Origin of the sequence: Streptomyces sp. NPDC004732 (assembly GCF_040609235.1) — a bacterium.
Taxonomy (GTDB): Bacteria; Actinomycetota; Actinomycetes; order Streptomycetales; family Streptomycetaceae; genus Streptomyces.
Map to the genome: position 1 here is coordinate 675256 of NZ_JBEXJR010000003.1, position 57671 is coordinate 732926.

Sequence of the window (57671 nt, forward strand, 5' to 3'; positions counted from 1 at the left end):
CGTGTCGACGGGCCGTGCACCGAGACCGACCGCCTCGCGTTCCGCCTCGTCCATGTCGTTCCTGGCGACCATGATCCGCAGGTGCGCCTGCTGCGAGTCCTCCGGGCGGGGCCAGCTCGGCGGTATGTAGTCCCGCTCCCGGTGCACGGCCAGGCAGACCCCGCTGTCGTTCGTGACATCGACGTAGTCCGGGTCCTTGCTCAACCTGACTTCGGCGCCCAGCAGTCCGGCGTAGAACTCGGCGAGCCGCTCGGGCTCGGAGCAGTCCAGTACGAGCACGGTGTTCTTGTGGACGGTCATGCCGACCGGGTCCCCCGTGCCGCCGCAATCAAACGGCCGTGCCCCCCCCTCTCCTCACCTCCGGCGGCGGGATTGTCAGACCCCTCACCTACTGTGATCGACATGGAAAGCAGGAGGTCTGGGAGGGGTCCTGTCATGGGCTGGGTCGAGGCGGCGGGCGGGTATGCGGTCACCCTGGACGGCACTCGGGTGCTGTGCAGGAACGCCGCGGGGCGCACGCTGAAACAGGTCCCCGCGAAGCTGCGCGACGACGCCGAAGTGGTGCGGCTGCGGCAGCTCGCCGAATGGCTGGAGCGGCACGAGCGGGAGTGCCGGGAGCAGGTGGACACCTGGCTGGTGCGCTCCCTGCCCGTGCCCGCCCGGCTCCTCACCGAGGTGTGGACCGACGCGGCCTGGCAGGGGGCGCTGCGCGACCTGGTGGTGGCGCCGGTGGGCGCCGACGGGGGCGCCGATGTGGCGCGCGCCGGGTTCCTGCGGGACGCCGATCCCGAGCGGGGCCTCGGCATCGTGGACCTGGACGGCGACTCGGTGCGGCTCGACGCCGAGCAGGTGCTGATACCGCATCCGGTGCTCCTCGACGACCTGGCGGACCTGCGGGAGTTCGCCGCCGAACTGGGGGTCGAGCAGGGCCTGGACCAGCTGTTCCGCGAGGTCTGGCCGCGCCCGGAGACGGTCGAAGGGGCGGCGCTGGAATGGGGGGCCTTCGCCGACGCCAAGTTCGAGGAGCTGCGGCACGCGACGGCGAGAGCGGCGGCGTACGGCTACCGCGTGCGCGGGGGATACGCGGTGTGCGCACTGACGGAGGAAGGCCGCGCCCTCGAAGCGGCGTACTGGCTCGGTGACGACTATCCCGAGAACGAGACCCGCACGGGCGGCCTTGAGTGGCGGGCCGTCGGCGGGCGGCGGGTGCCGCTCGGCGAGGTGGGGCCGGTGGCCTGGTCGGAGGGGGTCCGGATGGCTGCCCTCGTGCACGCGGCGCGCGTGGTGAGCAACGAGTTCGACGAGTCCGACGAGGACGGGGCGGGGGAACGGTGAGCGGGGTCGCGAGCAAGGCTGTGAGCACAGCTGTGAGCAGGGATCAGCGGCTGCTGGAGGCGGGGGCAGTGCTGCCGGGGGCCGGTGGCGGGGCCGGGGACACGCTGACCGCCCGGGCGTACGCGCACCCGGTGCTCGAGGGGCGCACGGTGGTGCGGCTGGTGCCCGAGGCGATCGGTCCCGCCGAGGATCTCGCCCTGGAGTACCTGGGGTTCGGCGCGGCCACGGCCGCCACGGTCGGGCGGGTGCAGCGCCAGTCGCTCGGGTTCCCCGCCTGGGCGCTGGTCAACGACCCGGCCAATGGGCGGCACGCCCTCGCCGTGGTCAAGGAGATGGAGCGGCTGGCCCGTCTGGTCACCAGTAAGCCCGGTCTGGCCAAGGAGGGCTTCGACGAGATCGGGGACCGCCTCGACCGTTCCGTGCCGCACTTCCTGCCGACGTACTACGAACAGGTCGCGCGGCTCTTCCTCGCGGCCGAGTCGCACCAGCACGCCTCGGTGTTCTTCGGCAAGGCGCGGGCGGCCGAGCAGCGGCACGCGCTGGAGATCGACGAGGAGCGGCTGCGGGAGGTGTTCCTGGAGTTCGCGGGCGCGGGGGCGCTCAGCGGCAAGGTGCTGCGCGAGCATGCCAAGGGCCTCGCGGCGCGGCTGACAGCGCAGGAAGCGTACGCGCAGTTCAGGACGCTCTCCTTGCAGCGCTGCGCGTCGGGCATCGCCCCGTACGCGGGCATGCTGGAGGACCTGCGGCGGCTGGCGAAGGGCGCGGGGCTCGCCGCCCGCGCCGAGGAGTGCTCGCTGCTCGCGGAGATCATTCATTCGGGGGCCATGACGCGCGCGGCAGGCAGCTTCTGGAAGTCCGCGCTGCCCGCGCTCGCCGAGCTGGCCCAGGCCGATCCGGCGGTGCGGCAGCGACTGTTGACGCTCCTGCCGACGGCCGGGGGTGATGCCAAGGACGCCTTCGACGAGGCATGGCTGGCGCTCCTGGACCGGTGCGGGGCCATCGACCTGCTCATGGAGGGGGCAGCGAGCGCCGCGGAGTGGCTGGGCGCGTGGGCGCGGCACCGGCAGCGCGGCTGGCGCGAGTCGAATCGGCTCGCCGCCGAACTGGCTCTGGTGGAGCGGCTGGCGCCCCGCCTGATCGCGGACGGCACGCCGGTGCGGCTCGTCGTGGACCGCGGCTGGCGGTGCGAGACGGACCTGGATCTCCTCGACGCCGCGCTCGCGGCCGGAGTGCCGGTCGCCGACCCGCCGAACGAGGAGAACGGCCTGGAGCTGCGGCACTGGCTGCAGGACGACAGTGAGGGCCGCAGGGATCTGGTGGCGCTCACCTCCGACGCCCGTTTCGCGCCGCTGCTGCGGGAGGGCGTGGAGAGCCTCTCGACCGCCGACGGACCGGCCGCCGAGCCCTCGGCACGGCTGGAGCGGGTCGCGGAGCATCCGGCGCTGCGCACGGTCCTCGCGGACTGGCTCGAACACCGTGCCGCGGACCTCGCCCGGCCCATGGGACTCCCGGGCCTGGACACGCTGTTGCGCAATGTCGCACGGTTCGCGAAGCCCTCCGTCCTGGCCACCGCGCCCGAAGCGGTCGAGCGGATCGCCTCCTTCGACCCGGCGCCGGTCCTCGCGCGGTCGCTGCGCTCGGGCATCTTCGACGAACTGGGCTGGCCCGCCCTCGAAGAGGCGCTCGGCACGCTCGGCGACATCAAGAAGCCGGCGGCGGCGCAGCCCCAGTGGCCCCACGTCGACAACAACGGCTACAAGTGCGCCGACGCCTGGCCCGCCCTCATCGTGCGGATCGGCACGCAGGTCGCGCTCGCCGGTCCCGAAGGCGTCCTGGACCAGCGCACGCTGAGCCTGCCGTCGAAGACCCAGGGGTACGGCGAGCCGACGGTGCGATTCGTCGACGGGCAGTGGCTGATCGCGTCGGGGTACGGCAACGAACGGCGGGCCGTGTGGTCCGGCAGCCCCGCGGACGTGTTCAAGCCGACCGGCCTCCAGGACGGCTGGCACGACGCGGGCACGGTCTCGGTGCCGCTCCCCGACGGCAGCCGGTGGTACGGCGCGCGACCCGTGCGCCCCGGGGACACCGCCTTCGCCGAACAGCGCCGCGAGGTCGCCTCGGACGGCATGGCCTCCTGGGTGCTGCACGAAAAGCGCTGGTGCGAGTACGACCCCGCGACCGCCCGTCGGGGCCGGGCCTCCGTGCCCGCGTTCTTCGACTCGGCGCTCGCCGGGGCGGCCCCGGGTGTACGCCTGGAGGAGGAGCAGTGCAGGCTGCTGCCCGTCCGGGCGGGCTTGGAGAGCTCGCCGTTCGGGAGCAAGGACGGGCTGCTCGGCTGGTGGGTGACGTACGACGAGAAGTCCGGGACCCGCAGGGCCTGTTCCGTCGATGGCACCCAAGGCCAGGCGACGGACGAGGGCTGGCCCACCGCTCCCCTGCGGCTGCCCGCCGGAGCGGTGCTCCACCCCGTGCAGCTCGGCTGGAACCAGTCGGTGATCGAACTGCGGGACGCGGACGGCGTGCCCGTCGCCCGCGTGCAGATCGGCGACCGGGGCAGCGCCCACACCGCGGGCACCCGTCTCATGCCGCCCCTCTGGTACTGGCACGCGCTGCGCCCGCGCGACGAGCGCGGCTCCGCGGCGCTCCGTGCGGTGACCGACGCGGACGCGGCGGCCCTGCTGACGGCCGTCCGGGGCGGCGAGAGCGCCGACGCGGCCGTGGCACGGCTGCTGCCCGACGTCACCGACGCGGCGCTCGCCCAGGGGGTGTCCGGGCTCCTCGCGGAGACCGCGCGCTGCGCCGAGCGGATCTCCAAGCTCGCCGAGCGGGCGCTCCGGAAGGCGGACACGGGGCAGGACGCCACGCCCGCGGTCCGGCACGCGTACGACAGCGTGTTGCGCGAAGCCTTCAAGAGCCTGTCGGGAACGCAGCACTTCTACGGCTTCTACCACCACTACGGCCGGGACGAACAGGACACGACGGCGATCGGGCAACTCACCGCGCTGCGCCGGGTGCTTGGCCCCGGTACCCCGGTCGACCAGCCGGGCCCGAACAGCACCGGTGTCGCCTGGCCGACGCTCATCGGGCCCGGCATGGCGGCGCTCGCCCTGCGGGCCACGGCGCCGACGACGGAGGACGCACACCGCGCGGCGCTGCTCGAATTCCTCGACGTCGTCCTCGCGGTGCGGGCCGACGACGACGCCGTGCTCGTCGACCCGCGCGGGCGGCTGCGGTCGGTGGAGCTCAAGACGTCGTACGAGGCCCGGCCCGAGCGCGTCGGCGAAGTCCTCACCGCCGGGGCGCGGCGCATGCTGATCGTGGGGTGCCGTCGGGTGGAGGGGGACGACGCGTTCTGGAGCGCCGTCGAGTACGACCCGTCCGGCGCCTTCGGCGCATGGGACGGGTTCGCCCTCACCTCCTCACAGGTGCACGGCGCCCCGAACGACCCGCGCCGGGCGCCCTCGCTGCGGCGACTTCTCGCGCTCGTCAGGGAGCGGGGACCGCTGCCCTACCGCCCGGAGCAGGCGGCGGAGCTCGCCGAGCGGATCGGCGTCGGACCGGTCACCGGGGCGCTGCTGCTGCTCGGGCTTCCCGGGCTGCAGGGATTCGGCAGGGACGGGCTGCTCCCCGCCGACTTCCTGAAGCCGCTGGGCGCCAAGAGCGCGGAGGCCAAGGCGGCACGGGGCGCGCTGCAGGACCTGCCCCTCCCCCAGCGGCAGGAATTCACCGCCGCGCTGGTGCCCGTCGACCCGGACCGCGTCGAGGCGCTGTGGACGACCGGCTTCGCGCTGGACGCCGCCGCCGACCAGTGGCTGGCAACCCGCGGCAGGCACCGCGTCGCCCCGCCCGAGCTGGTCGCCCAGGTGGTCGCCGACATCGGCCCTGGCCCCATCCTCGACCACGTCCTGAACCCCGGGACACGGCGCGAACTCACCGGGCGGACCGAGCAGAAGCTCGGCGACGGACTGCACCCGGAGGACCCCGAGGCACTCCTCGAAGGCAGCGATCTCGTCCCGTACGTGGGCATGCTGCGCTGGCTTGCGTACCGCCTGCCGTACGGCGATCCGCTGCGCCCGGTGCTGCCCGAGACGCTGCGGTTGCTGCGCGAGCGGCTCGCCGACCCCGGCCTGCTGCTCGACCTGCGGGTCAGCTGGGGCACGGACGGCAAGGTCACGGGCGGGCACGTGCGGGAGGCGTTCGGTCTGCCGCCGCGCGGCGGGGAGAACGACCGCGGCCTGGTGGACGCGGGCCCCGCCCTGGTCCTCGCCCCGATGCGGCACCGCAACGACTGGGACGCGGTGTGGGTGCGCCCCGCCGCGCTGCTGCCCGGCGCGAGCCACGAGAGCGGCCCGGACCACCCGGCGCTGACGCTCCTCACCGGCCTCGCCGGGAACAGCGACGCGCTGCGGGCCCTGCGGATGCTGCTCAGCGACGAGTTCACCGAGCTGCTCTCGGCCGACGGTCCCGCGGGGGCCGCGCAGCATCCGCTGACCGGCGCGCCCGCCCTGGTGACCGAGGCGGTGGCACGGTTCGGGCTCTCCGAGGACGCGGCCGTGATCTATCTGATGCTGCTCGCGCTGCCCGATCCGACGGACCGCCGCCAGGCGGCCTGGACGGGCTGGAAACCGGCCCGCCTGAAGCAGGCCAGGGCCGAACTCGCCGCCACGGAGCTGGTGGTGGAGGCCAAGCGGTCCCGCGCGGGCCGCTCCCTCTTCCTGCCCGGCGGCTGGCTCGACCGCAGCGCGCCCCTGCTGCCCGTGGAGAGCTGGAAGACCCCGCTGTTCCCGGAACCGGGCTTCCGCTTCGAGGTGCCGGGATGCCCGGTGCCCGAGCTGTACGCGCGGGCGTGGCAGCGGGTCGTCGACGGCGACGTGCCGGGCTACGAGGAGTTCAAGGAGCGGGGCGGCCGCAGGGGAGGCAGGCGATGAAGCAGCAGCCGACGGAACAGCAGTCGACGGAGCAACCGTCCACGGGTGGACGGCAGATGGAGCTGCCCGAGGACCGCTTCGCACAGGAGCTGGCCTTCCTCGCCGCGTACGACGAAGGCCCGCGGCCGCCCGGGTGGCTGCTGACGCCGCGCGCGGTGGTGGTCTTCGTCTGCGGTTCGGACGGCGAGGAGCTGCGCGACGGAGCGGGGCGGCGGCTCGTCGTGACCCGGAAGTTCGTGGGCGACAGACAGTTGGTGGAGCGGTGCGTGGTCACGCTCGCGGGCGAGCGGGGACTGCTGCTCGTCGGCGAGCCGGGCACCGCCAAGTCGATGCTGTCCGAGCTGCTCGCCGCCGCGGTGTGCGGCACCAGCGCGCTGACCGTGCAGGGCACCGCGGGCACCACGGAGGACCAGCTGCGGTACGGCTGGAACTACGCGATGCTGCTCGCCAAGGGCCCGAGCCGGGCGGCCCTCGTGCCCTCGCCGGTGCTCACCGCGATGGCGCGCGGCGCGGTCGCCAGGGTCGAGGAGGTCACCCGCTGTCTGCCCGAGGTGCAGGACTCCCTGGTGTCCCTCCTCTCCGAACGCCGCATCTCCGTACCGGAACTGGCAGGCCTTGCGGGACCGGACGGGGACGACGGCACGGTGCACGCGGTGCCCGGCTTCACCCTCATCGCCACGGCCAACCTGCGGGACCGTGGCGTCTCCGAGATGTCCGCGGCCCTCAAGCGGCGGTTCAACTTCGAGACGGTCGGCCCGATCGGTGACCTGGCGGCCGAGACCGAGCTGGTGCGGAGCCGGGCGACGGCGGCGCTGGCCCGCTCCGGCGCGGGCTTCGCCGTGGACGACACCGTCCTGGAGGCGCTGGTCACCGCCTTCCGCGACCTGCGCTCCGGGCGCAGCGCCGAGGGCTGGGAGGTCGAGCGGCCCTCGACGGTCATGTCGACGGCGGAGGCGGTGCAGGTCGCCACGTCGATGGGGATCGGCGCCGCGTATCTCGGGGACGGCCGGGACGTCGTGCGTACGCTGCCGGGCCATCTGCTCGGCACCGTGCGCAAGGACGACCCGGCGGACCACGCGCGGCTGCTCGGGTACTGGGACGGTCCGGTGCGGCGGCGTGCGGAGAGCGGGGCCGGGCTGTGGCGGACGTTGTGGGAGCTGCGTGATGACCTCGGGTGAGGGTGGGTACGGGGGCGGGGACTGGGGGCCGTCGCCGGAGGCGGTGCTTGCTGAGCTGGCCGGGTGCCGTGACCCGTATCTGATCGGGGTGCGGCACCATTCCCCGGCGCTCGCCGCCGCGCTCCCCGAACTGCTGAGGGCCGCCGCGCCCGAGGTGCTGCTCGTGGAGTTGCCGGAGGAGTTCACGCCGTGGCTCGGCCACCTCGGGGACCCGGCGACCGTGCCGCCCGTCGCGCTGGCGGGCAGTGCCGGGGCGGACGGGCTCGTCTTCCTGCCGTTCGCGGAGTTCTCTCCGGAGCTGGCGGCGATCCGCTGGGCGCGGGAGGCGGACGTGCCGGTGGTGGCGTTCGATCTGCCCCTGGTGGGGCGGGAGTTGGCGGGGCGGGAGTCGGTGGGCCGGGAGGAGACGGTGCGCGAGGGCGACGGGCGGGGCCGCCTGGTCTCCGCACTGCGGGCGCGGGCCGGGCTGCGCCCGGCGGACGACCTGTGGGACCGCCTCGTCGAGACGGCCGCTCCGGGCGGCACGGCGGAGGCGCTGCGGAGGGCCGCGCTGCTGGTCGGCTGGGCCCTGCGTACGGATGAGGGGGAAGTGTCGGCGTACGACCTGGCCCGTGAGGCGCACATGAGGCGCCGCCTCACGGAGCATGCGGGGGCGGGCCGACGGGCAGTGGCGGTGGTGGGTGCGTTCCATGCGGCGGCGCTGTGCGGTGGGGCCGGTGAGCCGGCCGACGGGCTGGACGGATCCGTGGGGGGCGGGGGATCTTCGGGCGGTCCCTCTGCAGTACAGGTGACCACCTCCCTCGTGCCCTACTCCGATCCGCTGTTGGACGAGCGTTCCGGGTATCCGGCCGGGATCCGTGATCCGGAGTGGCAGCGCGGTGTGTTCCGGGCGGGCGGCGAGGCCGACCGGCTCGACGAGCTGCTGACCGTCACCGCCGTGCGCATCTGCGCGGCGGTGCGGGCCACGGGGCATCCCAGCGGCCCCGCGGACGCACGTGAAGTGGTGCGGGTCGCGCGCGACTTGGCAGCGCTGCGCGGCCTGCCCGCGGCGGGCCGCGGGGAGCTCGTCGAGTCCGTGCAGACCGTGCTCACCCAGGGGCAGCTCCTCGGCCGTGGCCGGGTCGTCGCCGCGGCCATGGAGCAGGTGCTCGTCGGCGACCGGCGCGGACGGCTCGCCCCGGGCACACCCCGGTCCGGGCTCGGGCCCGCCGTGGAGGCGGAGCTCGGCGAGCTCTCGCTGCCGACACCTGAGGCGCCCGCGCGGCGCGAGCTGCGCCTGGATCCGCACCGTTCGGAGCTGGACCTGCGGCGCGAGGTGCTCCTGCGCCGCCTGGCGGTCTGCCGGATCCCGTACGGGGAGGAGGGCGACGTCGCACGGATCGGTGAGGCGGCCGCGCTCACCACGCGCTGGGCGGTGGAGTGGACGCCGTCGGTGGCGGCGATGCTGGACGTCGCGGGCGTCCACGGCGTGACGCTCGAACAGGCCTCGGCGGGCATGCTGCGACAGCGGCACGCGGCCGACGTGCGACACGGCGGGCCGACCGCGACGCACGTACTCACCGGCCTGGCGGACGCCGCGTCCTGCGCGCTGCCCGAGCTCGCGGCGCAACGGCTGACAGAGGCCGCCGAGTTGCTGCCCGCTTCCGGCACTCTGCCGGAACTGCTCGCCGGGCTCGACCTGTTGAACCGCATCGAGGCGGGCCAGCTGCCGGGGCTGCCCGGGCCATGGCGTGCCGCCGAGGTCGGCGCGGTGCGTGAGCAGCTCGGCGCGGCGGGGGTGCGGGCCCTCGACGGACTCACCGGTTCCACCGATGTGGCGGACGCCCGCGCGCTCGTGGACCTCGCCGTCCGCGCGGCCGAAGGGGGCGGGGGGTTGCGGCTCGCTGACGCGCTGGCCCGCCTCGACACGGAGGGCACGCCGCTGATCCGGGGCGCGGCGGGCACGGCCCGGGTGCTGCTCGGGCAGCGGGACGCCGATGACCTCGGCGTCCGGCTCGCGTCCCGCGTGGACGGCGCGGTGACGCCTGAGCTGCGCGTGGATCTCAGCGCGTTCTTCCAGGGCACGCTGGTGGCGGCGGGGCCTCTCCTGGAGACGGGCCGGGCGATGGACCCGCTGCTCGAACGCGTCGAGTCCCTCACGGACCGCGCCTTCCTCGACCGGCTGCCCGCGCTCCGTTCGGGCTTCGACGCCCTGTCTCCCGCGGCGCGCACGCGCATGCTCGCGGCGGTGGAGGACCGTACGGGTCTCGCGGCGGACACGCTGCCGACGACGGTCACCGACCCCGCGGCCCTCGCCCGGCTCGCGGAGGCGGATGTGGCGGGGCGGGAGGCGTTGGCGGCGGCGGGGCTGCCGGGGGCGGGTGCGGGTGCAGGGGTGGTGGAAGCGGGCCCCGGGGTGGAGCGGGCGGGCCCGGGGGTGGGTTCTGTCAGGCCGAGCTCTGCCCCGACCCTCGGCGCCCACGAGCGCTGGCGGCTCCTGCTCGGCAGGGCGCGGGGGCTCGGCGGGCGAGCGGGGCGCGTCGCCACCGCGCTGGACGAGCTGTACGGGAGCGGGCGCGGGGAAGGCTCCCGCGGTGAGGAAGGCCCCGGCAGCGGGTCAGGAGGCGGCACCGAAGCTTCGTACCCCGATGTCCGCAGCTGGTCGGAGGAGCTGGCCGCGCTGTTCGGGCCGGGGGTACGGGAGGAAGTGCTGGCCGCGGCGGCCGACGCAGGGCGCATCGACGCCGCCATGGAACTCGACCCCGCGACGGCACGCCCTTCGGTGGAGTTGCTGCGCACCGTCCTGTCCTACGCGGGCGGCATGCCGGAGAGCCAACTCGCCCGGCTGCGCCCCCTGGTGGCCCGCCTGGTGCAGGAGCTGACCAAGGCCCTGGCCACGCGGCTGCGCCCGGCGGTCACCGGTTTCGCACACCCCAGGCTCACCTCGCGGCCCGGCGGACCGCTGGACCTCGCGCGCACGGTGCGGGCCAACCTGGCGACCGCGCGCCGCGATCCGGTCACCGGCACGGTGACGGTGCTGCCCGAGCGGCCGGTGTTCCGCACCCGGGCGCGGAAGTCGGCGGACTGGCGGCTCGTACTGGTCGTGGACGTGTCCGGGTCGATGGAGGCGTCGACGATCTGGTCGGCACTCACCGCGTCCGTGCTCGCCGGGGTGCCCGCGCTCAGCACGCACTTCGTCGCCTTCTCCACGGAGGTTCTCGACCTCACCGACCAGGTGGACGATCCGCTCGGACTGCTCCTCGAGGTGCGGGTCGGCGGCGGCACCAGCATCGCGCGCGGGCTGCGTCACGCCCGCACCCTCGTGACCGTGCCGTCCCGCACCCTGGTGGTACTGATCAGCGACTTCGAGGAGGGAGGTCCCGTCGGCCCGCTCCTGTCGGAGGTACGGGCCTTGGTCGACGCGGGCTGCCACGTACTGGGCTGCGCCTCGCTCGACGACGCCGGGCGTCCCCGCTACTCGACGGGAGTGGCGGGGCAGTTGGTGACGGCGGGCATGCCGGTCGCGGCGCTGAGCCCGCTGGAGCTGGCCCGCTGGGTCGGCGAACGCATGGGAGGAGGGACGAGATGACCGGACAGTCCCCTGCGCAACCCGCGGAGCACGTGCTGCCCCCGGTGACCGCCGAAGTGGCCGCCACCGCGCTCGAACCGCTGCCCGCGCGGCTGCGCAAACGCGTCGACGGAGCGGTGGCCAAGGCGGCGGCCTGGCAGGTCGACACCACGGCGACCGACGAAGGCGCCGTGACCCGTGCGGTCGTCCGGGTCGACGACGAGACATCGGTGACCCTCGTCGCCCCGCACGGTGTCGTCACCACCGCGGACGACGTGACCTGCTCCTGCCTGCTCGCACCGGCCTGCCTGCACAGGGCGGCGGTGCTGCTGCGGGCGCCGCTGGCGGAGGAAACGCCGGATACAGAGAACGAGGGCGCAGAGGGCGAGGGCACCGAGCCGTCGGCCGACAGCCCCGGCACGGCCACACCCACACCCACACCCACACCCACAGCACCAGCACCAGCACCAGCACCAGCACCAGCACCAGCACCAACCCTCACGCCCGACCCAAGCCCCCCACCCCTCACCCCACCCCAAGCCACCGCCGCCCACACCCTCTGGACCGCGGCCACGGACGTCCTCGTCGCAGGAGTCGGCGGCGCCGGTGCCGTGCACCGTGCGCGACTGCTCCACGCCGCCCACTCCGCGCGGCTCGCCGCCCTGTACCGTCCCGCGGCGGCCGCGGTGCGCGTGGCGCGACAGCTCGGCGAAGCTGCCACGGAGGACCCGGGGTTCAGACTTGCGGACCTGGCGCAGGAGATCACCGAACTCCTCCACGTCCTGCACGGGTTGAGGACGCAGGGGTCCGCGGACCCCGCCCTCGTCGGGACGGCACGCCGTGCCTACCGGGCCGAGCGGCCCCTGCGCCTGCACGGCCTGTGCACGGAACCGGTGGTGACCGCTTCGGGGTACGCGGGTGCCGTGACCTACGCCCTGGCCCCGGACGGGCACCTTCGCACCGTGTCCGACGTGGCGCCCGGCGGCCCGGACCGGGTCCGGCGGGCGGCGGGGTCCGCCGTCCCCGGCGGGTGCGCGCTGTCGCTGCGCGAGCTCGGCGACGGGGGCGGAGTCTCCCTCACCGCACCGACCGTGTCGCCGGACGGCCGGATCGGCGCGGGGAGCACGGTGCGTTCGGTGCGGGCATCGGGCGCCGCATGGTCGCAGGCCCCGCTCGACGACCTGTGGCAGCGGCCGCCGCACACCCAGCTCGCCGACTCCCTGGCGTGGTTGGCGACCCCGGTCGAGGAGCGGACGTCCGCAGGCGGCGACCTCGTCTTCCTCCGGGGGACGGTCACCCCGACCGGTCTGGCCGTCCTCGACGGGCCGACGCTGCGCCTGCTCGCCCCGGACGAGCGGCCGGAGTTGCCGTACGCGGAAAATCTGCGCCTCATCGCGGCACGCCCCGGCCTGTCCCTGCGCGTCGTCGCGCGCGTCTCCCCCGACCGGCCCGGTGGCGTCCTCGCCCTGGCGGCCGCCTGGACCGGCCACGACGGCCGGACCTTCCGCGCCGACCTGGGGCTGCGGCGTCTGCACACCACCCAGCTGCCGCTCGAAACAGAGCCGTCCACACCGCCGACCGTCGAGCCCCCGACCCCGTATCCGTATCCGTCCCCGACCCCACCCCCATCGCTTCCCATGGAACTCGGACTCCTCCGCCGCGCCGTGGACCGCGCGGTGGCCGGTGGCCGCCCCATCGCCGCGGCGGACACCGGCGGCGAACTCCCCCGGCGCCTACGGACGGTGGGCCTCACCACCGGGGCCCTGTGCGCCCGGCGCCTCACGGACACGGCCGCCGACCGCACCCACGACGCGCTCGGCCGACTGCGCCCCGCCGACCCCGACGCGTACGCGGAGGCGTGGCTGGCCGCGTCCCTCTACACGAGCGCGGCCACCGCCTCGTTGCTCACCGCCGCATGGACGCCACGGATCCCGGAGGTCTCGCTCACGTAGCAGCCGACCTCATAGCGCGCCGACATCGCGCCCGACATCGCGCAACACGCGGCTCGTAAGGTCCGCGACCCAAACGTCCCTGAGCCGCGCACGGGGGCTGGCACCGCCACGACCGCTGCCCTCCCCGTGGTCGCCCCCGTCCAGCAACATCCGCATCAGCGCCACCGTGTCCGCGCGGTCCGTGCCCGTGGGAGCGGGCAGGTCGGCCAGGTGGGCTCCGGAGACGACGTCCGCCCCCGCTCCGGGGCTGTGGTGTGCCGCGGCCAGCGCCGCCAGCACGAAGCGCTCGACGTCGAGGGCTTCGTCCCATCGCGTCAGGAGGTGTGGCACCGCAGCGCCCACCGCATGCCGGACGGCGCGTTCCGCCTCGGTCTCCGCGGTGGTGTGGCCCAGCGCCGCGTGGCGGTCGGCCAGGGCCACGTCGTCCGCCGCGCCCGCGGTCGAGTGCCGGAGCAGGTCGAGGAGGAGCGCCGTTCTGGCGCCCGCCGGTACCGCGGGTTCCGTGGCGACCGCCACCAGGAAGGGCACCGCCTCCGCTGTCCCGGGCACGCACGTTCCCTGGTGCGCCACCGCGTCGTCCAGGTCGGCGAGGAAATCGCCGCCGGACTCGTACGGGTCCCCGAAGGCGAAGTCCTCGTCCAGCAGCCAGGCCACCGCCTCGGGGGCACCCACCTCTGGGCCGCCCTCCCCCACGACCTCCGCCTCGCTCCCGCTCCCGTGCAGACGCCCCGCCACCTCGACCACCGCCGCGACGAGAAGCGCCGGGTCGCCGGGCTCGGGCAGGACCCACGCCGGTGCCCGATGCCCGACCACCTCCTCCGCCACGGAAAGCCCGGGTTCCGGCGCGGCCAACACCGCCCCGGAGCTCTCGTGGAGCAGCCCCGACCGGTCGAACACCCGCTCCAGGGTCGACTCATGGCCCTCGGCACACCCCTCGCTGAATCCGCCGTGCGACCGTGCCACGTCCGCGACCCACCGTGCTTGTTCACTCAGGTACGGCCTGAAGACCGGTATCCGGTCCACGAACGTGCCGTCGCCCTCAGTGACGTACACCGCGAGCGAAAAGACCTGCCACCAGCCCCAAAGCTCCTCGCCGCGGACGGACTTGCCGTACCAGTCGCCGAGGTCGAAGGGCAGGGGACCGTGTTCGCGCACGGCGGCCAGCCGGTGCCCGTGCCGGGCGAGCGCGGCCGCCGCCTCCCCGGCCGCGCCTTCCGTCGGCACCGTCAAGGTGTACTGAACGCCCCAGCCCTGCTGGCTCACTTCATCCACTCCGCCTCGTACTTCGCGTACGTCCCGTCGTGCTTCGCCAGGTGCACGAACTGGTCGACGTACTCCTTGAACTCGTCGTCGCCGCGCGGCGTCGCATACGCCTTCTCGGAGAAGGTGAAGGGCTTCTCGGGGTGGAGGGAGCAGAGTTCGGCGTGGATCTTCGACTGGTAGAGCGTCTCGCTCGCGTCCGTCATCATCACGTCCGCACGGCCGTCGATGATCTCCTGGAAGATCGTGGTGTTCTCCGGGTGCAGCTTGATCGTCGCCTTCTTGATGTGGGCGCGCGCGAACTGCTCGTTGGTTCCGCCGGGGTTGACGATCACGGTCGTGCCGGGCTTGTCGATGTCCGCGAGGGCGCCCGCCCCGAACTTGTCCTTGTCGGCGCAGCGCACGACGGGGGTCTTGCCGTCCTCGCGCGTCGGCTCGCTGAAGTAGACCTGCCGGGCGCGCGGCAGCGTGATCGAGACGCCTCCGACGCCGATGTCACAGCGCCCCGCCGCCACGTCCTCGGTCAGGTTCGCCCAGGTCGTCGCCACGAACTTCGGCTTGGCTTCGAGGCTCTTCGCCAGATCCTGCGCCATCTTGATGTCGACGCCGCTGTACGTGCCGTCGGCGGGGTCGAGCTTCGTGAACGGGGCGTAGTCGCCGGTCGTGCAGACCTTCAGTACGCCCTTCTTCGGGACGGAGTCGAGGAGGGTCCCCCAGGTCCCCTGGTGCCGGTCCGGCCGCCGGGCCGCGTCCGGCGAGGCGGGCGCGGCGGCGGTGACGGCCAGCAGACAGACCAGGGCGGACAGGGTGGCGGCACGCTTCACGGGGGCTCCTCTGCGCTACGGGCGGCTCGAAGAGATCACCTTCGCAGACCCGTTCCGGCAGCTGAACCCCCTTCTCACGGTGCGAGCGGGGTGAGTTGGCCGAGCGGGGCAAGCCGCACCGGCGTCAGGTCAGGCACCCCACCGTCATACGCATCCTCGTCGAACGGATACAGCGGGCGCTCCACCCGGTGGTGGCCGAGCCGCAGCAGGTCCTGGTCCACGCCGCCCGGCGTGAGGGCGAGGAGCCAGTCGGCTGCCATGTCGTGGAGCTCGGGCTCCAGGTAGCCGATCTTCACGATCACGAGGTCGTACGTGCGGGGGTCGATGCCGAGACCGCCCTCCGCCGGGCCCATGAAGTCGGCGAGCGTGTGGAACGGCTTGCGGCGCTCGACGAGGACCACGGTGAGACCGCCGTGGCGCACGGCCGCCATGTCGACACCGCGGTCGTACGCGCCGCCCTCCGCCCGGTCCTGCTGGTCGGCGGCGCGCTGCAGGGCGACGACGGTGCCGGTGAGGTCGAAGGGGCCGCCGTGGTTCGCGTCGACCTTGCCCCCCACGCTCAGCGTGACCTCAGCGCCCACGCCCGCCTCGAAGCACCGGGCGACGGCCACCGGGTCGGTGATGCCGGGGTGGACGGCGGTGACCCGGCCGGCGCGGACGTCGTCGTTGGCGAGCAGTTTCTCCAGCACGTACGCGAGGTCGCCCGCGCCGCCCGCGGTCGGGTTGTCGCCCGAGTCGCTGATCAGGAAGGGCCGTGCGGTCGAGGCCGCCGCCTTCTCGATGCACTCCTCCGCGGAGCCCGTCGGGCCGACGAAGACGAAGTCGCGGCGCGCGTCCCAGTAGCGGCGGGCGAGCTTCTCGGCCTCGGCGGCGGCGCGTTCGGCGTCGTCGCCGGTGACGACGATGGCGGCCTTGCAGCGCGGCTCGTCGGCCCAGGCGTAGCCGACCCACAGGGCCGCGTCGAGGATGCCGGGGAGCTGTTCGATCTCGGCGAGCGAGGCGTAGAGGGACTTGGCGGGCTCCAGGCGGGTGCTGGTCTTCTCGCCGGGCAGCAGCACGGGGACCTGGACCCAGGCGCGGTGCGGGCGGGTGCCGTCGAGGAGGCAGCGGACGAGGTTGCGGGCCGCGCGCTCACGGGTCTCCCAGGCGTCCTCGTGCGGGGCGAGGCGGTGGGCGGTGAGCAGGTCGACCGGCTCGGCGAAGCGGCGCGAGACGTTGCCGTGCAGGTCCATGGCGGTGGAGATCATCGGGCGGCCCGTGCCGTCCGGGGTGCCCACGGCGTCGAGGGCGGCGCGCACCGCTTCGGTGAGGTCGGCCTCGGCGTCGGTGAGGCCGATGACGCTCATCGCGCCGTGGATGTCGTACACGAGGCCGTCGAGCGGGCCCGCCTCCCTGATGCGGGTGACGAGTTCGTTCTTGAGGATCAGGTACGACTCCGCTTCCACCGGTCCGCCGGGCAGCGAGGTCGCGTGCAGCAGGGGCACCCATTCGACGGTGGCGGCGAGGTCGGAGTCCGCCTGCGTCCACGTGTAGCGGTCGAGGAGGTCCTGGCCGCGGGTCTGGCGGAAGTCGTCGGTGGTGGAGCGGTGCGGGCAGAACGTGGACGACTCGATGCCGATGCCGCCGATGCCGATGCGCAGGCGGCGGGGGTTCGCGGAGGCGGAGGGGGTCATGCGGGTGCGCTCTCTTCCTGGGGTGCGGGGGCGGGGGCGGTCGGAAGGTGGCGGCGCAGTGCGGTGAGGCCCGCGCCGAGCAGGCCCGCGTCGACGCCGGTGACGGTGGTGGTGATCTCCAGGTCGGCCGTGGCGAGCGGCAGGCAGCGTTCGTAGAGGACGCCGCGCACGGCTGCGACCAGCGGTTCCGCGGTGGCGAGTACGCCGCCGAGGGCCACGGCCTGCGGGTTGAAGAAGTTGACGACGACGGACAGGACCGTGCCGATGTGCCGCCCCGCGGTGCGCACCAGGGTGGTGGCCTGCGGGTCGCCGTCGGCGACGAGCCGCAGCAGATCGCTGGTGTCGGACACCTCGACGCCCTGCAGCGCGAGTTCCCGGATCAGCGCCGCGCCGCTGGCGACGGTCTCCAGGCAGCCGATGTTGCCGCAGCTGCAGGGGCGGTCGCCTGCCGCGTCGACGCGGACGTGGCTGATGTCGCCCGCGCTGCCGTTGGCGCCGTCGTGCGGGCGGCCCGCGGAGATGACGCCGCTGCCGATGCCGCGGCCTGCCTTGACGACGACGAGATGCTCCAGCTCGGGCCGGGCCACGCGGTGTTCGCCGACGGCCATCATCGTCGCGTCGTTGTCGACGGTGACGGGGATGCCGAGCCGTTCCGCGAGCACGTCGCGCAGGGGGTAGCGGTGCCACCCGGGCATGCGGGAGGGGCTGAGGACGCGGCCGGTGCCGGGCTGCACGGGTCCGGGGAAGGCGACTCCGAAGGCGCGCACCGTGCGTCCCTCCGCGCGCTGCCGGGCGACGAGCGCGTCGGCCTGCTCGCAGAGCCAGTCGACGGCGGACTCGGGGCCCGCGGTGATGTCGTGCGGCAGGTCGACGGCGTCGGTGACGGTGCCGCCGAGGTCGACCGCGCCGAGCCGTGCGTGGTGGCTGCCGAGGTCCGCGGCGAGGGCGACGCCGCCCCGCGCGGCCACCCGCAGCAGCCTGGGCCTGCGCCCGCCGCGCGATGCGCCCTCGCCGGACTCGGTGAGCAGCCCGGCGTCGACCAGCTCCTGCACCCGCAGGGAGACCGTCGAGGGGGCGAGGCCCAGTTCGCGCACGAGATCGGCGCGCGACGTGGCCGCCCCCGACGAGACCAGGTGCACGATGTGCTGCCCCGAGCCTGGCTCGCCGAGTGGTGTTCCGGTCATGCCGCCCCCAGTTGCTTGCCTGCTGCTTGCCTGTCGCTGCGAATCGTCCTGCCGTGACGCCCGTTGCTTCGATCCGTACTGCCGTGATGCAGGTTCGTTCGATCTGTTCGTTCGACAACAGGACGAACACTAAGTCCGACCGAAGCAAGTTGGCTACCCCCTCCGAATTTCCCACTTCTTGCCGAATGAAGCTATTGACTTGTTTTTCACCCTCGGCCTAGCGTTCGGGCGCCGCCCCGTCGTACTCCGGCACGGGCCGGCCCCGTACCCCTTGGAGGCCCATCGCCATGCGCTCAATCAGGTCCGCGGCGGCCGCGCTGCTCGTCCTCGCGGCGGCCCTCACCGGCTGCACCCGTGAGGGCGGCCGCATCGACATGGGCCCCACCGGCGGCACCCCCGTCGAGGGCGGGACCGCCACGATGGCTCTGCCACCGGCGGCGACGCCCAACTGGATCTTCCCGATCGGCGCGCCCGGCTACGGCGCCTCGTACAACTACGGGATTCAGTCCCTGCTCTTCATGCCGGTCTACGACGCCGTACAGGACAAGGCGAAGGGCGAGCTGACCACGCACGGCCCCAGCACGCTCGGCCTGAAGCCGAAGTACAGCGACGGCAACAAGACCGTGACCGTGCCGCTGCGCGAGGGCGTGAAGTGGTCCGACGGCAAGCCCGTCACCGCCCGCGACCTGGAGTTCTGGTTCAACCTGGTGAAGGCCAACAAGGCGGACTGGGGCAACTATTCGGTCGGCACGATGCCCGACAACGTCAAGCGGTTCGAGACGCTCGACGACCACACCGTGCGGCTGCACCTGACCCGCGCGTACAACCCCGACTGGTTCACCGCCAACCAGCTCACCCTGATGCGCGCACTGCCCCGGCACGCCTGGGGCGCCAAGACGGACGGCGGGAAGATCGGCGACTGGGACCGCACCCCCGCGGGCGCCAAGGCCGTCTTCGCGCGGCTCACCCAGCACGCGAAGAGCCTTGGCTCGTACGGTTCCGATCCCCTCTGGAAGACGGTCAACGGGCCCTGGAAGCTGGCGGGCTGGCGCGACAGCGGGCAGGTCACCATCGTGCCGAACGAGAAGTTCACCGGCCCGAAGGCGGAGCGCCCGCACCTGGACAAGGTGGTCTTCAAGCCGTTCACGACGGCCGACTCCGAGTACAACGTGCTGCGTTCGGGCGGCGTCGACTACGGCTACATCCCGCCGTCGGTGATGGCGCAGAAGGAGAAGTTCGAGGAGAAGGGGTACCGCGTCGATCCGTGGGAGGGCTGGGCGGCGACGTACATCGTCTACAACTTCAACTCCACGCACGGCGGCTCGAAGATGGACCAGCTGTACATCCGTCAGGCCATGCAGCACCTCGTCGACCAGAAGGCGATGAGCAACGTCATCTGGCAGGGCAGCGCGACACCGACGCTCGGCCCGGTGCCGGTGACACCGAAGAGCCAGTACCTGTCCGGGAAGATGGAGAAGAACCAGTACCCGTTCTCCGTCGGCAAGGCCAAGGCGCTGCTTGAGCAGCACGGTTGGCGGATCGAGGACGGCACGGCGCGCTGTGTGCGCCCCGGCACCGGCGCGGACGAGTGCGGCAAGGGCATCGGGCGGAACGCGCCGCTCGAACTGACCCTGCTCTCCCAGTCGGGGTCGACCGAGACGACGAACATGATGCAGGAGCTCAAGTCGTCGCTCTCCAAGGGCGGCATTGACCTGACCGTGCGTCAGCAGCCGCTGAACTCGGTGCTCGGCAACTCCGTGCCGTGCAAGGCGAAGGACCCGGGCTGCAACTGGGACATGTCCTTCTTCGGCACGGCGGGCAGCTGGTACTACCCGCTCAACCCCAGCGGCGAGCAGCTCTTCTCGACGGGCGCCTCCGCCAACTTCGGCAACTACAGCGACAAGAAGGCGGACCGCATCATCCGGGGCGTGCAGTACTCCCCCGACATGAAGGCCGTGCACGAGTACGGCGAGTACCTCGCCGAGCAGCTGCCCGTGATGTGGATGCCGAACCCCGCGTACCAGGTCTCGGTGATCCGCAACGACCTGCGCGGCGTCTCGCAGAACCCGACCGTCACCTTCGCGCCCCAGCACTGGTACTACGTCAAGAAGAAGGGGGCCGAGAAGTGACCGGCTTCACCGGCTTTCTGGTCAAGCGCCTCCTCCAGGCGATCGTCGTCCTCTTCCTCGTGTCGGTCATCGTCTTCGTGCTCCTGCACATGCTCCCGGGCGGCCCCGCCCGCGCCATCCTCGGCCCGAAGGGCACCCCGCAGCAGATCGAGCACTTCAACCACCAGCAGGGGTACGACCGTTCACTGCCGATGCAGTACGCGATGTATCTGAAGCGGCTGCTCACGGGCGACCTCGGCGACTCCTTCAAGCTCAACTCGCCCGTCTTCGACCTGCTGACGCAGCGCCTGCCGAAGACCCTGCTCCTCACGGTCCTCTCCACCGTCCTCGCGGTCGTCATCGCCGTTCCGCTCGGCCTGCTGCAGGCCGTCCGCCGCGGCAAGGCCTCGGACTACGCGCTGACGGGCCTCGCCTTCCTGATGTACGCGACGCCGGTGTTCTTCCTCGGCCTCATCATGATCATCCTGTTTGCGCAGGTCATGCCCATCTTCCCGGCGGAGGCGCCACAGGGCGAGACGATCGGCGCACTCCTCGGCGACTTCACCGGGCTGATCCTCCCTGTGGTCACCATGGCCTTCGGCATCGTCGCGATGTTCAGCCGCTACATGCGCTCCGCGGTACTCGACAACCTCACCGAGGAATACGTCCGCACGGCGATGGCCAAGGGCCAGTCGAGCCGCCGGATCATGGTCAGGCACGTCCTGCGCAATGCGCTGATCCCCCTCGCGACGCTCCTCGGCCTCTATCTGCCGACCCTGTTCAGCGGCGCCCTCGTCGTCGAGTCGATGTTCAACTACCCCGGCATGGGGCTGCTGTTCTGGAACGCCGCGCAGGGCTCCGACTTCCCCGTACTGCTCGGCGTGACGCTCGTCGTCGGTGTCGCCACCGTCGTCGGCTCGCTGCTCACCGACGTGCTGTACGCCGTCCTCGACCCCCGGATACGGAGCGTGGCATGAGTACCACGGTCGCCCCTGTCACCGCGCCAGGCCACGAGGACGCCGCGCAGGCCACGCCGTCGCTGGCCCGCCGCACGCTGCGGGTCTTCACCGGCAACAAGCTCGCCCTGACGGGCGTGGTGGTGCTGCTCCTGCTGCTCGCGTTCAGCTACCTCGGCCCGCTGGTGTACGACACCCAGCAGGTCCACACCGACCTGTCGCAGGCGAACCTGCCGCCGGGCAGCTCCGGCCACCTCCTCGGCACCACCGACCTCGGCTACGACATGATCGGCCGTCTGATGGTCGCGGGGCAGACGTCGCTGGAGATCGGTCTGGCGGCCGGTCTGCTGGCCACGCTCTTCGGCACCGTCTACGGCGCGGTCTCCGGCTACTTCGGCGGCTGGGTCGACGCGGCGATGATGCGCGTCACGGACGCGGCGCTCGCCATCCCCGCGATGTTCCTGCTCGTCGTGGTGGCCGCGATCATCACGCCAAGCAAGGGCGTCCTCATCATGATCATCGCGGCGGTGGCCTGGCTGTCCCCCGCCCGTCTGGTCCGCGGCGAGGCGCTGTCGCTGCGCAACCGCGAGTACGTCCAGGCCATGCGGATGATGGGCGGCGGCGGTACGCGTGCCGTCTTCAAGCACATCGTGCCGAACGCCATCGGCACGGTCATCGTCAACTGCACGTTCCAGATCGCCGACGCCATCCTCTACGTCAGCTATCTCGCGTTCCTCGGCCTGAGCATCCCGCCGCCCTCCGCCGACTGGGGCTCGATGCTGTCGGCCGGGATCACCTACACCCAGAACGGCTACTGGTGGCTGATCTTCCCGCCGGGCATCGCGATCGTGCTGGTCGTCGCCGCGTTCAACTTCATCGGTGACGGACTGCGGGACGCGTTCGACGTGCGGCTGCGGAAGTAACAGGAGACCTGACAGATGACCGAGCCCCTGCTCACCCTCGACGGCCTGCGTGTCGACATCGTCTCGCGCGAACGGACCGTCCACGCCCTCGACGGCGTATCCCTCTCCCTCGCCCCCGGTGAGGCCCTGGGCATCGTCGGCGAGTCCGGCTGCGGCAAGACGATGACCGCGCTCAGCGTCCTCGGCCTGCTGCCGCCGGGCGGCGAGATCACCGCGGGCCGCGTCCTGTTCGACGGACAGGACCTCGCCGCGGCCCGGGCGCCCGTCCTCCAGGACGTCCGCGGCAACACCATCGGCATGGTCTTCCAGGACCCGCTGACCTCCCTCAACCCGACGATGACCATCGGCACGCAGGTGGCGGAGCCGCTGCTCCTGCACCGCCCCGGCATCGGCAGGAAGGAGGCGTGGGCACGCGCCCAGGAGATGCTGCGCCTGGTCGGCATGCCGCAGCCCGCCGAGCGCATGAAGGCCTACCCGCACCAGCTGTCCGGGGGCATGCGGCAGCGCGTGGCCATCGCCATGGCACTGGTGTGCGAGCCGAAGCTGCTGATCGCGGACGAGCCGACGACGGCCCTCGACGTGACGACGCAGCACCAGATCCTGGAGCTCGTCGACGATCTGCGCGCCCGTCTCGGCATGGCGATGATCCTGGTCACGCACGACCTCGGGGTCATCGCCAACCGGGTGGACCGGGTCGCGGTGATGTACGCGGGCAAGGTCGCCGAACAGGCCGACGTGCGCAGCCTGTTCGCGCGCCCGCGCCACCGCTACACCGAGGCGCTGTTCGCCGCGCTGCCCGAGCGAGCCGCCGACAGCGGCACGGAGCTGCACACCATCCCCGGACTGCCCCCCAACCTCGCGGCGCGCCCCACGGGCTGCCGTTTCGCGCCGCGCTGCACGTTCGCCACGGACGAGTGCCGCACGGCGGAACCGCCGCTCGTGGACGACGAGACGCAGGGCCAGGAGCACCGGTTCGCGTGCTTCCACCCGGTGCCGGAGGACGCCGCGTCCGAGGACGAGATCGTGGTGCCCGCGGCCGCGCCCGCCGCCCGGGCCCCCGGTGAGGTGCTGCTCGAACTCGACTCACTGGTCAAGGAGTTCCCCCTCAAGGGAGGCGCGTTCTCGCGCAGCCGGGGAACGGTCAGCGCGGTCGGCGGGGTGTCCCTCTCGATCCGCAGGGGCGAGACGTTCGGCATGGTCGGCGAGTCCGGCTGCGGCAAGACGACGCTCGGCCGGATCGTCGCGGGCCTCGACGAACCGACCGGCGGCGCGGTGCGCTTCGAGGGCGCCGACCCGTCGCGGATGTCGCGGGCCGAACGGCGCGCGCACCGGCGGCGCGTCCAGCTGATGTTCCAGGACTCCACCGCCGCGATGGATCCGCGCATGCGGGTCGGCGAGATCCTGCGCGAACCGCTCGTCATCCAGGGCGTCGGCAACCGCGCCGAACAGGAGAAGCTGGTCGCGGAACTCCTCGACGCCGTGGGCCTGCCGCGCGGCGCCGTGCAGCGCTACCCGCACGAGTTCTCCGGCGGCCAGCGCCAACGCCTCGGCCTGGCAAGGGCGTTGACGCTCTCACCCGATCTGGTGGTCGCCGACGAGCCGGTCTCCGCGCTCGACGTGTCCGTGCAGGCGCAGATCCTCAACCTGATGCGGGAGCTGCAGCGCGAGCGCGGTCTGACCTATCTGTTCATCTCGCACGACCTGGCCGTCGTACGCCATCTGGCCGACACCGTCGGCGTGATGTACCTGGGCAAGCTCGTGGAGTCGGGTCCGGCCGAGCAGGTGTACGCGCATCCGCTGCACCCCTATACACGCGGGCTCCTGGACACGGTCAACGTCCCCGACCCGGCGGCGGCCGCGGCCGCCTCGGGCACGGAACGCGCGCCGCTGGAGGGCGAGACCCCCTCCGCCGCGAAGCCTCCGTCGGGCTGCCGCTTCCGGACCCGCTGCCCCCTCGCCCAGGAGGTGTGCGCCACGACGGAACCGCCGGTCAGCACGCCGAACAGCACGGGACACCAGGTGGCCTGTCACTTCCCGCTGGCCGTACCTCGGCTAGCGTCGGCGGTGTGAGACTCGCCGATGCCCTTGCCCAGCGCCCGGTCGTGCTCGACGGCGGCCTCGCCAACCAGTTGGAGGCCGCCGGGCACGACCTGAGCGACGCCCTGTGGTCCGCACGGCTGCTCGCCGACGAGCCCGCGGCGATCGAGGCCGCCCACCGCACGTACTACGGGGCGGGCGCCGAGGTCGCGATCACCGCGAGCTACCAGGCGACGTACGAGGGGTTCGCGCGGCGCGGCATCGACGCCCGCCGCACCCGTGAACTCCTCGGCCTCAGCGTCGAGCTGGCCCGGCGTGCCGGGTCCGCGACCGGGCGGGAGACGTGGGTGGCGGCATCCGCCGGGCCCTACGGGGCGATGCTCGCCGACGGCTCCGAGTACCAGGGGCGGTACGGCCTCTCGGTGGACGCGTTGGAGCGCTTCCACCGGCCGCGGCTCGAAACCCTCGCCGCGGCCGGACCCGACGTCCTCGCCCTGGAGACCGTGCCCGACGCCGACGAGGCGCGGGCCCTGCTGCGGGCGGTGCGCGGCCTCGGGGTCCCCGCCTGGCTTTCGTACAGCATCGCGGGCACGCACACGCGCGCGGGCCAGCCCCTCGCAGAGGCCTTCGCGCTCGCCGCCGACGCCGACGAGGTGATCGCGGTCGGCGTGAACTGCTGCGACCCGAGGGACGCCGATGCCGCGGTGGCGCTCGCCGCCCGGGTCACGGGCAAGCCCGTGGTCGTCTATCCGAACAGCGGCGAGACGTGGGACGCCGCGGCCCGCTCCTGGCGGGGGCCGTCCCGGTTCGCGGCCGGGCAGGTCACGGGATGGCGGGCGGCGGGGGCGCGGCTGATCGGCGGATGCTGCCGGGTGGGGCCCGCGGTGATCGCGGAGGTGGCCGGGGAGCTGGCGCGGGGGCCTGCGGGGAATGGCTCGCAGGGTGCCGGGCCCGGCCGGTAGACACAGCGCTGACCTGCGCGGATACCGTCTCCGGGGGTGACTGTCAGTGCCGGGGTGCAGACTGGCCGGTACCTGAGACAACGACGTCCCGGAGGTGGTCGGCATGGCCGACATCATCCTGACCGTAGGCACGCGCAAGGGCCTGTTCATCGGCCGCAGGCGAAGTGGCGCCTGGGAGTTCGACGACAGCCCGTACTTCAACGCGCAGGCGGTGTACTCGGTCGCCATCGACACCCGGGGCCCCACCCCGCGCCTCCTGGTCGGCGGTGACAGCGCGCACTGGGGTCCCTCCGTCTTCCACTCCGACGACCTGGGGCGGACCTGGACGGAGCCGTCGAAGCCCGCCGTGAAGTTCCCCAAGGAAACCGGTGCTTCCCTGGAGCGGGTGTGGCAGCTGCACCCGGCGGCCGCCGAGCCGGACGTGGTGTACGCGGGCACGGAACCCGCCGCGCTGTACCGCTCGGAGGACCGTGGGGAGTCCTTCTCCCTCGTCCGTCCGCTCTGGGAACACCCCACCCGTTCCAAGTGGGTGCCGGGCGGCGGCGGTGAGGGCCTGCACACCGTGCTGACGGACGCCCGCGACGCCCGCGCGGTGACGGTCGCGGTGTCCACCGCCGGGGTGTTCCGCACCCGGGACGGCGGGGCGAGCTGGGCCCCTTCGAACGACGGCGTCTCCGCGGTGTTCCTGCCCGAGCCGAACCCGGAGTTCGGGCAGTGCGTGCACAAGGTCGCGCGGGACGCGGCCGACCCGGACCGGCTCTATCTGCAGAACCACTGGGGTGTGTACCGCAGCGACGACGCGGGCGCGCACTGGACCGACATCGGCGGCGGGCTGCCCTCCGACTTCGGTTTCGCGGTGGTCGCGCACCCCCACCGGGGCGGCACGGCGTACGTCTTCCCGATCACCGCGGACAGCGACCGCGTCCCCGCCGACCACCGCTGTCGCGTCTACCGCACGACCGACGCGGGCGTGAGCTGGGAGCCGCTGAACACGGGCCTGCCCCACGAGGACCACTACGGCACGGTGCTGCGCGACGCCATGTGCAGCGACGACTGCGACCCGGCGGGCATCTACTTCGGCAATCGCAACGGGGAGGTGTACGCATCGGCGGACGACGGCGACAGCTGGCAGCAACTCGCCTCGCACCTGCCGGACGTGCTCTGCGTGCGGGCCGCGGCCATCGGTTGATCGCCCCTGCCGTTACGGCAGTAGGGTGACGCCGTGGCACCACGACCCTTGCATGAAATCGTCGAGACCGGCTGGGCCAAGGCCCTGGAACCGGTGGCCGAACGGATCGCCTCGATGGGGGACTTCCTGCGCGCGGAGATCGCCGCGGGACGCACCTATCTCCCGTCGGGGGCGAACGTCCTGCGCGCCTTCCAGCAGCCCTTCGACGACGTCCGCGTCCTGATCGTCGGCCAGGACCCCTACCCCACGCCCGGTCACGCGGTGGGCCTGTCGTTCTCGGTCGCGCCCGAGGTGCGGCCGCTGCCCGGCAGCCTCATCAACATCTACCGCGAGATGAACAGCGACCTGGGCCTGCCCGCGCCCACGAACGGCGACCTCACGCCCTGGACCCAGCAGGGCGTCCTGCTGCTCAACAGGGCGCTCACGACCGCCCCGCGCAAGCCCGCCGCGCACCGCGGCAAGGGCTGGGAGGAGGTCACGGAGCAGGCCATACGGGCCCTTGCCGCGCGCGGCAAACCGCTGGTGTCGATCCTGTGGGGGCGTGACGCGCGCAATCTGCGGCCGCTGCTCGGGCAGTTGCCTTCGGTGGAGTCCTCGCACCCCTCCCCCATGTCGGCGGACCGCGGCTTCTTCGGCTCGCGCCCCTTCAGCCGGGCCAACGACCTGCTGGTCCAGCAGGGGGCACAGCCGGTGGACTGGCGACTGCCGTGACGTCAGAAGAGCCCGGGGAGTGCGTGCTGGGTGTCGATTCGGGCGGTTCGGGGCTGCGGGCGGCCCTGCTCGTGCCGCCGGGACTGCACCGCCCCGATCCGGTGCGCTCCGCGGAGCCGGTGCGTACCGGCCCGCGCGGCATCGACGCCGGGCACTTCATGGAGCAACTCCTGCCCATGGCGCGGGGCTTGCTGGAGAAAGCGGGCGGCGGCCGGATCACGGCCGTCGCCGTCGGCGCCGCGGGCCTCGCGACCCTCGGTGACGACCTCCGCGCCGCGCTGCCGTCCGCGCTCGGCCGGACCCTGGGCGTACGCCGCACGGCGCTGGCCGCCGACGCCGTCACCGCGTACGCGGGGGCGCTCGGCGACCGTCCGGGCGCCGTCGTCGCGGCGGGCACCGGCATGATCGCGATCGGCACCGACCTGACCGCCTGGCACCGCGCCGACGGCTGGGGGCACCTGCTCGGGGACTGCGGCGGCGGTGCCTGGATCGGCCGCGCGGGGCTCGAAGCGGCGATGCGGGCGCACGACGGCAGACGCGGCGGCTCGCGGGCGCTGCTCGAACGCGCCGAGACTGTGTTCGGTCCACCGGCCGGGCTGCCGGGACAGCTCTATCCCCGCACCGATCGGCCCGCGGTCCTCGCCTCCTTCGCACCCGACGTCGCGGCCTGCGCCGCGGACGACCCCGTGGCGGACGGCATCCTGCGGGCCGCGGCCCGCCACATCGCCGAGGCCGCGGCCGCCGTCTGCCCCTCCGCCGACGCGTGCGAAGTCGCCTTCACCGGCGGCCTGTTCCGGCTCGGCGAGCCACTGCTCGCCCCGCTGCGCGCCGAAGTCGCGGACCAGCTGCCGCACGCACGGCCGGTTCCCGCGGCGGGCGACCCGCTGGACGGGGCACTGCACATAGCGGCCGATATCGCCGCGGGCAGGTTGCGGCTGCCGCTCGACTCACGCATGCTCTCCGTCCACGGAGAAGGTGACAGTTGACCTCTACGTAATTCATCAGACAAAAACGGACTTATACCGCCCACCTGCACCCTCCCCGAACAGGGATGGCCCGCAAGCCAGTAGCATGCGGGCGCATGAGCTCCCCCACTGGGCCCGCATCCGGCCTGCCTGTACGAATGCCGCGCCCCCGTCAGCCGGGCCGGCACCGCCGTCCGGAGCCCGTCGCGGCTCCTGAAGGCGCGCCCGCACTTGTTCTCGCCGTGCCGGGCGCCCCCAGCACCACCACGCGCAGCCTCGCCGAGGAAGTCGTGAGCATCGCCCGCTCCGAGCTGCCCGGCCTCGACGCCAGGATCGGTTACGTCGACGGTGAGGAGGACGCCACCGTCACGTCCTTCCCCGAGTTCCCCTCGCTGCACTCCGTGCTCGCGCACGCGGCCGCCGAGCGCATCGCCCGCGTCGAGCGTGCGCGCGCGGCGGGCGCCGAGGTGGCCGACCCCGAGGGCCCGGTCGCCGTCGTCGTGCCGCTGCTCGCGGGCCCCGACGCCGCGCTGATGCGCCGCATCCGGCAGGCCGTCATGGACAGCCGTGCCGCCGCCGAGCTGACGGACGTCCTCGGCCCGCACCCGCTGCTCGCCGAGGCCCTGCACGTGCGCCTTTCGGAGGCCGGTCTCGCCCGCGCCGACCGCGCCCGCCTGTTCACCGTGGCGACGGCCGCGGACGGCATCGTGCTGGCCACGGTCGGCGGCGAGGAGGCCGTGCAGGCCGCCGGGATCACCGGCATGCTGCTCGCCGCGCGCCTCGCGGTGCCGGTGATGGCCGCCGCGCTCGACCAGGAGGGCGCCATCGCCGCGACCGCCGAGCAGCTGCGCGGCTCGGGCTCGACCCAGCTGGCCCTCGCGCCGTACCTGATCGGCCCCGAGCTCGACTCCGCCCTGCTCGACGCGGCCGCGAAGGAGGCGGGCTGCTCCGTCGCCGAGCCGCTCGGCCCCTACCCGGCGATCGGCAAGCTGGCGCTCGCCAAGTACACGACGACCCTCGGCATCACGCCGCAGCAGCCCTCGGGTGCGCCGGTGCACTGAACCGGTTTCGCGCGTACGAGGACGGGCCCGCCCCGATGTGGGGGCGGGCCCGTCGTCGTACCGCTGTCCGGGCGTATGGGCGTGTCAGCCGAAGACCACGCAGGAGGCCGCGGGCGCCGCGACGGAGCCCGCCCGGCTCGGGATGCCCGTCTGCCGGTCGATCGTGAACCAGGTGACGTCCCCGGAGCGCTCATTGGCCGCGTACAGGTGCCGTCCCGCCGGGTCGATCGCCAGGTCGCGCGGCCAGTTCCCGCCGCACGGCACGGTCGCCGTCAGGCTCGGCGCGTCGCCCGCCTCGTCGAGAGCGATCACCGAGATGACGTCCGGGCCGCGCGTGGCGGTCCACAGGAACCGCCCGTCGGGCGCGATGACCACCTCGGAGGGGTAGGTGTCGCCCTCCGGGGCCGCCGCCAGGACGGGCAGCTCGCCGAGCGGCTTGAGCGACCCTTCGACGGCGTCCCAGGCACAGACGGTGAGGGTGGGGCTGAGCTCGTTCAGGACGTACGCACGGTCGCCGCGCGGGTGGAACACCAGGTGCCGCGGTCCTGACCCCGGACGCAGCGCCACCTCGCGGTGCAGGGTCAGCCCGTCCTCCCCGAACGCGCAGACGCGCACGGAGTCCGTGCCGAGATCGACGCTGACCGCCCAGCGGCCGCTCGGGTCCGCGAGGACCTGGTGGGCGTGCGGACCCTGCTGGCGCTGCGGGTGCGGGCCCGAGCCGGTGTGCCGGAGCTCGCTCGACGGCGTGGGCGCGAGGCTCCCGTCGGCGCGCACCTGCACCGCGGTGACGCTGCCCGAGCGGTAGTTGGCGGTGAGCACGTGCCCGTCGTACAGGGCCAGGTGGGTCGGCGCCGAGCCGACCGCGACGGGCGGCCCCGTGAGCTCGGGCCTGTCCCCCGTGGTGCGGAACGCCGCGACGCCGCCGTCGGAGGTCTCACTGACCGCGTAGAGCGTCCCGCCGTCGGGCGAGAGCGCGAGGTAGGACGGGTCGGCGACCGCGTCCGTGGCGCCGAGCACGGTCAGCGCGCCGGTGTCCTGCGCGACGGCCGCGGTCAGGACACCGGCCCCGCCAGCCGCGGTGAAGGATCCGATGTACGCCCGCCCCGCCTGCCTGCCGACGACCACGTCTTGTCCCCTCTCGACCCGGGCGCCACATCCGTCACGCCGCTCTGCGGCTGACGCTAGCAGTCGGTCTAGACCAAGAGGGGGCCGGACCGCGTTCGACTTTCCCCGTCTGCCGGGTGGGCGTGCCGCAGTTGTGCCCGCCTGGGTGACAGCGGATTCTGTAAGGGACGAACGGGGCTGGTGTGGCGCGATGACGGCAGGGAACCCGGAGGAAGCCGACTTTCGTGGTCCCCTCGACGTCACCAGGGCGGCCACGGCGGTCGTCGACGCCCAGGACACGGTCATCGGGTGGAGCCCCGCGGCCGTGCGGCTCCTCGGCTATGAGGCGGAGGAGATCGTCGGGCGGCCGGTGGCCGCCTTCCTGGTGCCGGGCGCAACAGCCGCCGGGCCGCCGCTCCAGTTCCAGGGGAACGAGATCCGCGTCGCCCGGCACCGTGACGGGCGTGAGCTGACCGTTGCCACCGCGGTGTGCACCCTGCCGGGCGCCGGGACGGCGGTGCGCGTCCTCGTCGTGACGGAGCTGACGGAGCTCCGGCGGTGGGAGTCCCGCCTCGCCCTGCTGCACGGCCTTGCCACCCAGTCGCCCGTCGGCCTGGGCATCTACGACGCGGACCTCCGTCTGACCTGGTGCAACACGGCGTACGAACGGGAGATAGGGCGGCCGTTCGCCGAGTTCCGCGGCCTTCGGGCCGATCAGCTGTACTCCGACGGGAAGTTCGTGACCAGGGGTCACCCGCCCACGCTCGACGCGGTCATGCGCCACGTACTGGAGACCGGCGAGCCCTTCCTGGACCTGCACTTCCAGGCCCGCCCGCCCAGCGACCCGGAGACGGAGCACCTCTGGTCCTGCGCCTACTACCGGCTCCAGGACGCCGACGGACGCGTGATCGGCGTGTGCGAGGACGCCTTCGACATCACCGATCGCCACCGGGCCCAGCGGCGTCTCGCCCTGCTCGTCGAGGCGGGCCGCGGAGTGGGGACCGCCCTCGACGTGCGGGTCACCGCCGAGAAGATCACCGAGGTGGCGGTGCCGGAGTTCGCTTCCGTGGTCACCGTCGACCTGGCGAAGGCGGTGCTGGAGGGCGAGGTGCCCGCCACCGGCGGCGAGGCGGCGACGTCGCTGGTGCGGGTCGCCCGCTGCCCGGCCGAGGACGCCGACCGCTCCGGGGATCCGGCACCGGTGCGGTACCCGCCCGGTTCGCCGCAGGACCGCAGCCTCTCCTCGGGCGGCCTCGTGCTCGACGACTCGGCGCTCGTCGTCCCGCTGCGGGCGGGCAACAGCGTGCTGGGGCTCGTGACCTTCCTGCGCGGCACCGGTTCGGCCTCCTTCGACGGCGGCGAAGTGGCGCTGGCCGACGAGTTGGTCGCGCGGACGGCCGTGTCCATCGACAACGCCCGCCGCTTCACCCGCGAGCGCACCGCTTCCCTGGCCCTCCAGCGTCAGCTGCTGCCGCAGCAAGTGCCGGAGCAGTCGGCGGTCGACCTGGCCTACCGCTATCTGCCCACGGACGATGTGACAGGCGTCGGCGGCGACTGGTTCGACGTCATCCCGCTCTCCGGGACCCGGGTCGGGCTCGTGGTCGGGGACGTGGTCGGTCACGGGCTGCAGGCGGCCGCCACCATGGGACGGCTGCGTACGACCGTACGTGCGTTCGCGCAGATGGACCTGGACCCCGTCGAGCTGCTCGCGCGGCTCGACGATCTGGTGGCGCAGTCGGCGGAGGAGCAGTGGGGCGGGCCCGGGGCGGGCGACGGCGCCTACGCCGACGTGACCACCGGGGCGACCTGTCTCTACGCGGTCTACGACCCGGTGTCGCGCCGCTGCGTCATGGCCAGGGCCGGGCATCTGCCGCCCGCGGTCGTCGACCCGGACGGCCGTCTCTCCTTCCCCGACCTGCCGGCCGGACCGCCGCTGGGCCTCGGCGGCCTGCCGTTCGAGTCCCTGGAGATCGAGCTGCCGGTGGGCAGCCTGCTCGCGCTCTTCACCGACGGCCTGGTCGAGGCCCGCGACCGCGACATCGACCACGGGCTCGACGCGCTGGGGCGTGTGCTCGGCGACCGGAACGCGTCGCTGGAAGAACTCTGCGACCGGGCCGTGGCGGAACTCCTGCCGAGCGGCCCGACGGCCGACGACACCGCCCTGCTGCTCGTCCGCACCCGCGAACTCGACCCGGCACAGGTCAGCGAATGGGAGCTGCCCGCCGAGCCGGTCGCGGCGGGCCGGGCACGGGAGCTGGCCACCCGGCAGTTGCACGCCTGGGGCCTCGAAGAGCTGTCGTTCGCGACCGAGCTCGTCGTCAGCGAGCTGGTGACCAACGCGGTCAGATACGCCGCGGGGCCCATCCAAGTACGCCTCATCCGTGACCGCACGCTCCTGTGCGAGGTCGCGGACACGGGCCACACGTCACCGCATCTGCGCCACAGCGCCGACGACGACGAAGGCGGGCGCGGCCTGCTCATCGTCGCCCAGCTCGTCCAGAGATGGGGCACGCGCTACACCCGCTCCGGCAAGACCATCTGGACCGAACAGGCCTTTCCCCCGCCAACCGGGGGCGCAGGCAAGGATGTTGGCTAGGGTGGCAGGGAGAGCGGCGTCAACGGCCCTGACGGGAGGGGAAGGTGCATCGCCCTGCCTCGAACGGGCCCGTGACCGGCCGACCGGCGGCGCCCCCGCTGCTGCCCTCGCCCTTGCGCGGGTGGCTCGGGCTGCTCTCGGCGCTCGCCGCGCTGGTGGTCGTCGTGATCGGCGCGCAGTACGCCGGTCACAGTGAGGCCGGCCGGGTCGACAGGTGGTTCATCGACCCGACGGCGGACAGTGTGCGGCCGCCGTGGCGGAACGTCGCGCTGGCCATGGACTTCTGGGGAGAGCCCGCCGGATCGGCGCTGCTCGTCGTGGCCGCCGTCGCGGGCTGTCTGCTGCTGCGGATTCCTCGCGGGGCGGTGCTCGTCGTGGTCGGCGCCGCCGTGGCCGTGGGGTCGACCATGGTGGTCAAGTCCCTGGTGGGACGCACCATTCACGGCGACGACAACCTGTCCTATCCGAGCGGGCACACCGCTTTCGCCACCGCGCTCGCCGTCACGGTGGCGCTGCTCGCGACCGGCAGGCTCGGCCTCGGCAGGGCGGCAGGCCTGTCACTCGTGCTCGGCGCGGCGCTGGTCGTCGGTGCCGCCATGGGCTGGGCGCAGGTGTCCCTGAGCGCGCACTACCCGACCGATGTCCTCGGCGGCTGGTGCACGGCGCTGGCGGTGGTGCCCGCGACGGCGTGGCTGGTCGACCGGATCGCCGACGCCCGTCGCCGCGAGCACCCCTGACATCGGGACACGGGCACCCCTGACGTCAGGACAGGCGGCGGAAGACGGGCTTCACCGGTCGCCCGGCCATCCAGGGCGTCGGGTCGGCGGCGTCCAGTGCCTTCCGGTACACCGCACACGCCTGGGCCACCACGTCGACGGTGTGGTCGATGTCGGTGTCGTCGAGCGCACTGCTCACCACGAACGACGGGGCCAGCACCCCGCCCGCGAGGAGCCTGCGCAGGAACAGGGTGCGGTACTGCTGCGACGGCTGCCGGTTCTCGTCGAGCGTGGCGAAGACCAGATTGCTGGCCCGGCCCCGTACGACGACGTGGTCGCCGACACCCATGCCGGCCGCGGCGTCCCGGACCCCGGCGGCCAGCCGCTCGCCGAGGTCGTGCAGTCGCGCGGTGACGCCCTCCTCCCCGTAGGCCGTCTGCACGGCCATCGCGGCGGCCAGGGAGTGGGTCTCCGCGCCGTGCGTGGTGGACAGCAGGAACACCCGCTCGCCGGAGTGCCGCAGCCCGCCCCGCTCCATCACCTCGCGGCGCCCGGCGAGCGCGGAGACGGCGAAGCCGTTGCCCAGCGCCTTGCCGAACGTGGAGAGGTCGGGGGTGACGCCGTACAGGCCCTGGGCGCCCGCCTCGGACCAGCGGAAGCCGGTGATCATCTCGTCGAAGACGAGGACGCAGCCGTGCCGGTCGGCCAGGTCGCGCAGGCCCGCGAGGTACCCGGGCGGGGGCTCGGTGTGACCGGCCGGTTCGAGGATCAGACAGGCGATCTCGCCCTCGTACCGGGTGAGCAGTTCCTCCGTGGCGGCCAGGTTCCCGTAGGGGAACGCCACGGTGAGCTCGGTGGTCGCCCCCGGGATGCCCGCGGACATCGGCGTCGTACCGATGAACCAGTCGTCGACGGAGAAGAACGGGTGGTCGCCGCAGATGGCCACCCGCTGGCGCCCGGTGACGGCACGGGCGAGGCGCACCGCGGCGGTGGTGGCGTCGGAGCCGTTCTTCGCGAACTTCACCATCTCGGCGGTCGGCACGGTGGCCAGGAAGCGTTCCGCGGCCTCGGCCTCCACGATGGACGGCCGGACGAAGTTGCTGCCGCGGTCGATCTCGCGCCGCACCGCCTCGGTGACGCGGGGGTGGGCGTGGCCGAGGCTGACCGACCGCAGACCGGAGCCGTACTCGATGTAGCGGTTGCCGTCGATGTCCCACACGTGGGCACCGCGGCCGTGGCTGATCACCGGGGCCAGGTTCTCGGGGTACTGGTCGTCACCCTTGGCGTAGGTGTGCGCGCCGCCGGGGATCATGGCGTGCAGCCGCTCGTTCGCCTCCTGCGACCGGGGCAGGAGCAACTCATCGGCGCCCATGGCGTGTTCGGTGTGTTCGGTGGGTTCGGTGTCCATGTCGGCCTCAACTCTCCTGTTGCTTCAGGACCTCGGCGAGGCTCGGCGCCTCCCGGTCCCGCTGGGACACCGACGCGGCAGGCAGCGGCCACGGAATGGCGAGCTCCGGGTCGTCGAAGGCGATCGTCACGTCCTCGGCCGGATCGTGCGGGCGGTCGATCCGGTACGAGGTGTCGGCGGTATCGGTCAGCGCCTGGAAGCCGTGTGCGCACCCCGCGGGGATGTACAGGGTCAGCTGCGTCTCGCCGGACAGCTCGAAGAAGGCGCGGTTGCGGTACGTCGGCGAGTCCTTCCGCAGGTCCACGACCACGTCGAAGACCTTTCCGTACGAGCACCGCACCAGCTTGGCCTCGCCGTCGCCGGAGCGCAGGTGCATGCCGCGCAGGACGCCCCGGGCGGAGCGGGACAGGCTGTCCTGGACGAAGGCGTTCGGGTCGATGCCCACCGAGCGGACCACGTCGGCGTCGAAGGTGCGGCAGAAGAAGCCGCGTTCGTCGCCGTAGGGCGTCGGCTCGAACAGGTACGCGCCGTCGATCTCCGGGACTTCGGTCGCTTTCAAGGGGTCTCCCGCAGGGCGTGGGCGTGGGTGTGGTCGGTCTTCGGGAACAGGGTTCTGGTCAACTCGGCGAATTGGTCGGCGAGTTGCCGGGCGGCGACTTGGTTCCGCTCGGTGAGGGTCCGCCGCAGCTCCGCGGACTGCTTCTCCAGCGCCCGGAACTGTTCGAGGAGCCGGTCGGCGTCGACCTCGCGGGCCGAGTGGCAGTACGCGCCGAGGCCCATCCGCTCCATGAGCGCGTCGCTCTTGGCCGCATAGCTGAGGGCGAGCGTCGGCGTCCCGGCCTTCAGCGCGCAGACCAGGTTGTGGTACCTGGTCGCCACCACGGTGTCGGCGGCTGCCATCTCCTTCATCAGGTCGGCGAGCGACTCCGTCTCCGCCGCGGTGACCAGCGGCGAGTCCACCACGTCGAGGATCGCGGCGACCACCACGGCATCGCACGCGTCGCCGGTCAGCAGCCGGACCGGCCTGCCGTCCTCGACCAGTGCGCGGACGAACCGGGTCGTCCCTTCGAGGTAGCGCCGGTGGATCTCCTCGGCGCGGGCGCGGTCGTCGTTGCCCCCGTGGAAGTCCATGACGCCGACGCAGACTTGGCCAGGCGGGTCCGATGCGGCACTCGCCGGGGGTGTGGGCAGGGCGAACGCGAGGTCCGGGTAGACCTCGTCGCGCGCGGTGTCCACGCCCATCGTCCGCATGGCGTCGCGGGACAGGGTGTCCCGGTACGAGCGGTACGTGGCGAGCCGAGCCGACCAGCGGACCAGGGCCCGGGTCGGCCGGTCGGCGATCGGGGCGGCGCCGACGCCGACCAGCGCGACCCGGGTGCCGAACAGGCGGCCGCTCGCGCAGAGCAGGAAGAGCGAGTACGGGAAGCCCCACGGCCGCAGCGGCAGCGTGGCCTCCAGGACGCCCATGCCCGGCACGATCACCACGTCGTGCCGACGCACCCAGGCGGCGGTCCGGGCGACGTCGACGAGTTTGCCCAGGCCCTTCGCCGCGATCGAGCGCGCACGGGATGCGGTCCGGTACTCCCCGCGGTTCCAGTGCAGCCGGGTCGCGGGGATCCTGTACCGGGCGGCGACGACCTCGGGTCCGCCGCACAGCGCGTCCACGGCCGCCTCCGGGTGCTCGGCGCGGAGGTAGCCGAGCACGGCCTCCAGCGACCCGTCGTTGCCGAGGTTGCCGGAGCCGAGCAGGCCGAACACCCCGACGCGTGCGGGAGTCATCCCCGCCTCCCCTCACGGCCCGCGACGATGTCGTCGAGCGAGACGGTGAGCTTGGCGGGGTCGACCGGGGCGCGGTCCTCGACCCGCTCGCCCGCGCCGGGGCGGGCCCGGCTGGTCATCCAGGCGGCCAGGTGCCCGTAGCACGCGCGCCGGTCGGCCGCGGACAGCGGCGCCCGCCGGATCGCCGCGACGAAACCCAGGACGTACTCGGCGAGCAGCCGGGGCGTCGGGTGCAGCGGGCCCGCCCGGCGCGGGTCCAGGTTGACGCACCGGGAGCGCTTGGACGGGTTGGCGCGCTCGGCGCGGGTGGGGTGGTCGCGGCGGAAGTACAGCAGCTCCGGCACCTGGTGGAAGGGCCCGTGCAGACCGATCTCGGCGACGAACGTGCGGTCCGCGTGGTGGTAGCTGTCGTGCGGTTTCACCCGGCGCAGCACGTCGGCCCGCATGACCCCGTAGAAGTCGTCGCCGCCGGGCTCGAAGAGCATGCTGCGGAAGCGTTCGGGCGCGTGCGGCGAGTCGGTGGCGAGCGTGTACTCGTAGGGGACCTTCACCTGGCCTTCGCCGTCGATGACCGCCTGGTCGGCGTGGGCGAGGATCACGTGCGGCCGCTCGTCCAGCGCGTCCACGCAGCGCTCGAGCAGGGTGCGGGCGTACAGGTCGTCGTGCGAGGCCCACTTGAAGAGTTCGCCGCGGCACTCGGTGAACACGTAGTTGTGGTTTGGTGCGGCGCCGATGTTCCTGGTCAGCCGGATGTACCGGATGCGCGGGTCCTGCGCCGCGTACTTGCGGCAGATGTCCTCGGTCGTGTCGGTCGATGCGTTGTCGGAGATGACCAGCTCGAAGTCCTCGTAGGTCTGGCCGAGCAGGGCGTCCAACGCCTCGGCGAGGTACTCCTCGCCGTTGTACACGGGCAGGCCGATGCTCAGCCGGGGGTTGCCCTGGGTTGCCGTCATGACGTCCTCACTTCACGAAGGGTGTTCTGGTGGTGCTCGCGCAGGGCCGCCCGCAGGTACAGCCACCACACGGCAGAGCCGCAGACGGTCGCGGCGGCGACGCCCCAGGCCGAGCCGACCGTGCCGCCCGCGGCCGCCCCGCCGAGCCCGCCCGCGACATAGCAGGCGGAGGCGATCAGTTGGCTGCGCAGGCTGCGCCGAGCCGCGCCGAGCGCGCGCAGTCCTGCCGCCGCGCCGGTGCCGAGGCCCGCCCCCACGACGCCGAGGGTGACCGGCACGATGAGCTCGGAGGCGGCGCTCCAGACGTCGCCGAGCACGAGCTCACCGGCCCGGTCCGGCACCAGGAGCAGCGCCCCGCCCCAGAGCAGCGCGGCGGCGGCCTGTCCGCCGCCCAGCATGAGACAGAACGTGCCGAGGCGGTGCGGGGCCCTGCGCAGCACCCGTGCCGCCTCCGCGACGGTGACCAGGGAGAGCCCCATCAGCACGGCCATGAACGGGCCGAGCAGGAGTTCGGCGCCCCGGATCACGCCGACCGCGCCGACCCCGACGATCGCGCCGAGCCCGTATGCCCGCAGTTGGCTCGCGCCACTGTTGCTGACGTTCTCGACCAGGTACCGGGTGCCGAGGTCGCGGTGCGTGCGAAGCCAGGCGCGCGCACCGCTCAGCCGGGGCCGGATGCCGGACTGGAAGCAGCCGTACACCGCGGCCACCCCGGCGGACCCGCCCCAGGCGAGGACGAAGGCGGCCACGCTGCCCACGTGCGCCGCCACGACCAGGGCGGGGACGAGCGCGACGCCCCACACCAGGTCGTTGACGAACGCCTTGCGCCCGGTGCCCGCGGCGAAGAACGCGAACCGCCATGCGTCCTGGAGGAGCAGCCCCGGCAGGACGACCCCGAGGCAGGCGAACGCGGGCCCCATGCGGCCGCCGAGAGCGAGACCGGCCACCAGGGACGCCACGCCGAGGACGGCACCGGCGCCGAGCGCGGTGCCCGACGCCCGGGCCACGGCCGCCCGCCAGGAGTCCTCCGGCACGCCGCTGAAGCGCACCATCAGCGGGTCGGTGGCAAGGCCGCGGGAGACGTTGAGCACCACGCCGTAGGTCACCCAGGCCAGGCTGAACACGCCGAAGGCGGTCACCCCCAGCGAGCGGGCCACGTAGACCCCCACAGCGAAGTTGCTCATGCTGGAGGCCGCCTGGTCGGCGAGGCCCCAGGACAGCCGCCCGGCGATGGCCCGCCGGGCGCTCGGCCCGGCGGGTCCGGCCGCTGTCGTCTTCTCCCCCTCGGTGGTCATCGGCGTCATGCCTTGAGCAGCCCTGCGCCGTGCAGGGCGTCGGCCGCGACGGCGACGGTGTCGAACGGCAGCCCCGACCGCTCGGCGACGTCCAGCAGACTGTGCTCGCCGTCGGAGAGGTTGAGCACCCAGAGCATGGCCATCTGGGCCTCCTTGGTGTCGCTGCGGCCGCCGAGCGCGTCGTACAGCCCGCGCCTGCCCAACTGCGGTTCGCCATAAGGGCTGAGGTTCACATACCTCCGGTTGCGGTCGAGGACGGCGAACGCCTCGCGGCAGACGGCGAGCGTGTCCGCCATCGCCTCCGGAGAGACGAAGTCCGGATTGTCCGCCGACGTGTGGTACTCGGGATAGCCCGCGTACGGGGTCCGGCTGAGCGAGCCCACGCCGAGGTCGAACCCGGGCGAGCAGTACTGCCGCTCGTCGTAGCCGTACGGCGTGAACTCGTTGACGGTGTGCGGGCGTTCGGATGCGGTGAGGACGTGCCGGAGGACCCGGTCGATCTCCGCGTCGCCGCGCCTGCTCTGCTTGTACGTCAGGTTGCCCGAGTCGCCCGCGCAGGCCAGCACGAGCCCGTGCTGCACCTGTTCGATCCGCTCCGCGTTGCGGGCCAGCCAGGTGATCGCCCCGATGGTGCCCGGCGCGAAGATGAACCGGTAGGTGTAGTACGGCGTCCGCTCCGCCAGCTCCCTGGCCAGGAACGTCGCCACGGCGATACCGGCCAGGTTGTCGTTGGCCAGCGACGGGTGGCAGACGTGGCAGGAGACGATCACCTCATCGGGGACCTGCCCGGGGACCACGTGCTCGGCGTAGGTGAGGTGGCCGTCGGCGAGTGTGGAGTCGACGCGCACCTCGTAGTCGCCGTCCGGCAGCGCGTCCAGGGTCTCCTGGGCCAGGCAGAACCCCCACTCCGGCTTGTAGTAGCTGGTGCGGTACGGGACCCAGGTCGGATGGTCGGGCAGGGTGTGCAGGTGGGCGCGGAGTTCGGCCAGGGGCATGGTCGTCGCCACCGGCACGCTGTACCCGAGCACGTGCAGGCTGGACGCGGCGAAGTCGACGACGCGGTTGCCCGCCTGGTCGGCGATGTAGGCGTCGCGGATGTTCCACTCCTGCGGCACCGTCCAGTCGAGCACCTGCGTCCCGGTCTCCACCTCGTGCATCCGCAACGGGACGTACTCATCGACGATCTTCAGGGTGGCGCGCACCCCGTCGCCCGTGATGCTCCGGCACAGCGGGTACAGCCGCTCCACCAGCTCGTGCATCTGCCGACCTGCCTCGGTCATCGGCGCCACCGCAGGGTCTCGTCGACGGTGCCCGCCTCGGACGCCGCGCGCAGCACGGCGAGGCGGGTGAAGCGCTGCTCGAAGTCCTCCCGGGTCAGCCCGTGCTTCCGGTAGGCGTCGGCGAGTTCCAGCGCACCCCGCTTGACGGTCCACTCGCATTCGAAGCCGGGGATCGCGGCGCGGAACCGGGAGAAGTCCACCCGGTAGGACCGCGGGTCGGCGCCGGTCTCCCCGGTGATCACCACCTCCGCGCCGGTCACCGCCTCGGCGACCTGCTCGGCGATCTCGGCGACCGTGACGTTGTTGGTCTCGCTGCCGATGTTGAACGCCCGGTCGTGCACCGCGTCGTGGGGCGCGGCCAGCGCTGCGGTGAAGGCCCGTGCGATGTCGACGGCGTGCACCAGCGGGCGCCAGGGCGTGCCGTCGGAGAGGACGAGCACCTGGCCGGACAGGAGGGCGTGGCCCACCAGGTTGTTCAGCACGATGTCGGCGCGCAGCCGGGGCGAGTAGCCGAAGGCGGTGGCGTTGCGCATGTACACGGGGCTGAAGTCGCCGTCGGCCAGCTCGTGCAGGTCGTCCTCGACCCGCACCTTGGACTCCGCGTACGGCGTCACAGGACGCAGCGGGGCGTCCTCGGCCACCAGCTCGCCGCCGCCCGCGGCGCCGTAGACCGAGCAGGTGGACGCGTACAGGAAGCGTTGCACTCCGGCGTCGCGGGCCAGCCGGGCCAGGTGGACGGAGGCGTGGTGGTTGATGTCGTAGGTGAGGTCCGGCGCCAGCGCTCCCAGGGGGTCGTTGGAGAGCGCGGCCAGGTGGATCACGGCGTCGATCCCGGCCACGTGTTCGGCCGTGACGTCGCGCAGGTCGACCCGCGGTCCCGGCGGGTCGGCGGGCCGGGGGCCGAGGACGCAGTCGGCGAACAGGCCGGAGTCCAGGCCGACGACTTCGTGTCCGGCGGCCGTGAGCACCGGGGCCATCACGGTGCCCAGGTAGCCCTGGTGTCCGGTGAGCAGTACGCGCAAGGTTCAATCCCCCAGGTCGAGAGTGAGTTTGGTGACGGCGAACGCCTCGGCGTAGCGCGCGTGGCATTCGATTCCGCGGATCCGGGCGAGGCCGAGGAAGGCCTCCCGGTCGTACCAGGGCCGGTGCCGCTGTGAGGGGTAGTGCTCCTGGAGGAGGCGCACCTTCTCTTCGGCGATCTCCGGCGACAGCGGCTGGTACGCCACCGGGCGGCCGAGGTCGCCGTCCCACTTGACGATCTCGTAGCCGAGTACGAGGTGGTCGCGGAACGCGGTGGGGATCAGCTGCGCCAGGCCGCGGTGGTCCTGGTGCGCGTCGTCGGTGCGCGGGGCGAGGACGAGGTCCGGCTCGGTGCGCGCGCGCAGTTCCTCGACCGCGGCCTTGGCCTCGTCCCAGTGCACGGGCATCCGGCCGTCCGGCAGTTTGAGGACGGTCAGGTGCAGGTCGGCGCGCGGGCAGAAGGCGGCGAGCGCGGCCCGCTCCTCCTCCTCCCGCTCGCTGCCGCCGCCGGAGAGCACCAGCGCGTCGACGCGGACGCCCGGCCGTGCGAGGCACATCGCGAGCAGGGTGCCGCCCGCGCCGATGGCGATGTCGTCGCAGTGTGCGCCCACCGCGACGATCCGTTCCAGGGACCCTGTCCCGAGCCGGATCACGCACTCACCCCGGCGTTGTCCCGCTCCCACACGGCCCACGGGCGGTCGCCCCGGGTGTAGGCGTCGTCGAGCGCGGCGCGCTCCTTCACGGTGTCGGTCGGCTTCCAGAAGCCGCGGTGCTGGTGCGCCACCAGGCGGCCGCTCTTGGCCAGTTGGGCGCATCCGTCGGCGACCAGGTCGCCGTTCTCCGGAATGTGGTCGAAGACTTCCTGGCGGAGCACGAAGTAGCCGCCGTTCTCCCACATGGGCAGCTCACTGACCGGGGTGATGCCGCCCACCAGGCCGTCGTCGCCCAGCTCCACGCAGTGGAAGGAGGACTGCGGCGGCACGACCATCATCGACGCGCCCGCGTCGCGCCGCGTGAACTTGTCGATCATCTCCGGCAGCGGGGCGTCGGTGAGCACGTCGGCGTAGTTGGCGAGGAACATCTCGTCGCCGTCCAGGTGGTGGCGCACCCGGCGGAGCCGCTCGCCGATCGGCGACTCGATGCCGGTCTGGGCGAACGTGATCGTCCAGTCGGCTATGTCGGTGGACAGCAGCTCGGTCTGCCCGCCGCGAAGGACGAAGTCGTTGGACGTCGTCTCCTCGTAGTTGAGGAAGAAGTTCTTGATGTGGTGGGCGCCGTATCCGAGGCAGAGGATGAACTCCTTGTGCCCGAAGTGCGCGTAGTAGCGCATGACGTGCCAGATCAGCGGCCGCGGCCCGACCATCGCCATCGGCTTGGGCACGTCGTCCGCCGCGCCGCTGCGCATCCGCATCCCGTAGCCGCCGCAGAACAGAACGACCTTCATGCTGTTACCTCCTTCGCGGGCACCTCGACGATGCTCAGTTCCGGGATGGGAAAGACGAGGCGGCCGCCCCAGTCGTGCACGAAGGAGAGTTGCTCGACCAGCTCGGTCCGCAGGTTCCACGGCAGGACGAGGACGTAGTCCGGCCTGTCCGCGGCGATCTGCTCGGGCGCCAGGATCGGGATGCGGGTGCCCGGGGTGTACCTGCCGTGCTTGTAGGGGTTGCGGTCGACCGTGTACGCGAGCAGGTCGGGCCGGATGCCGCAGTGGTTGAGCAGGGTGTTGCCCTTGCCGGGGGCGCCGTAGCCGACGACCGTCTCGCCGCGCTCGGCCGCCTCGATCAGGAACTTGAGGAGGTCCCTGCGCACCTTGGCCACCCGGGCGGAGAACTCGGTGTACCCGGACAGCTCCTGCAGTCCGGCGGCCTTCTCGCGGGCCAGTACGTCGGCGACCTGGCGGCTCGGCTCGCCCGCCACCTCGGCCGGGCGGGCCCACAGCCGGATGGAGCCGCCGTGCGTGGGCAGCAACTCGACGTCCACGAGGCTGAGTCCGCCGCTGGCGAGGGCCCGGATCGCGGAGGCGACCGTGTAGTACTGGAAGTGCTCGTGGTAGATCGTGTCGTACTGGTTCTCCTCGATCAAGGTCAGCAGGTGCTGCACCTCGATGGAGACCCAGCCGTCGTCGGCGACCAGGGCGCGCAGGCCCTGGGTGAACCCGACGACGTCCGGGATGTGCGCGTACACGTTGTTGGCCACGACCAGGTCCGCCGGGCCGTGTTCGGCGCGGACCTCGGAGCCGGTGTCCGGGGAGAGGAACGCGGTGAGCGTGGGCACGCCCGCGTCCCGTGCCGCCGCGCCGACGTTCACCGACGGCTCGACGCCGAGGCAGCGGATCCCGCGGTCCACCACGTGCCTCAGCAGATACCCGTCGTTGCTCGCGACCTCGACCACGAAGCCGTCCGGGCCGAGCCCCGTCCGCTCCACGGCGTCGGCGACGAACGTGCGCGCGTGCTCCACCCAGGAGGTGGAGAAGGAGGAGAAGTACGCGTACTGCGTGAACGTCTCCTCCGGTGTGATCAGCGGAGGGATCTGTGCGAGCCAGCAGTCGGTGCAGACCCGCAGGTGCAGCGGGTACGCGGGCTCGGGTCGGTCCAGCTCGTCCGCGGCGAGAAAGCTCTCGCACGGCGGTGTCGCCCCCAGATCGACGACGCTCGCCAGCGTCGCCGAACCGCAGAGTCGGCATCGTGTCATCGGTTCCCCCCATATCTGCTCGCGCGTGTCCCCCACCGCGAGCCAGTGCTTCCATTTCCTGTCGGCGGCGGGCTCTCCCCGCCGCCGGACCGGCCCGCGATCGCGGTCCGGTACCCCTCCACCAGGCGTTCGAGGCCGACGGCCGGGCTGAACCCCTGCTCGTACCTGCGCCTGGCCGCCCGGCCCATCTCCCGGTTGGCGCCCGGCTCGGCCGCGACCCGCCGCAGGCAGGACGCGAGCGAGCCGGAGTCGCTCGGCCGGTGCAGCAGCCCGGTCACACCGTCCTCGACGAGTTCGACGAAGGAGCCGTGCGCGGCGGCGACGGCCGGGACCCCGGCCGCCATCGCCTCCGCGACCACCAGGCCGAACGTCTCCAGGGACATCGAGGGAGCCACCACGGCGATCGAACGCGCGACGGCCTCCCGGCACTTCGCCGGGTCCCACAGGCCGACGTACCGCACGTCGTCCCGGCCCGCCGCCCAGGCGGTCACCTCGTCCGCCAGCGGCCCGGCACCGGCGATCACGAGCGGTACGCCCACCCCACCGGCCGCGGCGAGCTCGTCCCACGCGGCCATCAGCAGCCGGATCCCTTTGGCCTCCGCGAGGCGGCCGAGATAGAGCAGGTGCTCCCCGTCGCCCGAGCGGCGGGCCTCCGGGTCGGGCACGAAGTTGTGCTTCACCACGAGCCGTTCGGCGGGCATGCCGGACCGCGCCAGGATGTCGCGCTGCGCCGCGGAGATGCAGAAGAACCGCTCCACGCCGGACCACCACCGCCGCCGGTTGACCGAGAGGCTGACCGCGAGCGGCACCGTCGCGAGGCGGGAGTCGCGGTAGCAGCCGTGCCGGACGGCGGGCAGCGACGTCTTCGATCCGACGCACTCGTTGCACGGCAGGCCGTCGCGGTGCAGCGTGCCGGGCGGGCAGACCTGGGTGTAGTTGTGCAGCGTGGCGACGGCGGGCACCCCGGCGTCGGCGCAGGCGGCGAGCACCGCGGGCGACAGGAGCGGGAAGACGTTGTGGATGTGCACCACGTCCGGCCGCTCGGCGCGGAGCCGCTTGGTGAGCTCCCCGCGGACCGCCGGGTTCCACGGCACGAGCAGCGGCAACGTGGCCTTGCTGAGCAGGGACCGGGCTGCGATGTCGTCGCTGCGTCGCTCGAACAGGTCGACGTGGTGACCGGCCGCGCGCAGCAGCGCCACCTCCTCGTCGACGACCCTGTTCTCCCCGCTCGGCTGCGCCGAGGAGTAGCGGTTGTGCACTACTAAAACCCGGATGTCGCGCATGTCGCGCATCTCGTGCATGTGTGAAGTCACCTCCGTGCCCATCGCGGGATATGTCGTCCGGGTGCTGCGGCCGCCGGGGCGGGCGTGGCCGTGGCGGGTGCCGTGAGGAGCGCGGCGGCCAGGGCCAGATGCAGCAGGTACGGCGAGGCGTCACCCAGACCGGCCTCGGTGTACGACGAGATCGCGCAGTAACTGATCAGGAAAATCGCGCAGGCCCTCGCCAGCGACGGCGGCCGCAGCAGCGCGACTCCGCCGAGGACGAGGATGATCGCCGCCACGAGGGTGACGCCGATCAGACCCTGCTCTTGGTAGACGGCGAGCCAGCTGTTGTCGATCGGCAGTCCGCCGAACGACTTGTCGCTCAGGCCGACGCCGAACCACTTCTCGCCGCCCGTGCGGGGCGCGGCGAGGAGGGCGTCCCAGACCTTGGCCCGGCCGGTGAGGTTGGAGAAGCTCTCCTGGCTCTGGCCGCGCAGGAACCACGACTGGAGCGCGGAGTAGAACACCACCCCGGCCACCGTGGCGAAGACGACCGTCCAGACGAAGAACCGGCGGGCGGCGGCGCTGGTGAGGACGAGCGAGCCGATCGCCAGCGTGAGGCCGATGAGCATGCCGACCGTGGCCGTGCGGGTGTGGGTCAGGGCGAGCAGGAAGAGTGACGGCAGGATGACCAGCGCCGCGCTGCCCCCGGTGGTCCTGCGGCCGATGACGAGCAGCACGGTGAGCCCGATGATCACGGCGGCGTACTGTCCGATCTGCGGCGGCGTGAGCGGCCACAGCGCGCCGACGAGGCGTCCGCCGTAGTACTCGGGCATCGCCGTGCCCGGCGAGACGGCCAGGCCGACGGCGACCGTCCCGAGCGCCACGAAGTACATCCGGATGTGGTAGCGGACGAACGTCATGCTCCCGTCCCACCAGCGGCTGAGCAGCCACAGCGTGCCGACGAAGAGGGCGAGCCTGGCGCAGCGGAACAGCGCGCCGTACCCGACCTCCAGGTTCGCGCTGGCGATCACGCTCGGGATGAGCAGCAGGGTGAGCAGGAACACGAAGGCGCTGGGCCGGATGCGCAGCCGGAGATTGAGGGCGAGGGCCAGCGCGAACGCGGCGACCAGCGCGCCCATGGTGACCATCTGGATGAGGGAGCGGGGCAGGGTGACGATGGTCTTCGCTCCGGCGGAGCCCAGCGTGTTGAGGCCGAGCAGCGCCCAGGAGATCCCGACGGCCTTCGGCGTACCGGCAGGCCGGACTTCCCTGCTGGGCTGGGCACTTGCCGTGTCCGTCCCGCCGGGGCCGCCGTACCGCAGGTCCCCGTCCATCTCAGTCACCGGCCTGTCGGACGAAGGTGCTGCCCGCGTCCTGCCGGTGCGGCGTGTCCTGCCACTGCCCCGAGTCGAGCTTCCGGGTCTGGTCGCCCGCGACGAAGTTCCACGGGCCGCGGTAGTCGTTGTCGCGCCAGCGGTTGCCCTGCTTGTCGGTGATCGCCTCGGACACGCCCTTGCCCTTGTACGGCGACCACTTCGGGTAGGTGCCGTAGTTGGCGAGGACCGCCATGCGGCCGCATTCGTCCGAGCACTTGACGACGGACGGGTCGAGCACGAAGCGGTTGTCGTGGATATCGACGCGCTGGGTCTTCCACCGGCAGTCGGCGTAGAGCGGTTCCTTGGTGATGGCCGGGCGCTTGCAGCGGTCGGTGTCCTTCACCAGCAGCGTGCAGTAGCCGGTGGAGGTGTTGGCCGGGCTGTTGCAGAACCGGTCGGCGTTCTCCCAGAGGGTGATCCCGTTCCAGTTGTTCTCCAGCACGTTCCGGGAGATCTCGATCTTGTCCGTGCGAGCCCGGACGCGCGGTTCGCCGCCGGACTCGGAGACGTAGACGGTCGCGTACGGGAAGTCGTCCCCGCGGTCGGCGTACTTGCGGCCCTCGACCCAGTTGTTCCGCCGGAACGTGTTGTTGCGGATCACCGCGTTGTAGCTGGTCTCGTACATCAGCGCGGCACCGTCGTTGGCTTCGAGGACGTTGCCCTCGATGCGGAAGTCGTTGTTGTTGTTGTCCGCCCAGAGCCCGGCTCCGCGGTTGTCGTGCACCCAGTTGCCGCGGATGTCGGCGCCGTTGACGGCCCAGAACTTGATGCCTCCGGTGCAGCCGCAGCCCGACCGCCGCCGCTCCCAGTCGCCGGTGTTGTTGCCCACGATCTCGTTGCCCTCGACCACCAGGTCCTTGATCGAGTCACCGGTCTTGTACGCGTTCATCCCGTACTGGCCGTTGCTGCGCAGGCAGCTGTCGCGTACCTGCTGGCGGGCCCCGGCCATCAGCCCGGCGCCGGAGTTGTACTGGATCTTCGCGTGCTCGATCACCCAGCCGTCGGCCATGTCGTGGTTGACCACGCCCTCGTTGTGCGGCGCGACGAAGTGCTGCACGGTCAGGCCATTGATGGTGACGTTGCGGGCGGTGCCGCTGAACGCGTACTGGTTCTTCTTCCTGCCGTCCAACACCGCGCCGGGCGCGCCGAGGTAGCGGTCGCCCTTCTTGGGCATGACCTGGGCGTAGCGGTCCGACTCGAGCCTGTGCTTGCCCGGCCCGAGCCAGAACGTGGTGTTCGGGGGGCTGCTCTTGGTCTTCGCCACCAGGTCGCCGACGACCGAGGCGTCGACCTTCACCGCGCCCGCAGGTGCCTTCTCAGGCCCGGCGGATGGCTTGGCGCACACCCGGGCCACGGACGTGACCGGTCCGCCGGTCGACTTCGGCCGCGCGCTCGACGTGCCCGGCGAGCTCGACGTGCTGTCGCAGCCGGTCACCACCAGCAGGGCCAGCGCCACCGGTGCCACCGGCAGCGCCCAGTGCCGCCACTTGATCGCCACTCGTCGCCTCCTAACCGCGGAACCTGAGTACGGTGGTGAACCCCTGCACGCCGTCGGCGAAACCGGTGCCGATCAGCGTGGTGGAGGGTTCCTTGCGCCCGAAGCCCGCGGAGTACCAGCCGAGCGGCGGGTCGCTCTCGCCGCGGTGTTCGCGCCAGTGCAGCTGCCCCGGCAGGTCGAGCACCGCGGAGCGGTCCTCGCCGTCCCGGGTCCAGGTGAGTTCGGCCCGGTTCCCCACGAGCTCCGCGGTGATCGCGGGGCCGAGGTGGAACGCGAGCCGCACGGACCTGCGCGGTCCGTGCACCTCGTCGACGACCCGCAACTCCTGGCTCTGGGCGGTCAGTTCCACCCTGCGGCGGTGCACGGATGGCTGGTAGCCGTCGTGCTCGGCGCACCAGCGGGCCACTCCTTCAGCGGCGGGGTCCGCGACCAGGACGCGGCTGCGGGCCTGCCGGGTCCACAGGAACGGGCCGCCGGAGACGGACTGGTCGGCGGCGTCCAGCTCCAGGGTGTTGTGGCCGAGGGTCGAGCGGAAGTACTGCCGCCAATGGGGCTGCCCGTGGTAGCAGAACGTCCCCGGGTCGGCGAGCACGTCGACCCCGTCGTGCCGGACCTCCACGGACAGCGCGTCCGCGTGGGCGTGCGCGGCGATGGAGAGGAAGCCGTGCGGGCCGCCGTCGCAGCGGCACCAGATCCCCGCCGGGCCGCGCAGGATCGTCATGCCCGCGTCGGCGAAGTGGGCGGGCCTGTCGGCCGGGCGGGTCACCGTCGGCGCGGCTCCCCCCTTCGCGTACGGCCGGATCAGCGCGGCGAGGAGCGGGGTGCGCACATCGGAGCCGGTCGCCTCCGGCCACCAAGGGAGGGATCCGAACACGGCGTCGCCGGTGGCGAGGAGCGAGGCCCAGCGGTCGGTGCCCGCACCGTCCACGATCAGTCCGTGCCCGTCGTCGGCGTCCCCCTGCCGCGGCGGCCGCAGCCGGTTGTCCACGACGGCCGCGAGCGCGTCGGTCATGCGCAGCAGCACGAGGCGGGTGGCCCCGGGGACCGGCACGCCTGCGGCATCCGCCTCGGCCACCGCGGCCAGGCCGAGCTCCAGGACGAGCCCGTGGTACTCGGTGGCCAGCTCGCGGTTGAGGCCGGAGGGGAAGGTGTTGCTGCGCAGGTGCCGTTCCAGCGACTGCAGCGCGCCGTCGCGCCAGCGCGCCGAGGCGGGGAACCAGTCGAACGCGCAGGCCGCGGCCGCCTGTCCGGCGGCCTCGGCGATGATGTGGTTGTTCGCCGACGACCCGCGGCTGGGGAAGGCGGCCAGCCAGCGCTGGTGGTGCCAGATCTGGTTGATCGCCACCGGGTTCTTCTCGAACAACCCGGCCGCGCCCGGCCAGGCGTCGAGCAGCCTGCGGATCCACACCCAGGAGAGCAGCCGGATCCCCAGCTCGATGCCGCTGATCCAGTGCACCCCGCGCAGCGGCGCGTTCGCCGCCCACCACGACCGCAGGTGCTCGGCCACGCGCTCCGCGTACCGCTCCTCCCCGGTGATCGCGTAGGCGGCGGCGAGCACGGTGAGGTACTGGTGCCGGGACAGCTCCCAGATCTGCTTGATGTCGCCGACCGCGTCCTCGTTGCGGTACGGCACGTCGAAGGCGTAGCCCCACGGGGCGCGGCGCTCGGTCTTGGGGTCGTACCACCAGTCCGGGTCGGCCAGGTCGTCGCGGTCCACGCCGAAGTACGTGACGTGCCCTGCCATCAGCCGGTCCGCCTCGGCGACGAGCCGTTTCGCGGCCTCCGGTGGCACGGCGGCGAGCGCCCCCGCGGGCAGTACCGAGGTGAACCGGGGGTCGGCCGGGCGCGGGCAGGCGGGCGGCGCCGACCGCCACCGCCGCCTGCGCACCGCGTCACTGACGCGGCCGCCGACCTCCCGCGGCCCCATCCGGGACAGCCGCCGCAGGTACCAGCCTGGACCTCCCGAGCTCACGGTCATCGCGCCCCCGCCAGCGTCACCGGCGCACCGGCGGCCAGACCGGCCTGCACGGCGAGGGTGGCCGCCGTGGTGGCGACCAGCGACTCCAGCGGCACCGGCATCGGCCCGCCGGTCCGCACGGCCCTGATGAACGCGGCCAGTTCGGCCTCCTGGCCCTTGTCCCTGGCCTTGGGGAGCCGCGAGCTGACCCACCGCTTGCGGCCTGCCGTGCCGTCGAGGAACACCGAGGCGCGGACGAAGTCGTCGAGCCGCAGCGCCTTGCCGTCCGCGACCAGGTCCAGCGTCTCCTTGGGGAGGCTGGCCGGTCCCGAGGTCACGTAGCTGATGGTGGCGGTGGACCCGCCCGGGTAGCTCAGCACGACCTGGAGGTCCTCGTTGCCGGGCGTGGCGAGCGCGTACACCGATATCGGGTCGGCCCCGAGCAGCCAGCTCACCGTGTCGATGAAGTGCCCGCCCTCACCGGCGAACCGCGTGCCCTCGCTGCCCTGCTGGAGGTACCAGCTGCCGTGCTGGAGCCGGCCCGCGTTGATCAGGTAGCGGACGCTGGCCGGTCCCGTGCGGGCGCCGAAGCGCTTCCTGGCCTCCTGCAGCAGCGGTGCGAACCGGCGGTTGAAGCCCACCTGGAGCCGGTCGTTGCCGGACTCCTCCACCGCTTCGAGGACACCGGCCAGCTCGTCCTCGCCGAGGGCCAGGGGCTTCTCCACGAACACGGCCTTGCCCGCGTGCAGGGCCTTCTTGGTCAGTTCGGCGTGCGAGCTGTGCCGGGTGACCACGAAGACCGCGTCGATGGACTTGTCGCCGAGCACGGCGTCGAGGTCGGTGGTCGCCTCGTCGAAGCCGAACTTGCGCTTCGCGTTGGCCGCGGAGAGCGCCGTCGTGGTGACGACGGTCGCCAGCTTGACACCGTCGCGCTCCGTCAGGTGCGGCAGCAGCATGGACGTGGCGTAGTTGCCCGCGCCGACGAACGCGAGCCGCACCGGCGACTTGAGGGCGCGGGCGGATGCGGGCACGGAGCTGCTGCGCAGCTTCACCGCGGGCACGGCCACCGCCGGGGCCGCCGCTTCCTGCGCCTCTTGCGTGTGTTCGGGGTAGCGGAACAGCACGGCGACGGCCTTGAGGTCGCCGTCCTTCAGGCGCTGGTACGTCGCGACGGCGTCGTCGAAGTCGGCGATGTGGGAGATCAGGGGCTCCACGTCGACGCTGCCGCGGGCGACGAGGTCGAGGAAGCACGCCAGGTTGCGGCGCTCGGTCCAGCGCACGTAGCCGATCGGATAGTCCCGCCCTTCGAGTTCGTACGCCGGGTCGTAGCGCCCGGGGCCGTACGAACGGGAGAACCGGACGTCGAGCTCCTTCTCGTAGTACGCGTTCCACGGCAGGTCCAGGCGGCACTTGCCGATGTCGACGACCCGGCCGCGGTCCCGGCTCAGGTGGGCGGCCAGCTCGACGGGCTGGTTGCTGCCGCCGCCCGCGGCCAGATACACCTGGTCCACTCCGTGCCCGGCGGTGAGTTCGACGACGGCGGCCTCCACGGCCGCGGACGCGGGATCGCCGCAGGCCGCGGCGCCGAGGCGGGCGGCGAGCTCGCAGCGCGCCGGGTCGGGGTCGGCCCCGACGACGCGGACCCCCGCGGCGGTGAGGAGCTGCACCACCAGCTGGCCGATCAGCCCGAGGCCGATCACCAGCGCCACCTCGCCGAGCTGCGGCTCGCCCTGGCGGACGCCCTGCATCGCGATCGACCCGACGGTGCCGAAGGCCGCGTGCCGCGGCGCGAGGCCTTCCGGTACCGGGGTGTAGAGGTTCTTCGGCACCCAGTTCAGCTCGGCGTGCAACGCGTGTTCGTTGCCCGCGCAGGCCACCAGGTCGCCGACCTTCACGTCGTCGATCCCGGCGCCGACCTGCTCGACCACCCCGCACAGCGAATAGCCGAGCGGCGTGTAGGAGTCGAGCTTGCCCATCACCTTGCGGTACGTGGCGGGTACCCCGTTGGTGGCCACGCTCTGCATGACCTTGGCCACCTGGTCGGGGCGGGAGCGGGCCTTGCCCACCATCGACATCCCGGCCTCTGACACCTTCATGAGCTCGGTTCCGGTGGAGATCAGCGAGTAGGCGCTCCGCACCAGCACACCGTCCGGCTTGCAGCCCGGCACGGGCACGTCGAGCAGCGCCAGCTCGCCGCTCTTGTAGTTCTGCACCACTTGCTTCACACGAACTCCTTGGACTGCTTGGACACGGCAGCGCGGTACCAGTACTCGAGGGTCAGCACATGCCAGAGATGCTTGGAGAAGTCCTGCTGCCCACTGGCGTCCTCGGCGACCATCCGCCTAAGCGCGTCACGGCGCAGGAAACCGGACTTGACGAGCTCGCCTTCGTTGATCACCTCGCGCACCAGCGGCGCGAGGTCCCGGCTCATCCAGGCCCGCAGCGGGGCGCTGAACAGGCCCTTGGGCCGATAGACGATCTCCTTGGGCAGGATCGAGGTGGCCGCCTCCTTGAGGACGGCCTTGCCCTGCCGCCCGGCGATCTTGCGGGCGCCGGGGAACGCGAACGCCGCCTTGACCACCTCGACGTCCACGTACGGCACCCGGACCTCGGTCGACGCGGCCATGCTGGAGCGGTCCGTGTAGGTGAGGTTGAGGCCCGGCAGGAACATCCGGGAGTCGCCGAGGCACATGCGGTTGACGAAGTCGTCGAGTTCGTTGTCCGCGTAGATGTCCGCGTGCTCGGTCAGCACGTCGTCGACCGTCCCGGCGAGGTCCGGATTGACCAGGGCGAGCAGCTCGTCCTGGTCGTACATGGTGTAGCTGCGCCGGAACGCGGTCTCCTCCGGCAGTTCGGCGAAGGAGAGGAACCGCTTCGCGAACCGCACCGACCGGTACCCGCGGCGGGCCGTGGCGACCGGCAGCCGGTCCACGGCCGCGTACACCCCGCGCCGCAGCGGCCGTGGGACGCGCTGGTAGCGCAGCGCGATCTTGTTGGCGAGGTGCTTGCGGTACCCGGCGAACAGCTCGTCGGCGCCCATCCCGGAGAGCATCACCTTCACCCCGGCCTCCCGGGCGGCGGTGCAGATCAGATACGTGTTGATCGCGGCGGGGTCGCCGATCGGCTCGTCCAGGGAGTGCGTCATCTGCGGCAGCAGGTCCAGCACGTTCGGCGCGATCTCGATCTCGTGCAGGTCGACGCCGAACCGCCGGGCGACCTGCCGGGCGTAGCGCAGGTCGTCCGGCATCGCCTCGAACTTGGCGTCCTCGGCGCGGAATCCGATGGTGTAGGCGGAGATGCACGGCTGGTGGCGGGCCGCAAGCGCGGTCAGGTAGCTGGAGTCGAGACCGCCGGAGAGGAAGGTCGCCACGGGCACGTCGGAGAGCAGGTGCTGCTTCGTCGACTCCTCGACGACGGCGGCCAGGTCCGGCAGCTCGCCCCTGCGGGCCCGCTCCTGGCCCTCGGCGGCGACGTCCTTCAGGTTCCAGAACCTGCCGCGCTCCACCCGGCCGTCGGGCCGGACCCTGAGCCAGCTGCCCGGCGGCAGCTTCTCCGCCTCGCGGTACGCGCAGCGCGAGTCCGGCACCCAGTAGTAGAGCAGCGAGGCCACCAGCGCCGCCTGGTCCACCTCCAGCGATCCGCCGGTGACGGCGGCGAGCGCCTTCAGTTCGGAGGCGAACACCAGGCCCCCGCCGCGTCTGAGCAGGAACAGCGGCTTGATGCCGAGCTGGTCGCGGACGAGCACCAGTTCGCCGGTGCGCTCGTCGAAGACGGCGAACGCGAACATGCCGCGCAGCCGGGGCAGACAGTCCGTGCCCCAGCGCCGCCAGGCCTTGAGGAGCACCTCGGTGTCGGAGGTGCCGCGGAAGCGCACCCCGGCGCCCGCCAGTTCGGCGCGGAGTTCGGGCGCGTTGTACAACTCGCCGTTGTAGGTGAGGGAGAGGCCGTCCGAGACCATCGGCTGGGCGCCGGTCTCGGTCAGGTCGATGATGGAGAGGCGGCGGTGCCCGAGCTGCACCTCGCCGTCACCGACGGGGTGGCCGTACCGGCCCGCCGCGTCCGGACCGCGGTGGGCCAGGACGTCGGTGAGCCGGTCGGTCACGGCCTTCCCGTCCGGCCATAGGTATGTCCCTGCGATGCCGCACATGTCTACCTGGCCTCCTGGTCGCTGTACGGGACCCGCGCGGCCGACATCGACGACCGTTCCGTCCGTGGCTGGCTCGTCCCGCTCTGCCGGGCCGGCCGCTCATAAGGGCCGCGCAGCGCGGTGTGCAGCCCGTCCCACAGCGTGCCGTCGGACCGGTCACGCGGATCGGGGTCGATCAGCACCACACCGATCACCGGAATCCGCTGGTCCGCGAGCTGCCGCGCCACGGTGTGCAGCCATGCCGCGCTGCCGTGCCCGGCCCGTACGACGAGCACGGTCTGGCTGCCGAGGTACTGGAGGTCGGTCCACGCGGTGCCGGGCGCGACCGAGCCGACGCCGAGCCTGCGGGTCTGGTGCGACACGCCCGCGGCACGTTCGCCGCTGACCACGGTCACGTCCCCCGGTGTCCGGCGGCTGTTGGCGAGCTCCGTGCCGGGCAGGCCGTCGATGACGACCACGGGTTCCTCCGTCGCCAGTTCCCCCGCGACGTCCAGGGCGATGGCGCTCGCACTGCGCGCACAGCCCAGTTCCAGCAGCGACACCGGTTCTCTGGACCGGCGTGCGGTGCGGGCCAGGGTCACGGTGAGCCGTTCGCGGGCCGCCCTGGTGCGCCGGAACGGCCACAGTCCGCCCGGCCTGCGGTGCACCCTGCGCATTTCGGCGATGACCGAGGCGCCCAGGTTCGCCGCGATCTCCCGGCGCAGCACGGGGCGGTCCGCCACCACCGAACTGACGGCGGCGACCGCGAGACCGAGGACGAGCCCGAGGACGAGCCCGATCCCGGCCTTGGTGGCGACGGACCTGGGCATGGAGTACTTCACCGCGCGCGGGGCGTCCACGATCTGCGTACCGGCGACGAGCTTGGGCGTGCCCATGCCCGCTTCCTCGGCGCGCTGGCCGAAGTCGGATATGCGCGAGGTGAGTTCGGCCCGCCGGGAGAAGAGCGACTCGATGCTCGCCGAGCCCTGCGGGTCGCTCTCCGGCGTCCTGTTTCCTATCGCCTTGTTGACCTGGGCGAGCTCTTCCCGCATGCGGTCACGCTGCTCACGCAGGGCCTTGGCCTCGGCCTTCGCGGCCTTCTGCATCCGCTGCACATGGTCCGCGACGAACGCGTCGGCCAGCGCCTTGGCCCGGGCCACCGCGTCGGCTTCGCTCGCACCCGTCACATCGATCTGCATCAGGTTGTTGGTGAGGCCGGTGCCCCGGTAGTCCTGGAGGAAGTCTTCCGGTTTCTCGGCGGACTTGAGGGACTTCAGGGCCTCGCCCGCGATCCGGGTGGTCCCGAGCAGCTGGACGTCGGTGCGGATCAGTGTTCCGGTGTCGTTGGGCTGGTCCTCCTGGTGCGCGACCAGCACCTTGGTCGCCGCGCTCGGCGGCGGCGGCATCGCGACCGCGAGCACCGCGCCGATCAGCAGTCCCAGGAGTGCCAGGGAGCACCAGAGGCGGCGGCGCCTGCGCACCGACACCACCAGCGCCTGGAGGTCGAAGAGCGGAGTGGCCGTGGGCGCGTCCGCAGTCGTGCTCGTCATCACGCCGAACCTCCCGTCGCGTTGCCGCGCACGGCGAGGGCCAGGGTGGCCTTCTCCGGAGGCTGGTCGGCGGAGCGTGCCGGACGGGCTCGGACCGCACCGGCGACGACGACGCCGACGACCTCGTGCCTGCCGTCCGCACACGCCTCGGCTATGCCTGCGAGCTCGCCCGCGGTCCAGCTGCCCGCGCTGAGCACGACCAGGGCACCGGACTCGGTGTCGCGGTCCGGCACCATCGGCCGGGTCACCGGGACCTCCACCACGCGGAGCATGGGGTGTCCCCTGTTCGCGCCGGTGGCCGAGGGATCGCTCGCGGCCTCGGTGACGAGCTGGTCCGCGGCCCGGCGGGCTATCTCGTCGCCGTCGGGGACGACGACCAGCAGGCGCCGGGGGGCGGGCAGCTTGTTGCGGAGGCGGGCGCACACGCGCCGGTAGCGGATCCGTCTGCTTGCCTCGTCGCCCGATCGCTGCGGGACCGGTGTGTCCCACCGGGTGTCGGTGCCGAGGATGCGGCGGATCCGGGCCCGCAGGCCGCCGCCCTCCGCCTGGCTGTGCCGGTCACCGGGTACGTCGACGGTGCCGAGCAGCTCCGTGCTCAGCGCCGCGGCGATCTCGGGTTCCGTGCGCAGCCTGCGGTTCATGCGGGCGGCGGCGAGGTGGCCGATGACGGCGGACACCAGGAACAGCGCCGCCCCGCCGATCATGAGCTGGTTTCTGGTCGGTGGTGCCTCGCCGGTCGGCCGGGGCGAGGGCCCCATGACGACCATGCCTGCCTTGCTGGACACGGTTTCGGCCTGGTCCAGCTTCTTCATGGCCTCCTCCAGCGAGGCGCGCAGCTTCTCGAGCGAGGTGCGGGCCTGGACGCTTTCCACGGTCCGTCCCGGGTCGGCCGCCTCGGCCAGGTCGCTGATGCGGCGGTTGGTCGCCTCGATCTTCTTGCGCAGCGCCTCGGGGCCGGTGTCCGCTCCGGAGTCGGTGTTGCCGCCCGTGAGCCGTGCGTTGAAGGCGACGAACTGCTGGGCCATGCGGTCGGAGAGCTGCTGTGCGCGCTCCGGGCTCTCGGCCGTACCCAAAATCTTGATGATGTTCCCGTCGGTGGCTTTGGCGCTCACTTTGTCCTTCAGCTCGGCGGCGCTGACGTCCTTCCAGCCGAGCTCGGCGGCCGCGCGGTCGACCACCGACGAACTCGTTGCGACCTGCGCCTGGGTGAGCAGTTCGCGTTCCTCCCACTGCCCGGGCAGCAGGACGGATGCCGACGCCGTGTACCGCGGCGGGAAGAGCAGCACCGAGGTGCCGTAACCGAAGAGCGCGCCCACCACGGCGAGTACGGCCAGGAGCCGCCAGCGCCGACGGAGGATCCGGCCGATCGTGGCCAGGCGTATCGTGTCGTCGCTCAACGGTGCGGCCTCCTCCCCATCCGTCCCGGGGCGCCCGTCGGCACCGAAGCACGGTCACGGCAGGCGGCGGTGTAGGCGGCGAGCAGCTGGCGCTGGGAGTTCTGCCAGGAGAGCTGTCCGCCGATCCGCTCCTGGCCGATCTTGCCCATCCGGGCCCGCTTCTCCGGGTCGTCGAGCAGCACCGTGATGAGCTCGGCGAACTGCGCCTCGTCGTTGGCGGGCGCGTAGACGGCGGCGTCACCGGCGGAGACCCGGGCCTCCCGCAGATCGAACGAGACGATCGGGCGGCCCATCGCCATGTACTCAAGGACCTTGTTCATGGTCGACACGTCGTTGAGCGGATTGCGCGGGTCGGGCGAGAGGCAGACGTCCGCGGTGGAGAGGTAGCGCACCAGGTCGGCGTCCGGGATGCGCCCGGTGAACTGCACCTGCTCGGAGAGTCCGAGCCGCCCGGACAGCTCCACCATCGCGTCGAAGGCGTCGCCCGCGCCGACGAACACCGCGTGCCAGTCGGTCCTGCCGAGGTCGTCGCGCAGCTTCGCGAGGGACCGCAGGGCGTAGTCGACGCCGTCCTGCGGGCCCATCACGCCGAGATAGCACAGCAGATGCGGCTTGCCGCGCTTCAACTCCGGCTCGGGCGGCACCGGTTGGAAGCGGTCGACCTGGGGCGCGCTGCGCACCACGAAGACGTCCGCGGGCTTCTTGCCGCCGCGGCGCACCGCGACGTCCCGGTAGCTCTCGTTGGTGGCGAGCACGACGTCCGCGGCGCGGTAGGTCATCCGTTCCAGCGCGCACACACCGCGGTAGAGCAGGTCCTCGCCCCGGTCGAACCGGGAGAGGTACAGCTCGGGCACCAGGTCGTGCTGG

Annotated in this window: 41 protein-coding genes (2 of these 41 only partly in view); 16 read left to right on the forward strand and 25 right to left on the reverse strand. The window is 72.8% G+C overall.

Features of this window, described 5'->3' with window-relative positions; genetic code table 11:
* Nucleotides 1-300 carry the 5' portion of a VOC family protein gene (locus ABZV77_RS12240; RefSeq protein ID WP_356254119.1) on the reverse strand. It extends 84 nt beyond the left edge of the window, so 300 of the gene's 384 nt are visible here — the first part of the coding sequence; it begins with the start codon at nt 298-300; its stop codon lies off the left edge, out of view.
* A gap of 135 nt (nt 301-435) precedes the next feature.
* Here ABZV77_RS12240 and ABZV77_RS12245 point away from each other — a divergent pair, with 135 nt between their 5' ends.
* The 5 genes from ABZV77_RS12245 to ABZV77_RS12265 are packed head-to-tail and all read left to right on the forward strand — an operon-like array spanning nt 436 to nt 12940.
* The gene (locus ABZV77_RS12245; RefSeq protein ID WP_356254122.1) at nt 436-1335 is read left to right on the forward strand and encodes a DUF4132 domain-containing protein; all 900 of its coding nucleotides are present in this window, start codon (nt 436-438) and stop codon (nt 1333-1335) included.
* A gap of 32 nt (nt 1336-1367) precedes the next feature.
* Nucleotides 1368-6263, forward strand: a complete 4896-nt coding sequence (locus tag ABZV77_RS12250; protein ID WP_356254125.1) for a hypothetical protein — start codon at nt 1368-1370, stop codon at nt 6261-6263.
* Nucleotides 6260-7441, forward strand: coding sequence for an AAA family ATPase (locus ABZV77_RS12255; RefSeq protein ID WP_356254128.1), 1182 nt, complete (start codon nt 6260-6262; stop codon nt 7439-7441). Before ABZV77_RS12250 ends, ABZV77_RS12255 begins: the two co-directional genes overlap by 4 nt.
* Complete coding sequence (locus ABZV77_RS12260) at nt 7428-11009, forward strand: DUF5682 family protein (RefSeq protein WP_356254131.1); 3582 nt, start codon at nt 7428-7430, stop codon at nt 11007-11009. Before ABZV77_RS12255 ends, ABZV77_RS12260 begins: the two co-directional genes overlap by 14 nt.
* Nucleotides 11006-12940, forward strand: a complete 1935-nt coding sequence (locus ABZV77_RS12265) for a hypothetical protein (RefSeq protein ID WP_356254134.1) — start codon at nt 11006-11008, stop codon at nt 12938-12940. The genes ABZV77_RS12260 and ABZV77_RS12265 overlap by 4 nt, the downstream gene beginning before the upstream one ends.
* Nucleotides 12941-12949: 9 nt before the next feature.
* Here ABZV77_RS12265 and ABZV77_RS12270 read toward each other — a convergent pair whose 3' ends face one another.
* The 4 genes from ABZV77_RS12270 to ABZV77_RS12285 all read right to left on the reverse strand — a co-directional run bounded on the left by ABZV77_RS12270 (nt 12950) and on the right by ABZV77_RS12285 (nt 17881).
* The gene (locus ABZV77_RS12270) at nt 12950-14203 is read right to left on the reverse strand and encodes a hypothetical protein (protein ID WP_356254137.1); all 1254 of its coding nucleotides are present in this window, start codon (nt 14201-14203) and stop codon (nt 12950-12952) included.
* Nucleotides 14200-15024 (reverse strand): transporter substrate-binding domain-containing protein, encoded by an 825-nt coding sequence (locus ABZV77_RS12275; protein WP_356254140.1) that lies wholly within the window; start codon nt 15022-15024, stop codon nt 14200-14202. The genes ABZV77_RS12270 and ABZV77_RS12275 overlap by 4 nt, the downstream gene beginning before the upstream one ends.
* 74 nt (nt 15025-15098) lie before the next feature.
* Entirely contained in the window at nt 15099-16697 is a 1599-nt protein-coding gene (locus tag ABZV77_RS12280) for a M81 family metallopeptidase (protein WP_356254143.1), read from the reverse strand.
* The gene (locus ABZV77_RS12285) at nt 16694-17881 is read right to left on the reverse strand and encodes an ROK family protein (RefSeq protein WP_356254145.1); all 1188 of its coding nucleotides are present in this window, start codon (nt 17879-17881) and stop codon (nt 16694-16696) included. The genes ABZV77_RS12280 and ABZV77_RS12285 overlap by 4 nt, the downstream gene beginning before the upstream one ends.
* 287 nt (nt 17882-18168) lie before the next feature.
* Between ABZV77_RS12285 and ABZV77_RS12290 the strand changes: the two genes are divergently transcribed.
* From ABZV77_RS12290 to ABZV77_RS12330, 9 genes are all read left to right on the forward strand, one after another.
* A complete protein-coding gene (locus tag ABZV77_RS12290; RefSeq protein WP_356254148.1) occupies nt 18169-20010 on the forward strand; it encodes a peptide ABC transporter substrate-binding protein in 1842 nt (613 codons plus the stop codon).
* Nucleotides 20007-20966, forward strand: a complete 960-nt coding sequence (locus tag ABZV77_RS12295; protein ID WP_356254151.1) for an ABC transporter permease — start codon at nt 20007-20009, stop codon at nt 20964-20966. The genes ABZV77_RS12290 and ABZV77_RS12295 overlap by 4 nt, the downstream gene beginning before the upstream one ends.
* Nucleotides 20963-21868, forward strand: coding sequence for an ABC transporter permease (locus ABZV77_RS12300; RefSeq protein ID WP_356254154.1), 906 nt, complete (start codon nt 20963-20965; stop codon nt 21866-21868). The genes ABZV77_RS12295 and ABZV77_RS12300 overlap by 4 nt, the downstream gene beginning before the upstream one ends.
* A 15-nt stretch (nt 21869-21883) precedes the next feature.
* Nucleotides 21884-23938: an ABC transporter ATP-binding protein gene (locus tag ABZV77_RS12305; protein WP_356254157.1), complete on the forward strand. Its 2055-nt coding sequence runs from the start codon at nt 21884-21886 to the stop codon at nt 23936-23938.
* Nucleotides 23935-24867 (forward strand): homocysteine S-methyltransferase, encoded by a 933-nt coding sequence (gene mmuM / locus ABZV77_RS12310; protein ID WP_356254160.1) that lies wholly within the window; start codon nt 23935-23937, stop codon nt 24865-24867. Before ABZV77_RS12305 ends, mmuM begins: the two co-directional genes overlap by 4 nt.
* Nucleotides 24868-24970: 103 nt before the next feature.
* Nucleotides 24971-26056 carry an exo-alpha-sialidase gene (locus tag ABZV77_RS12315; RefSeq protein WP_356254163.1) on the forward strand — a complete coding sequence of 362 codons (1086 nt, stop codon included), beginning with the start codon at nt 24971-24973 and terminating at the stop codon, nt 26054-26056.
* A 33-nt stretch (nt 26057-26089) separates the two neighbouring features.
* Nucleotides 26090-26767, forward strand: a complete 678-nt coding sequence (locus ABZV77_RS12320) for a uracil-DNA glycosylase (RefSeq protein ID WP_356254166.1) — start codon at nt 26090-26092, stop codon at nt 26765-26767.
* A complete protein-coding gene (locus ABZV77_RS12325; RefSeq protein ID WP_356254169.1) occupies nt 26764-27753 on the forward strand; it encodes a BadF/BadG/BcrA/BcrD ATPase family protein in 990 nt (329 codons plus the stop codon). The genes ABZV77_RS12320 and ABZV77_RS12325 overlap by 4 nt, the downstream gene beginning before the upstream one ends.
* A gap of 95 nt (nt 27754-27848) precedes the next feature.
* Nucleotides 27849-28793, forward strand: a complete 945-nt coding sequence (locus tag ABZV77_RS12330) for a hypothetical protein (RefSeq protein WP_356254172.1) — start codon at nt 27849-27851, stop codon at nt 28791-28793.
* Nucleotides 28794-28877: 84 nt separating this feature from the next.
* Here ABZV77_RS12330 and ABZV77_RS12335 read toward each other — a convergent pair whose 3' ends face one another.
* On the reverse strand, nt 28878-29918 hold the full coding sequence (locus ABZV77_RS12335; RefSeq protein WP_356254175.1) for a lactonase family protein: 1041 nt from the start codon (nt 29916-29918) through the stop codon (nt 28878-28880).
* Nucleotides 29919-30108: 190 nt separating this feature from the next.
* Here ABZV77_RS12335 and ABZV77_RS12340 point away from each other — a divergent pair, with 190 nt between their 5' ends.
* The gene (locus ABZV77_RS12340) at nt 30109-32493 is read left to right on the forward strand and encodes a SpoIIE family protein phosphatase (RefSeq protein ID WP_356254178.1); all 2385 of its coding nucleotides are present in this window, start codon (nt 30109-30111) and stop codon (nt 32491-32493) included.
* Between the two features lie 71 nt (nt 32494-32564).
* Complete coding sequence (locus ABZV77_RS12345; protein WP_356254181.1) at nt 32565-33230, forward strand: phosphatase PAP2 family protein; 666 nt, start codon at nt 32565-32567, stop codon at nt 33228-33230.
* Between the two features lie 25 nt (nt 33231-33255).
* Here the strand turns inward: ABZV77_RS12345 and ABZV77_RS12350 are convergent, their stop codons facing one another.
* The 19 genes in view from ABZV77_RS12350 to ABZV77_RS12440 are tightly spaced (at most 43 nt apart) and all read right to left on the reverse strand, a layout consistent with a single transcriptional unit that may run on beyond the window.
* A complete protein-coding gene (locus tag ABZV77_RS12350) occupies nt 33256-34581 on the reverse strand; it encodes a glutamate-1-semialdehyde 2,1-aminomutase (RefSeq protein WP_356254326.1) in 1326 nt (441 codons plus the stop codon).
* Nucleotides 34582-34624: 43 nt separating this feature from the next.
* Nucleotides 34625-35176, reverse strand: a complete 552-nt coding sequence (gene rfbC / locus ABZV77_RS12355; RefSeq protein WP_356254184.1) for a dTDP-4-dehydrorhamnose 3,5-epimerase — start codon at nt 35174-35176, stop codon at nt 34625-34627.
* On the reverse strand, nt 35173-36396 hold the full coding sequence (locus tag ABZV77_RS12360; RefSeq protein WP_356254186.1) for a polysaccharide pyruvyl transferase family protein: 1224 nt from the start codon (nt 36394-36396) through the stop codon (nt 35173-35175). The genes rfbC and ABZV77_RS12360 overlap by 4 nt, the downstream gene beginning before the upstream one ends.
* The gene (locus ABZV77_RS12365) at nt 36393-37349 is read right to left on the reverse strand and encodes a glycosyltransferase family 2 protein (RefSeq protein ID WP_356254189.1); all 957 of its coding nucleotides are present in this window, start codon (nt 37347-37349) and stop codon (nt 36393-36395) included. The genes ABZV77_RS12360 and ABZV77_RS12365 overlap by 4 nt, the downstream gene beginning before the upstream one ends.
* Entirely contained in the window at nt 37346-38653 is a 1308-nt protein-coding gene (locus ABZV77_RS12370; protein WP_356254192.1) for a hypothetical protein, read from the reverse strand. Before ABZV77_RS12370 ends, ABZV77_RS12365 begins: the two co-directional genes overlap by 4 nt.
* A complete protein-coding gene (locus tag ABZV77_RS12375; RefSeq protein WP_356254194.1) occupies nt 38650-39924 on the reverse strand; it encodes a DUF4910 domain-containing protein in 1275 nt (424 codons plus the stop codon). The genes ABZV77_RS12370 and ABZV77_RS12375 overlap by 4 nt, the downstream gene beginning before the upstream one ends.
* The gene (locus tag ABZV77_RS12380; RefSeq protein ID WP_356254196.1) at nt 39921-40946 is read right to left on the reverse strand and encodes an SDR family oxidoreductase; all 1026 of its coding nucleotides are present in this window, start codon (nt 40944-40946) and stop codon (nt 39921-39923) included. The genes ABZV77_RS12375 and ABZV77_RS12380 overlap by 4 nt, the downstream gene beginning before the upstream one ends.
* A 3-nt stretch (nt 40947-40949) precedes the next feature.
* On the reverse strand, nt 40950-41597 hold the full coding sequence (locus ABZV77_RS12385) for a PIG-L deacetylase family protein (RefSeq protein ID WP_356254199.1): 648 nt from the start codon (nt 41595-41597) through the stop codon (nt 40950-40952).
* Nucleotides 41594-42388 carry a glucose-1-phosphate cytidylyltransferase gene (locus tag ABZV77_RS12390; protein WP_356254202.1) on the reverse strand — a complete coding sequence of 265 codons (795 nt, stop codon included), beginning with the start codon at nt 42386-42388 and terminating at the stop codon, nt 41594-41596. The genes ABZV77_RS12385 and ABZV77_RS12390 overlap by 4 nt, the downstream gene beginning before the upstream one ends.
* Nucleotides 42385-43635: a class I SAM-dependent methyltransferase gene (locus tag ABZV77_RS12395; RefSeq protein WP_356254205.1), complete on the reverse strand. Its 1251-nt coding sequence runs from the start codon at nt 43633-43635 to the stop codon at nt 42385-42387. The genes ABZV77_RS12390 and ABZV77_RS12395 overlap by 4 nt, the downstream gene beginning before the upstream one ends.
* Nucleotides 43632-44909, reverse strand: coding sequence for a glycosyltransferase (locus ABZV77_RS12400; RefSeq protein WP_356254328.1), 1278 nt, complete (start codon nt 44907-44909; stop codon nt 43632-43634). The genes ABZV77_RS12395 and ABZV77_RS12400 overlap by 4 nt, the downstream gene beginning before the upstream one ends.
* Nucleotides 44910-44944: 35 nt before the next feature.
* Nucleotides 44945-46234: an O-antigen ligase domain-containing protein gene (locus ABZV77_RS12405; RefSeq protein WP_356254330.1), complete on the reverse strand. Its 1290-nt coding sequence runs from the start codon at nt 46232-46234 to the stop codon at nt 44945-44947.
* Nucleotide 46235: 1 nt separating this feature from the next.
* Nucleotides 46236-47774 carry a right-handed parallel beta-helix repeat-containing protein gene (locus ABZV77_RS12410; protein WP_356254207.1) on the reverse strand — a complete coding sequence of 513 codons (1539 nt, stop codon included), beginning with the start codon at nt 47772-47774 and terminating at the stop codon, nt 46236-46238.
* Nucleotides 47775-47784: 10 nt separating this feature from the next.
* Nucleotides 47785-49752 carry an alginate lyase family protein gene (locus ABZV77_RS12415; RefSeq protein ID WP_356254210.1) on the reverse strand — a complete coding sequence of 656 codons (1968 nt, stop codon included), beginning with the start codon at nt 49750-49752 and terminating at the stop codon, nt 47785-47787.
* Nucleotides 49749-51956 carry a bi-domain-containing oxidoreductase gene (locus ABZV77_RS12420; protein WP_356254213.1) on the reverse strand — a complete coding sequence of 736 codons (2208 nt, stop codon included), beginning with the start codon at nt 51954-51956 and terminating at the stop codon, nt 49749-49751. Before ABZV77_RS12420 ends, ABZV77_RS12415 begins: the two co-directional genes overlap by 4 nt.
* Nucleotides 51953-53878, reverse strand: a complete 1926-nt coding sequence (asnB, locus tag ABZV77_RS12425; protein ID WP_356254216.1) for an asparagine synthase (glutamine-hydrolyzing) — start codon at nt 53876-53878, stop codon at nt 51953-51955. The genes ABZV77_RS12420 and asnB overlap by 4 nt, the downstream gene beginning before the upstream one ends.
* Before the next feature lie 2 nt (nt 53879-53880).
* The gene (locus ABZV77_RS12430) at nt 53881-55410 is read right to left on the reverse strand and encodes a Wzz/FepE/Etk N-terminal domain-containing protein (protein ID WP_356254219.1); all 1530 of its coding nucleotides are present in this window, start codon (nt 55408-55410) and stop codon (nt 53881-53883) included.
* Complete coding sequence (locus ABZV77_RS12435) at nt 55407-56804, reverse strand: Wzz/FepE/Etk N-terminal domain-containing protein (protein ID WP_356254222.1); 1398 nt, start codon at nt 56802-56804, stop codon at nt 55407-55409. Before ABZV77_RS12435 ends, ABZV77_RS12430 begins: the two co-directional genes overlap by 4 nt.
* Nucleotides 56801-57671: the 3' portion of a glycosyltransferase family 4 protein gene (locus tag ABZV77_RS12440; protein WP_356254333.1), read on the reverse strand. It continues 428 nt past the right edge of the window; only the last 871 of its 1299 coding nucleotides appear in the window; its start codon lies off the right edge, out of view; it ends in the stop codon at nt 56801-56803. The genes ABZV77_RS12435 and ABZV77_RS12440 overlap by 4 nt, the downstream gene beginning before the upstream one ends.

What these genes read in the sequence shown, in the direction of transcription:
- ABZV77_RS12260 (WP_356254131.1), top strand. Translation starts at nt 7,428, where the DNA reads ATGACCTCGGGTGAGGGTGGGTACGGGGGCGGGGACTGGGGGCCGTCG.
- ABZV77_RS12375 (WP_356254194.1), bottom strand. Translation starts at nt 39,924, where the DNA reads ATGACCGAGGCAGGTCGGCAGATGCACGAGCTGGTGGAGCGGCTGTAC.
- ABZV77_RS12395 (WP_356254205.1), bottom strand. Translation starts at nt 43,635, where the DNA reads ATGACACGATGCCGACTCTGCGGTTCGGCGACGCTGGCGAGCGTCGTC.
- ABZV77_RS12370 (WP_356254192.1), bottom strand. Translation starts at nt 38,653, where the DNA reads ATGACGCCGATGACCACCGAGGGGGAGAAGACGACAGCGGCCGGACCC.
- ABZV77_RS12340 (WP_356254178.1), top strand. Translation starts at nt 30,109, where the DNA reads ATGACGGCAGGGAACCCGGAGGAAGCCGACTTTCGTGGTCCCCTCGAC.
- ABZV77_RS12365 (WP_356254189.1), bottom strand. Translation starts at nt 37,349, where the DNA reads ATGACGGCAACCCAGGGCAACCCCCGGCTGAGCATCGGCCTGCCCGTG.
- ABZV77_RS12285 (WP_356254145.1), bottom strand. Translation starts at nt 17,881, where the DNA reads ATGACCGGAACACCACTCGGCGAGCCAGGCTCGGGGCAGCACATCGTG.
- asnB (WP_356254216.1), bottom strand. Translation starts at nt 53,878, where the DNA reads ATGTGCGGCATCGCAGGGACATACCTATGGCCGGACGGGAAGGCCGTG.
- ABZV77_RS12405 (WP_356254330.1), bottom strand. Translation starts at nt 46,234, where the DNA reads ATGGACGGGGACCTGCGGTACGGCGGCCCCGGCGGGACGGACACGGCA.
- ABZV77_RS12315 (WP_356254163.1), top strand. Translation starts at nt 24,971, where the DNA reads ATGGCCGACATCATCCTGACCGTAGGCACGCGCAAGGGCCTGTTCATC.
- ABZV77_RS12265 (WP_356254134.1), top strand. Translation starts at nt 11,006, where the DNA reads ATGACCGGACAGTCCCCTGCGCAACCCGCGGAGCACGTGCTGCCCCCG.
- ABZV77_RS12390 (WP_356254202.1), bottom strand. Translation starts at nt 42,388, where the DNA reads ATGAAGGTCGTTCTGTTCTGCGGCGGCTACGGGATGCGGATGCGCAGC.
- ABZV77_RS12290 (WP_356254148.1), top strand. Translation starts at nt 18,169, where the DNA reads ATGCGCTCAATCAGGTCCGCGGCGGCCGCGCTGCTCGTCCTCGCGGCG.
- ABZV77_RS12330 (WP_356254172.1), top strand. Translation starts at nt 27,849, where the DNA reads ATGAGCTCCCCCACTGGGCCCGCATCCGGCCTGCCTGTACGAATGCCG.
- ABZV77_RS12300 (WP_356254154.1), top strand. Translation starts at nt 20,963, where the DNA reads ATGAGTACCACGGTCGCCCCTGTCACCGCGCCAGGCCACGAGGACGCC.
- ABZV77_RS12255 (WP_356254128.1), top strand. Translation starts at nt 6,260, where the DNA reads ATGAAGCAGCAGCCGACGGAACAGCAGTCGACGGAGCAACCGTCCACG.
- ABZV77_RS12280 (WP_356254143.1), bottom strand. Translation starts at nt 16,697, where the DNA reads ATGACCCCCTCCGCCTCCGCGAACCCCCGCCGCCTGCGCATCGGCATC.
- ABZV77_RS12305 (WP_356254157.1), top strand. Translation starts at nt 21,884, where the DNA reads ATGACCGAGCCCCTGCTCACCCTCGACGGCCTGCGTGTCGACATCGTC.
- ABZV77_RS12350 (WP_356254326.1), bottom strand. Translation starts at nt 34,581, where the DNA reads ATGGGCGCCGATGAGTTGCTCCTGCCCCGGTCGCAGGAGGCGAACGAG.
- ABZV77_RS12415 (WP_356254210.1), bottom strand. Translation starts at nt 49,752, where the DNA reads ATGACCGTGAGCTCGGGAGGTCCAGGCTGGTACCTGCGGCGGCTGTCC.
- ABZV77_RS12245 (WP_356254122.1), top strand. Translation starts at nt 436, where the DNA reads ATGGGCTGGGTCGAGGCGGCGGGCGGGTATGCGGTCACCCTGGACGGC.
- ABZV77_RS12360 (WP_356254186.1), bottom strand. Translation starts at nt 36,396, where the DNA reads ATGACTCCCGCACGCGTCGGGGTGTTCGGCCTGCTCGGCTCCGGCAAC.